The sequence below is a fragment of the Nonomuraea sp. NPDC049486 genome (assembly GCF_040676925.1).
In the GTDB taxonomy this organism is placed as follows: domain Bacteria; phylum Actinomycetota; class Actinomycetes; order Streptosporangiales; family Streptosporangiaceae; genus Nonomuraea; species Nonomuraea ferruginea.
The window spans coordinates 1-55208 of record NZ_JBFAPV010000029.1; the positions used below are offsets into that span (position 1 = coordinate 1).

Annotated in this window: 53 protein-coding genes; 17 read left to right on the forward strand and 36 right to left on the reverse strand. The window is 71.2% G+C overall.

Translation table 11 applies throughout. The annotated features are described in order from the left end of the window. Positions 1–221: 221 nt before the first annotated feature. Positions 222–1814: an FG-GAP-like repeat-containing protein gene (locus AB0K05_RS42805; RefSeq protein ID WP_364237323.1), complete on the forward strand. Its 1593-nt coding sequence runs from the start codon at positions 222–224 to the stop codon at positions 1812–1814. A gap of 13 nt (positions 1815–1827) precedes the next feature. On the opposite strand, the gene AB0K05_RS42810 is transcribed toward AB0K05_RS42805, so the two are convergent. Further along, positions 1828–2739: a CAP domain-containing protein gene (locus AB0K05_RS42810; RefSeq protein WP_364237326.1), complete on the reverse strand. Its 912-nt coding sequence runs from the start codon at positions 2737–2739 to the stop codon at positions 1828–1830. Positions 2740–2954: 215 nt separating this feature from the next. Here AB0K05_RS42810 and AB0K05_RS42815 point away from each other — a divergent pair, with 215 nt between their 5' ends. The 3 genes from AB0K05_RS42815 (at position 2955) to AB0K05_RS42825 (ending at position 5914) form a co-directional block, all read left to right on the forward strand. Continuing rightward, the gene (locus AB0K05_RS42815) at positions 2955–4145 is read left to right on the forward strand and encodes an FAD-dependent oxidoreductase (protein WP_364237328.1); all 1191 of its coding nucleotides are present in this window, start codon (positions 2955–2957) and stop codon (positions 4143–4145) included. Positions 4146–4155: 10 nt separating this feature from the next. Beyond that, on the forward strand, positions 4156–5094 hold the full coding sequence (locus tag AB0K05_RS42820) for a sigma-70 family RNA polymerase sigma factor (RefSeq protein WP_219547926.1): 939 nt from the start codon (positions 4156–4158) through the stop codon (positions 5092–5094). Positions 5095–5272: 178 nt separating this feature from the next. Beyond that, complete coding sequence (locus tag AB0K05_RS42825; protein ID WP_364237331.1) at positions 5273–5914, forward strand: DedA family protein; 642 nt, start codon at positions 5273–5275, stop codon at positions 5912–5914. A gap of 61 nt (positions 5915–5975) precedes the next feature. On the opposite strand, the gene AB0K05_RS42830 is transcribed toward AB0K05_RS42825, so the two are convergent. The 7 genes from AB0K05_RS42830 to AB0K05_RS42860 form a co-directional block, all read right to left on the reverse strand. Further along, complete coding sequence (locus AB0K05_RS42830; protein ID WP_148029795.1) at positions 5976–6335, reverse strand: hypothetical protein; 360 nt, start codon at positions 6333–6335, stop codon at positions 5976–5978. 209 nt (positions 6336–6544) lie between these two features. Beyond that, entirely contained in the window at positions 6545–7207 is a 663-nt protein-coding gene (locus tag AB0K05_RS42835; RefSeq protein ID WP_148029794.1) for a TetR/AcrR family transcriptional regulator, read from the reverse strand. A 91-nt stretch (positions 7208–7298) separates the two neighbouring features. Then, complete coding sequence (locus AB0K05_RS42840) at positions 7299–8834, reverse strand: AMP-binding protein (RefSeq protein ID WP_345483026.1); 1536 nt, start codon at positions 8832–8834, stop codon at positions 7299–7301. Between the two features lie 24 nt (positions 8835–8858). Further along, complete coding sequence (locus AB0K05_RS42845; protein WP_219547919.1) at positions 8859–9944, reverse strand: LLM class flavin-dependent oxidoreductase; 1086 nt, start codon at positions 9942–9944, stop codon at positions 8859–8861. Beyond that, a complete protein-coding gene (locus AB0K05_RS42850) occupies positions 9941–10819 on the reverse strand; it encodes an SMP-30/gluconolactonase/LRE family protein (protein WP_219547917.1) in 879 nt (292 codons plus the stop codon). Before AB0K05_RS42850 ends, AB0K05_RS42845 begins: the two co-directional genes overlap by 4 nt. Next, entirely contained in the window at positions 10816–11889 is a 1074-nt protein-coding gene (locus AB0K05_RS42855) for an LLM class flavin-dependent oxidoreductase (protein ID WP_148029790.1), read from the reverse strand. Before AB0K05_RS42855 ends, AB0K05_RS42850 begins: the two co-directional genes overlap by 4 nt. A gap of 6 nt (positions 11890–11895) precedes the next feature. Continuing rightward, complete coding sequence (locus tag AB0K05_RS42860; RefSeq protein WP_364237337.1) at positions 11896–12408, reverse strand: flavin reductase family protein; 513 nt, start codon at positions 12406–12408, stop codon at positions 11896–11898. Between the two features lie 197 nt (positions 12409–12605). Here AB0K05_RS42860 and AB0K05_RS42865 point away from each other — a divergent pair, with 197 nt between their 5' ends. Continuing rightward, complete coding sequence (locus AB0K05_RS42865) at positions 12606–13484, forward strand: LLM class flavin-dependent oxidoreductase (RefSeq protein WP_364237340.1); 879 nt, start codon at positions 12606–12608, stop codon at positions 13482–13484. Between the two features lie 92 nt (positions 13485–13576). Here AB0K05_RS42865 and AB0K05_RS42870 read toward each other — a convergent pair whose 3' ends face one another. Further along, on the reverse strand, positions 13577–14362 hold the full coding sequence (locus AB0K05_RS42870; protein WP_271279703.1) for an enoyl-CoA hydratase/isomerase family protein: 786 nt from the start codon (positions 14360–14362) through the stop codon (positions 13577–13579). 15 nt (positions 14363–14377) lie between these two features. Continuing rightward, complete coding sequence (locus AB0K05_RS42875; protein ID WP_364237343.1) at positions 14378–15358, reverse strand: aldo/keto reductase; 981 nt, start codon at positions 15356–15358, stop codon at positions 14378–14380. A gap of 72 nt (positions 15359–15430) precedes the next feature. Between AB0K05_RS42875 and AB0K05_RS42880 the strand changes: the two genes are divergently transcribed. Then, positions 15431–16318, forward strand: coding sequence for an SDR family oxidoreductase (locus AB0K05_RS42880; RefSeq protein WP_364237346.1), 888 nt, complete (start codon positions 15431–15433; stop codon positions 16316–16318). Between the two features lie 14 nt (positions 16319–16332). Here AB0K05_RS42880 and AB0K05_RS42885 read toward each other — a convergent pair whose 3' ends face one another. From AB0K05_RS42885 to AB0K05_RS42910, 6 genes are read right to left on the reverse strand one after another with little or no spacing between them, the layout of a single operon-like run. Further along, positions 16333–17232, reverse strand: coding sequence for an SDR family NAD(P)-dependent oxidoreductase (locus AB0K05_RS42885; RefSeq protein ID WP_364237348.1), 900 nt, complete (start codon positions 17230–17232; stop codon positions 16333–16335). 56 nt (positions 17233–17288) lie between these two features. Then, positions 17289–18719: an ABC transporter substrate-binding protein gene (locus AB0K05_RS42890; protein WP_364237350.1), complete on the reverse strand. Its 1431-nt coding sequence runs from the start codon at positions 18717–18719 to the stop codon at positions 17289–17291. 31 nt (positions 18720–18750) lie between these two features. Beyond that, entirely contained in the window at positions 18751–19917 is a 1167-nt protein-coding gene (locus tag AB0K05_RS42895; RefSeq protein WP_364237352.1) for a branched-chain amino acid ABC transporter permease, read from the reverse strand. Further along, complete coding sequence (locus AB0K05_RS42900) at positions 19917–20960, reverse strand: branched-chain amino acid ABC transporter permease (RefSeq protein ID WP_364237355.1); 1044 nt, start codon at positions 20958–20960, stop codon at positions 19917–19919. The genes AB0K05_RS42895 and AB0K05_RS42900 overlap by 1 nt, the downstream gene beginning before the upstream one ends. Positions 20961–20973: 13 nt before the next feature. Next, on the reverse strand, positions 20974–21687 hold the full coding sequence (locus AB0K05_RS42905) for an ABC transporter ATP-binding protein (protein ID WP_364237357.1): 714 nt from the start codon (positions 21685–21687) through the stop codon (positions 20974–20976). Beyond that, a complete protein-coding gene (locus AB0K05_RS42910) occupies positions 21684–22532 on the reverse strand; it encodes an ABC transporter ATP-binding protein (RefSeq protein ID WP_364237360.1) in 849 nt (282 codons plus the stop codon). Before AB0K05_RS42910 ends, AB0K05_RS42905 begins: the two co-directional genes overlap by 4 nt. A 332-nt stretch (positions 22533–22864) precedes the next feature. Between AB0K05_RS42910 and AB0K05_RS42915 the strand changes: the two genes are divergently transcribed. Genes AB0K05_RS42915 through AB0K05_RS42935 form a run of 5 tightly spaced genes read left to right on the forward strand, consistent with a single transcriptional unit; the run spans position 22865 to position 27020 of the window. Continuing rightward, positions 22865–23851, forward strand: a complete 987-nt coding sequence (locus AB0K05_RS42915) for a thiamine pyrophosphate-dependent dehydrogenase E1 component subunit alpha (protein ID WP_219547895.1) — start codon at positions 22865–22867, stop codon at positions 23849–23851. Further along, on the forward strand, positions 23848–24864 hold the full coding sequence (locus tag AB0K05_RS42920; RefSeq protein ID WP_364237363.1) for a transketolase C-terminal domain-containing protein: 1017 nt from the start codon (positions 23848–23850) through the stop codon (positions 24862–24864). Before AB0K05_RS42915 ends, AB0K05_RS42920 begins: the two co-directional genes overlap by 4 nt. A 2-nt stretch (positions 24865–24866) precedes the next feature. After that, positions 24867–25109 (forward strand): lipoyl domain-containing protein, encoded by a 243-nt coding sequence (locus tag AB0K05_RS42925; protein WP_148029776.1) that lies wholly within the window; start codon positions 24867–24869, stop codon positions 25107–25109. Then, a complete protein-coding gene (locus tag AB0K05_RS42930; protein ID WP_364237366.1) occupies positions 25106–25816 on the forward strand; it encodes a 2-oxo acid dehydrogenase subunit E2 in 711 nt (236 codons plus the stop codon). Before AB0K05_RS42925 ends, AB0K05_RS42930 begins: the two co-directional genes overlap by 4 nt. Then, the gene (locus tag AB0K05_RS42935) at positions 25809–27020 is read left to right on the forward strand and encodes a CoA transferase (protein ID WP_364237369.1); all 1212 of its coding nucleotides are present in this window, start codon (positions 25809–25811) and stop codon (positions 27018–27020) included. Before AB0K05_RS42930 ends, AB0K05_RS42935 begins: the two co-directional genes overlap by 8 nt. Before the next feature lie 45 nt (positions 27021–27065). On the opposite strand, the gene AB0K05_RS42940 is transcribed toward AB0K05_RS42935, so the two are convergent. The 17 genes from AB0K05_RS42940 to AB0K05_RS43020 form a co-directional block, all read right to left on the reverse strand. After that, positions 27066–27815: an enoyl-CoA hydratase gene (locus AB0K05_RS42940; RefSeq protein ID WP_271279623.1), complete on the reverse strand. Its 750-nt coding sequence runs from the start codon at positions 27813–27815 to the stop codon at positions 27066–27068. Between the two features lie 10 nt (positions 27816–27825). Then, entirely contained in the window at positions 27826–29970 is a 2145-nt protein-coding gene (locus tag AB0K05_RS42945) for an acyl-CoA dehydrogenase family protein (RefSeq protein WP_364237371.1), read from the reverse strand. Between the two features lie 10 nt (positions 29971–29980). Then, a complete protein-coding gene (locus AB0K05_RS42950; protein WP_364237374.1) occupies positions 29981–30733 on the reverse strand; it encodes a hypothetical protein in 753 nt (250 codons plus the stop codon). Next, entirely contained in the window at positions 30726–31547 is an 822-nt protein-coding gene (locus tag AB0K05_RS42955; RefSeq protein ID WP_364237376.1) for a CoA-transferase, read from the reverse strand. Before AB0K05_RS42955 ends, AB0K05_RS42950 begins: the two co-directional genes overlap by 8 nt. Next, the gene (locus AB0K05_RS42960) at positions 31544–32347 is read right to left on the reverse strand and encodes an SDR family oxidoreductase (protein WP_364237378.1); all 804 of its coding nucleotides are present in this window, start codon (positions 32345–32347) and stop codon (positions 31544–31546) included. The genes AB0K05_RS42955 and AB0K05_RS42960 overlap by 4 nt, the downstream gene beginning before the upstream one ends. Further along, on the reverse strand, positions 32344–33852 hold the full coding sequence (locus AB0K05_RS42965) for a 3-hydroxyacyl-CoA dehydrogenase NAD-binding domain-containing protein (protein ID WP_364237380.1): 1509 nt from the start codon (positions 33850–33852) through the stop codon (positions 32344–32346). Before AB0K05_RS42965 ends, AB0K05_RS42960 begins: the two co-directional genes overlap by 4 nt. Continuing rightward, on the reverse strand, positions 33849–35027 hold the full coding sequence (locus tag AB0K05_RS42970; RefSeq protein ID WP_364237383.1) for a thiolase family protein: 1179 nt from the start codon (positions 35025–35027) through the stop codon (positions 33849–33851). The genes AB0K05_RS42965 and AB0K05_RS42970 overlap by 4 nt, the downstream gene beginning before the upstream one ends. A 16-nt stretch (positions 35028–35043) precedes the next feature. Further along, positions 35044–36369, reverse strand: coding sequence for an AMP-binding protein (locus tag AB0K05_RS42975; protein ID WP_364237385.1), 1326 nt, complete (start codon positions 36367–36369; stop codon positions 35044–35046). A 2-nt stretch (positions 36370–36371) separates the two neighbouring features. Then, positions 36372–37016: a TetR/AcrR family transcriptional regulator gene (locus AB0K05_RS42980; RefSeq protein ID WP_187280994.1), complete on the reverse strand. Its 645-nt coding sequence runs from the start codon at positions 37014–37016 to the stop codon at positions 36372–36374. Positions 37017–37030: 14 nt separating this feature from the next. Next, a complete protein-coding gene (locus AB0K05_RS42985; RefSeq protein ID WP_364237388.1) occupies positions 37031–37849 on the reverse strand; it encodes a cyclase family protein in 819 nt (272 codons plus the stop codon). Then, on the reverse strand, positions 37846–39009 hold the full coding sequence (locus AB0K05_RS42990; protein ID WP_271277251.1) for an acyl-CoA dehydrogenase family protein: 1164 nt from the start codon (positions 39007–39009) through the stop codon (positions 37846–37848). The genes AB0K05_RS42985 and AB0K05_RS42990 overlap by 4 nt, the downstream gene beginning before the upstream one ends. An 87-nt stretch (positions 39010–39096) precedes the next feature. Beyond that, positions 39097–39516: a heme-binding protein gene (locus AB0K05_RS42995; RefSeq protein ID WP_148029763.1), complete on the reverse strand. Its 420-nt coding sequence runs from the start codon at positions 39514–39516 to the stop codon at positions 39097–39099. Between the two features lie 27 nt (positions 39517–39543). Then, positions 39544–40758: a CoA transferase gene (locus AB0K05_RS43000; protein WP_364237391.1), complete on the reverse strand. Its 1215-nt coding sequence runs from the start codon at positions 40756–40758 to the stop codon at positions 39544–39546. A 26-nt stretch (positions 40759–40784) separates the two neighbouring features. Then, positions 40785–41771, reverse strand: a complete 987-nt coding sequence (locus AB0K05_RS43005; RefSeq protein WP_364237393.1) for an ABC transporter permease — start codon at positions 41769–41771, stop codon at positions 40785–40787. Positions 41772–41776: 5 nt separating this feature from the next. Next, complete coding sequence (locus AB0K05_RS43010; RefSeq protein ID WP_364237395.1) at positions 41777–42763, reverse strand: ABC transporter permease; 987 nt, start codon at positions 42761–42763, stop codon at positions 41777–41779. 8 nt (positions 42764–42771) lie between these two features. Next, positions 42772–43893 carry a substrate-binding domain-containing protein gene (locus tag AB0K05_RS43015; protein WP_148029760.1) on the reverse strand — a complete coding sequence of 374 codons (1122 nt, stop codon included), beginning with the start codon at positions 43891–43893 and terminating at the stop codon, positions 42772–42774. Between the two features lie 64 nt (positions 43894–43957). Beyond that, on the reverse strand, positions 43958–44782 hold the full coding sequence (locus AB0K05_RS43020; protein ID WP_271277759.1) for an ATP-binding cassette domain-containing protein: 825 nt from the start codon (positions 44780–44782) through the stop codon (positions 43958–43960). A 317-nt stretch (positions 44783–45099) separates the two neighbouring features. On the opposite strand from AB0K05_RS43020, the gene AB0K05_RS43025 reads away from it, so the two are divergent. The 4 genes from AB0K05_RS43025 (at position 45100) to AB0K05_RS43040 (ending at position 48293) form a co-directional block, all read left to right on the forward strand. Then, positions 45100–46197, forward strand: coding sequence for an amidohydrolase family protein (locus AB0K05_RS43025; protein ID WP_364237399.1), 1098 nt, complete (start codon positions 45100–45102; stop codon positions 46195–46197). Between the two features lie 26 nt (positions 46198–46223). Next, positions 46224–46631, forward strand: a complete 408-nt coding sequence (locus AB0K05_RS43030) for a hypothetical protein (protein ID WP_148029757.1) — start codon at positions 46224–46226, stop codon at positions 46629–46631. Between the two features lie 77 nt (positions 46632–46708). Beyond that, the gene (locus AB0K05_RS43035) at positions 46709–47374 is read left to right on the forward strand and encodes a GntR family transcriptional regulator (RefSeq protein ID WP_364237402.1); all 666 of its coding nucleotides are present in this window, start codon (positions 46709–46711) and stop codon (positions 47372–47374) included. Positions 47375–47378: 4 nt separating this feature from the next. Then, entirely contained in the window at positions 47379–48293 is a 915-nt protein-coding gene (locus AB0K05_RS43040) for a hydroxymethylglutaryl-CoA lyase (RefSeq protein ID WP_364237405.1), read from the forward strand. A gap of 48 nt (positions 48294–48341) precedes the next feature. Here the strand turns inward: AB0K05_RS43040 and AB0K05_RS43045 are convergent, their stop codons facing one another. Then, positions 48342–49115 carry an enoyl-CoA hydratase-related protein gene (locus AB0K05_RS43045; RefSeq protein WP_364237408.1) on the reverse strand — a complete coding sequence of 258 codons (774 nt, stop codon included), beginning with the start codon at positions 49113–49115 and terminating at the stop codon, positions 48342–48344. Positions 49116–49246: 131 nt separating this feature from the next. On the opposite strand from AB0K05_RS43045, the gene AB0K05_RS43050 reads away from it, so the two are divergent. Beyond that, positions 49247–50671, forward strand: coding sequence for a pentapeptide repeat-containing protein (locus AB0K05_RS43050; RefSeq protein WP_364237410.1), 1425 nt, complete (start codon positions 49247–49249; stop codon positions 50669–50671). Positions 50672–50719: 48 nt separating this feature from the next. Here the strand turns inward: AB0K05_RS43050 and AB0K05_RS43055 are convergent, their stop codons facing one another. Next, a complete protein-coding gene (locus AB0K05_RS43055; RefSeq protein ID WP_364237413.1) occupies positions 50720–51682 on the reverse strand; it encodes a peptidoglycan DD-metalloendopeptidase family protein in 963 nt (320 codons plus the stop codon). A 225-nt stretch (positions 51683–51907) separates the two neighbouring features. Between AB0K05_RS43055 and AB0K05_RS43060 the strand changes: the two genes are divergently transcribed. Then, a complete protein-coding gene (locus AB0K05_RS43060; protein ID WP_364237416.1) occupies positions 51908–54196 on the forward strand; it encodes a polysaccharide lyase 8 family protein in 2289 nt (762 codons plus the stop codon). A gap of 24 nt (positions 54197–54220) precedes the next feature. Here AB0K05_RS43060 and AB0K05_RS43065 read toward each other — a convergent pair whose 3' ends face one another. After that, the gene (locus tag AB0K05_RS43065; protein WP_271276006.1) at positions 54221–55003 is read right to left on the reverse strand and encodes a transposase family protein; all 783 of its coding nucleotides are present in this window, start codon (positions 55001–55003) and stop codon (positions 54221–54223) included. Between the last annotated feature and the right edge of the window lie 205 nt (positions 55004–55208).

Genomic DNA, 55208 nt, shown 5'->3' on the forward strand with positions numbered 1-55208 from the left:
TCTGGAAGAACGGCGTCTCCTACGCCGGCAAGTGGTACACCTCCGGCCCCTACGCCCTCGGCCCCGTCGACGGACGCCTCGTCCTCGGCAACTGGAACTGACACCACGTCTGGATAGCAGGTCCGGGCCGGAGATGCCCGGACCTGCCCCATGCGGATGACGTCCGCCCCCGGTGCCTCCACCGACGGCACCGGCGGCCTCCCCCCTGCGAAGGACCCCCCATGTTCAGATCTCTCATGTTCCGTGCCGGCATCACGGGCACGGCAGTCATCACCGGTTTAGCCATCTCGACGAATCCCGCTCTGGCCGATCCGACGCCCCCCATCACGGCGGCCGCGTACCAGCTCGCCCCTTGCGACCCCCGCGGCACCACCGCGCGCGACGCCAGCTTGGCCACCCAGCTCAACAGCACCCTCAACGCCAAGATGCGCGGCTACATGTCCGCCTACCGCGTCTCCTGCGCGCGAATGATCATCAAAGCCGTCCGCGACCGCGGGCTCGACCTCCGAGCCGCGGCGATCGCGATGACCACCGTCATCGTCGAGAGCAGCATCCAGAACATCAGCGAGAAGGTCGACCACACCAGCCTGGGACTGTTCCAGCAGCTGGACAGCTGGGGAAGCGCCGAACAGCGTCTCGACCCCACGTGGGCCACCAACGCGTTCCTGAACAAGATGCTCCGGCTCTACCCCAACAACAGCTGGAGAACAGCACCGATCGGCGAAGTGTGCCAAGCCGTCCAGGTGTCGGCATATCCCGAAAGGTATCCGCAGCAGGCCGGCGACGGCCAGATCATCGCCAACACGATCTGGCCCTACGCCGGCGGAGGTGGGACCGAGGGGCCGGCGATGATGCGCGACGACGGTGACGGGTCGATGACCATCTACCGGTGGACCTCCAGCGGATCGGCCTTCGGCCGCGCCTCCGACTACACCTCCGGCGGCTGGACGATGGCCAACACCGGGGATCGGGTGGCCTCCGGGGATGTCGACGGGGACGGCAAGGACGATGTCGTCGCCGCGTACCAGAACTCGGACGGGACCTTCAGCTTCCACGTCTGGAAGAACGGGGTGTCCTACGCCGGCAAGTGGTACACCTCCGGCCCTTACGCCCTGGGTCCGGTCGGTGGACGCCTCGTCGTCGCCGATCTCACGGGTGATGGCAGGGCAGAACCGGCCATGATGCGCGACGACGGCGACGGCTCCATGACCATCTACCGGTGGACCTCAACCGGGTCCGCCTTCAGCCGCGCGACCGACTACACCTCCGGCGGCTGGACGATGTCCAATGTCGGCGACCGGGTGGCCTCCGGGGATGTCGACGGGGACGGCAAGGACGACATCGTCGCCACCTACCAGAACTCCGACGGCACCTTCAGCTACCACGTCTGGAAGAACGGCCTGTCCTACGCCGGCAAGTGGTACACCTCCGGCCCCTACGCACTCGGCCCCGTCGACGGACGCCTCGTCGTCGCTGACCTCACGGGTGACGGCAAGGCAGAGCCCGCCATGATGCGCGACGACGGCGACGGATCGATGACCATCTACCGGTGGACCTCCAGCGGATCCGCCTTCAGCCGCGCCTCCGACTACACCTCCGGCGGCTGGACCATGTCCAACGTCGGCAACCGCGTCGCCTCCGGAGACGTGGACGGAGACGGCAAGGACGACATCGTCGCCACCTACCAGAACTCCGACGGCACCTTCAGCTACCACGTCTGGAAGAACGGCGTCTCCTACGCCGGCAAGTGGTACACCTCCGGCCCCTACGCCCTCGGCCCCGTCGACGGACGCCTCGTCCTCGGCAACTGGTAGCGGCTTCGCCGAGTCACCGGGCGGCGAAGTTCTGTGTCCAGTAGATCTGCCCCTGCGCGTTCTTGGCCGCACCCACCCCGATGAGGGTGTACGAGCAGTTCATGATGTTCTGCCGGTGGCCCTCGCTGTTCATCCAGCCCCGGACCGCCTCGGCCGCCGACCGTTGTCCCATGGCGATGTTCTCGGCCAAGGCGGAGCCGGTGAAGCCGGTCGCACGGATGCGGTCGGCCATGTCGCGGCCGTCCTGGGAGTCGTGGTCGAAGTAGTCGTTCTCCGCCATGTCGGCCGAGTGCCCGGACGCGGCCTTACGCAGCCGCGCGTCGTGCTTGAGCGGGTCGCAGCCGCCCTTGGCCCGCTCGGCGTTGGTCAGCCGGACGACCTCGTTCTCCAGCACCGTGCCGACGGACTGGACGGCCTCCTTCTTCTCGGGAGCCGGCGTCTCCCTGGTGGAAGTGGGAGTGGGCGTAGGGGTCGGGGTGGGGGTGGGGGTGGGCGTGGGGGTGGCGCAGGTCACCCGGGTGGCCTTGGACTTCGCGGTGCCGCCCCGGTAGTCGGTGGCGACCGTGTAGTACGTGCCCGGCTCGCAGGGCAGCTTCAGGGTGATGCGGCCCTTCCTGGTGGCGCCGCTCTTGATGACCGGATCGTCGCCGGGGACGGCGCGCATGACCCGGACGCGCAGCAGCGCCGGGTGCTCACATCCACGGCGCACGGCCGAGGCCCGGATACCGAGCGCGGAGACGCCCGGCTTGACCACGCTCACGCGGCACTCGTCCGATTCGGGGGCCGGCTCGGGAGTCGCCTCCTCGGTCTTCGCCGGCGCGGCGCCGCCCGCCGGCTCGGTCACCTCGGGCGCCGCTCCGCTGGTGGACGGGGCGCAGGCGGTGAGGCCGGCGACCACGGCGAGTGCCCCTAGGGTTCGGCGCATGAGGGTTCCTCCAGGGGAGGGGAGACGCTGGTGGTCCCGCATTCTGCCGGTTCCGATACTGACTTGTCACGACAATACGGACATTTCACCCCGTAAGCGGTGTCCACCAAAGGTCGGGCGGTCTGTGTGACCCATGCCATACGCGGTTCCTGTCAGCAATCGGAGTGCCGCACCGCTCAAGTCACCGGAAGCAAGCGCACCGACAGGAGCACCACATGAAGCACCGCATCGTCGTCCTCGGCGCCGGCTATGCCGGGGCCCACGCGGCCGGGATCCTGGCCCGGCGACTGTCCCCGGCGGCCACCGAGATCACCGTGGTCAACGCCGAGCCGCACTTCGTCGAGCGGATGCGGCTGCACCAGCTCGCGGCCGGGCACGAGCTGGAGACCCGGAGACTCGAAGATGTCTTCGCGGGCACGGGGATACGGCTGCGCCTGGCCCGTGTCACCGCCGTCGACCCCGAGCGCCGGGTCGTCACCGTGGCCGACGCCGGCGGCGAGCTCGGCTACGACACGCTGCTCTACGCGCTCGGCAGCCACGTCGCCGGCGGCGTCCCCGGCGTGGCCGAGCACGCCTTCGACGTCACCGGCCGGGCCTCGGCGCTGCGCCTGCGCGAACGCCTGGACGGCCTGGAAAGACGGGGCGAGGGCGGGAACGTGCTGGTCGTCGGCGACGGGCTGACCGGCATCGAGACCGCCACCGAGCTCGCCGAATCCCGGCCCGGCCTGTCGGTCACGCTGGTCGCCCGCGAACAGCTGGGCGCCCGGCTCTCCGACGGAGCCCGCGGCCACCTGCGCCAGGCCTGCGACCGGCTGGGCATCACCGTCCTGGAGCACACCGGCGTCGAAGCCGTCGAAGCGGCGCGGGTGCTGTGCGCCGGCGGCACCGCCCTGACCTCCGACGCGACCGTGTGGACGGCCGGGTTCGCGGTCGGCCCCATCGCCGCCGCCGCCGGGCTGGAGGTCACCGAGGCCGGTCGGATCGTCGTCGACCGCACCATGCGGTCGGTCTCGCACCCCGACGTCTACGCCGCCGGCGACAGCGTCCACGCCGTCGGCGAGAACGGCCTGCCGCTGCCGATGTCGTGCGCCTCGGCCGGTTTCACGGGCATCCAGGCGGTCGAGGCGATCGTCGGGCGGCTGACCGGCCGCGAGGTCCCGTCGACCACGCTGAAGTACTACGGCAACCACATCAGCCTCGGGCGGCGCGACGCGATCTTCCAGCTGGTCGACGGTGACGCCCGGCCCAAGGCCTGGTCCCTGCGGGGCCGCACGGCCGCGCTGCTGAAGAAGGGCATCATCAGGAGCTCCGCCTGGAGCATGAGCCACCCGACCTTCGGCATGCCGGCCAGGAAGCGCCGCCTGGCCGCCCGGCCCGATCGCTCGGCCGAGGCCGCCGTTGCCTAGAGTCGGCCGCGTGGACGCCTTCGCCACCGAGCAGTTCGAGGCCAGCCGGTCCCGGCTGGCCTCGCTCGCGTACCGTCTGCTCGGCTCCGCCGCCGACGCCGAGGACGCCGCGCAGGACGCGTTCCTGCGCTGGCAGGCAGCCGACCGCGACCGGATCGAGGTGCCGGAGGCGTGGCTGACCAAGATCGTCACCAATCTGTGCCTCGACCGGCTCCGCTCCGCGCGGGCCAGGCGCGAGCGCGCGGTCGGCGTGTGGCTGCCCGAACCGCTGCTCAAGGGCGACCCGATGCTCGGCCCGGCCGACACCTACGAACAGCGCGAGTCGGTGTCCCTGGCCGTGCTGACCCTCATGGAGCGCCTGTCCCCCGTCCAGCGGGCCGTCTACGTGCTGCGCGAGGCGTTCTCGTACAGCCATGCCGAGATCGCCGAGATCCTCGACATCACCGAGTCCGCGAGCCAGCAGCACCTCCATCGGGCCCGGCAGCGCATCGCCGCCGCGCGCCGCGGCGGCGGCGAGATCGACCCCGAGTCCGCCCGCGGGATCGTCGAGGAGTTCCTCGCCGCCGCCGCCTCGGGCCGCACCGAGCGGCTGGTCGCGCTGCTCACCGACGACGCGACCGCGGTCTCCGACAGCGCCGGCCTGACCGAGACGCTGCTGCGGGTCGACACTGCGCGGCGCGTCGCCGCCGTCGTACGGGCCGGTCTCAGATCCACTCCCGCGAAACGGCGGCTCGCCGGCGGCACGTCCGCCATCCACTACGCGGTGGTCAACGGCGCCCCCGCGGCCCTCTTCGTGGTCGGCGACCGGGTCGTGGGCACCATGTCGTTCGACATCGCCGACGGCAAGATCGCGACCGTGCGCGGCATCGCCGCCCCCGCCCGCCTCGCCCGCCTCGCCGCGGCCTGGCGGCAGCACGACCGGGACACGCCGCTCGTCACCGAGTGGTGACCCGGCCTGAACTCCCAGGACCCGTAGGGATGATTCCGTACGGGCCCAGGTCCCGAGTCAGGGCTCTCCCTGATGGCAGGCGCCGCGCCGCGTGCCACCATGATCCGGATGCACGCACCACCGTTCCTCTTCTCAGCACTCGTACCAGCGGCCCCGGAAGCGCATGGGAGGGCGCCGGGTGGACTGGATCGCTGAGGGCGTTCAGGCGGTGAGCGATCTCCCCTTCCCTCTGATCGGGCTGGTGGCCGGAGCGATGGCGTTCGCCGAGTCGGGGCTGGGGGTCGGTTCGGTCCTGCCCGGCGAGACGGGCGTGCTGCTGCTGGGGGTCGCCGCCACCACCCCCGGGCGGTTCGCCGCCCTGCTGCTGATCGTCGCGCTGGGGGTCACGGCCGGCGACCACGTCGGCTACTGGCTCGGACAGCGGTACGCCGGTCGCATGCGGGATACGCGGGCGGTGCGACGGCTCGGGGTGCGGCACTGGGATCGCGCGACCGACGCGCTGCACCGTCACGGCGCGGCGGCGGTGTTCCTCACCCGGCTGGTCCCGGTCGTCCGCACACTCACGCCGGCGGCGGCGGGGGCGGCGCATCTGCCCTACAACCGGTTCCTCCCGGCGTCACTGGCAGGGTCGTTGCTGTGGTCGGCGGTGTACGTCGGCCTGGGCGCGTTCGCCGGGGCGTGGGCCGCTCACCTGGAAGGGCTCCTGGGGCGCTTCTCGTGGCTGCTTCTCGCGGCTGTGGCGCTGGTGGCGGCGGCGGTGGCGGTGCTGCGGCGCCGGCGCCGGGCGGCGACGGATCACGGGGACGACGAGCGCGCGTGAGCCGTCGGTGATACGCGTCGGCCCCGGCCGGGTGGTCCGGCCGGGGCCGACGGCGCGCGGGTCAGTCGGCGCAGATGGCGAAGACGCTGATGCCTACGTCGTTGTAGCCGTCCTGGCGGCCGATGCCGATCCAGCCGCGTCCGTCATCGGTGGGGAACGAGCCGACCAGGATCGCCCTGTTGCCGCGGGCCTCGGCGCCGCCGCCGAGGACCTTCTTGCCGCCGGGGCAGTAGAGCGTGCGGCGCTGGAAGTTGGGGACGTTGGCGTTGGGCAGCGTCACGAGCTGGTAGCCGGAGGGCAGCGCCGCTTGGCGGGCCGCCGCGGCGGGGACGTTCGTCGTGCTGGCCGCGGCGGCGGTGGTCACGCACGCGCCCGCCGCGAGCAGGGCGAGCGGAAGGGTCAGGAGCTTCTTGAACTGCATAACTCTCCTTCTTGCGTGCCCCTGGTGACGCACTCCGGGCAGCACGAAACACGCCGGCGAATGCGGTGCTGGAGAGCGGTGACGGGGGCGAAAGGGCCTGACACGAAGAGTATCCATGCAATTACTCTCCGCGTCCAGAGCCCGATCACGTCAAGAAGTGAACGGGGCGCCCCTCGCGGGAGCGGGCGCGCCTCGCGTCGGCACCCGGGTCAGCGGCCCGGGGAAAGGGCGGACAGCGACATCTCGATGAAGTCCTCGCCGATGTCCACCAGGCTGCGCGGGCCCTGCGGGTCGTACCACCGGTAGGTCCAGTTGAACATGCCCACGATGCCCATCACGGCCACGGTCGGGTCGATGTCGTCGCGGAACTCCCCGGCCTTCGCCCCTTCCGTGATCACCTGGGCGAGCAAGCGGCCCCACCGGTCGGCGTTCTCCTTGATGTCGGTCGCCTCGCCCCCGTTCACCACCTGGTCGAGGTTCTCCCGCATGAAGATGAACAGCTCCGGGCGGCGTGACATGGCCAGCACGTACGCGCGCAGCCCGCTGACCAGCTTCTCCGGCGCGGTCGCCTCCTCGGCGACGATCCGCTCCAGTTCGGCGCGCATCTGCTCGATGGGCTGGTGCAGCAGCGCGACGAGCAGCTCTTCCTTCGTGCCGACGTAGTAGTAGAGAGTCGCCCGGTTGATGCCGACCTCGGCCGCCACGTTCTCCAGGGTGGCCTGGGCGTAGCCCAACTGCTCGAAGACGCGTCCCGCGCCCTCCAGGACCTCCTTCCACCGCGCGTCGGACTTGCGGCCGCTGGCCAGGCGTCGCTCCATCCGGCGGCGGGCGATGTCGCTCGGCGGCGGTGGGCGCCGTTCTCGAGGAGCCATCGGTGTCCCCCTCCCTCAGCTCGACTCGCATAAACAGCAACGTTGATGATAGCGCAGGCGGCGGGGGCCGGCGCCCCCGCCGCGGTGGCCGTCACCGTTCCCGCAGGACTCGCTTCAGCACCTTGCCGCTGGCGTTGCGCGGGAGGTCCGGCTCTATCTGGAAGGTCTCCGGCACCTTGTAGCCGGCGAGCCGGGCGCGGCAGAAGTCCCTGGCCTGGTCCTCTTCGAAGGAGGCTCCGGGGGCGACCACCACGTGCGCCCGGACGATCTCGCCCCAGCGCTCGTCCGGGACGCCGACCACCGAGACCTCCAGCACCGCCGGATGCTCGCTCAGCACCTGCTCGATCTCGACGGGGTAGACGTTCTCCCCGCCGCGGATGATCATATCCTTCTTGCGCCCGGAGAGGTACAGGTATCCCTCCTCGTCCCGCCGGGCCAGGTCGCCGCCCCGGAACCAGCCGTCGACCAGCACCTCGTTCGTCGCCTCCGGCATGTTGAGATAGCCGGCCATCACCGCGTCGGACCTGGTGACGATCTCGCCGACCTCGCCGTCCGGGACGTCGTTCAGCTCCTCGTCGCACAGCCGCAGGTCCACGCCCATGCCGGGCTTGCCGATCGAGCCGAGCAGGTGCTCGTGGCCTTTCAGCGCCCGGTGGTGGTCCTCGGGAGTGAGCACGGTCTGGAGGCCCGCCTCCGTCCCGGCGCCGAACAGGTTCATGAAGTCGCATCGGAAGGTCTTCATGGCCCTGCGGAGCAGGCTCGGCGACATCGGGGCCGCGCCGTAGGCGATCGACAGCAGGTTGTGGTAGTCGCCCTTCTCGACGCCGGGCTCCTGCAGGAGCATCTCGATCATGGTCGGGACCAGGAAGACGCCGTGGAGCACGTCACGGCGCAGCCACTTGAGCACCGTGGCGGGGTCGAATCCGTCCAGGATCAGCGACGGGTTGCCGCGGGCCACGCCCGACAGCACGTAACACATGCCGGCGGCGTGGAACAGCGGTGCCGGGGAGTAGTGGAACGCCTCCGCCGGCAGCCGCCGCTCCAGGATGCACTGGAACGTCATGTGCTTGACCATGCGCTGGTGGTGCATGACGCCCTTGGGCAGCGCGGTGGTGCCGCTGGTGAAGGCGAGGCACATCAGCTCGTCGTCGTTGATCACCGTGTCGATCTCGTGATCCTCGCCGGTGGCGAGCAGTTGTCCGTAGTCGCGGTCGGCGACGGGGGACTTCTCGAAGCAGATCGCGGCGGTCAGCGTCGGCACGTCGACGGACTCCACCATCGAGGCGTACCGCTCGCTGAAGAACAGCACCTTGGCCTCGGCGGTGCGCAGCAAGGTCTGCAGTTCGGGCCGGGCGAGGCGGTAGTTCAGCGGGACGTACACCGCGCCCAGCTTCATGCAGGCGAGCAGCACCTCCATGTAGCTCGTGGAGTCGGTGGCGAACAGCGCCACGCGGTCGCCCTTCACCACGCCCATGCGGCGCAACTCGTGGGCCACCCGGTTGACGCGGCTGTTGACCTCCGCGAAGGAGTACGAATCGGTATCGGTCACAAAGCATGGCTTGTTCGGCGTGTTCCGGGCGTGGATCCGGATCCAGTCACCGGTGCGGCTCGTGCGCTGCATGGACATCGGCACCCCATCTGGAGTCAAAGGTCAGGAGAACTCCGGCAGCACGTGCGTACCGAGAAGCTCGATCGACTTCATGACCTTTTCATGCGGAATGTCATAGGGCTGCACGAGGCAGAGCAGCAGGTCGGTGCCCACCGCCTCGTACCGCTTGGCCATCTCGACGCACTGGTCGGGGTTGCCGACGATCACCGCGTCGTTCTTGAGCAGGTAGTCGAAGTCCAGCGTGTTCAGGTCGACACCGCCGAGGAGCCGCTTGGCGTACTCGTAGCTGCCGAGCTGGGTGCCGTCCTTCCAGTCGCCGAGTTCGGCGATCTTCTTCAACGACTCCTGGACGTACCACCCGAAGCGGGGACCGGCTTCGGCGTAGGCGTCCTCGGTGGTCTCCGCGCAGTGCACCTGGGTGAAGGTGGCGATCTGCTCGTTGACGTACTTGCCGACCGGCTTGGCGCGGCGGATGCCGTCGCGGTACCGGCCGAACCGCTTGACCAGGGTCTCCGGCCCCGACGCGACGGAGAACGACAGCAGGCCGATGCCCTTCTCGCCCATCAGCTCATGGCTGTCGGAGCTGGAGGACGCGCCCCACAGCGGCGGGTGCGGCGCCTGCAGCGGCTTGGGAACCACGCCCCGCGGCGGGATCTTGAAGTACTCCCCCTCCCAGGAGAAGGTCTCCTCGGTCCAGCACCCCATGATCACGTCAAGGGCCTCCTCCCACATCGGGCGGGTGTCGGAGGGGTTGATGCCGAAGCCCTCCAGCTCGATGCGGGTGCCTGACCGGCCGGTGCCGAACTCCAGGCGGCCGTTGGAGATGATGTCGATGGTGGCCGCGGCCTCGGCGGCGCGCACCGGATGGTTGTACGGGAAGGGCAGCAGCCGGACCCCGTGGCCGATGCGGATGTTCCTGGTCCGCGCCGCGATGGCCCCGTACAACGCCTCGGGCGCGGAGGAATGGGAGTAGTCGCCGAGGAAGTGGTGCTCCACCGTCCAGACGCTGTGGAACCCCAGCCGGTCGGCGAGCTCGATCTGGCGCAGCGTGTTCTCGAAGGCGTCGTACGCGCTGCGGTCGTTCCACGGGCGGGGCACGGGGATCTCGTACATCAGGCCGAACTTCATGTGATAACTCCCTCGTGCAGTGGCAGCGCGGTCACCTGCAGGTCGTAGGCGACCAGCTCGCCGGTCATGGAGAAGGTGACATAGAGCTGACCGTCACCGATGCAGCAGTTGGTCGGCTGTGCTCCCGTGGGGACCTCGATGGTCCGCTTGAGAGCGCCTACGGCGTCATAGACGAAGATGACGTGCCCGACGCTGCCGCAGACGTAGAGGTCGCCGTCGGCGTCGAAGCACATGCCGTCGGGCGAGCCGGCCGGAAGCTTGGCGAAGACCCGCGGGTCGCCGAGGCCCGTCCCGGCCGACCAGTCGAAGACCAGGATCTTGCGGGTCATCGACTGGGCCACGTAGAGCCGGCCGTCCGGCCCGAAGGCGATGCCGTTGGGCATCGCCGGGACCTCGGCGACCTGCGTGATCGTACGGTCCGGGGAGATCGCGCAGATCCGGCCGGGCTTCAGGCCGCGCAGGTCCTCCCAATTGTGCGAGTCGGTGACGTAGAGCCGGCCGTCGGGGCCGAAGCACAGGTCGTTGGGACGGTGCGGCGGCGGCCCCGGCAGGCCGGTGGCGACCACCGTGACCTGCCCGTCGAGCACCTTCTGCACACGCCCGTCGACCGGCTCGGGCGCGTGCCAGTAGCCGCCGGACCGGGTCGCCGACAGGCCCCCGTTGTCGGCGACGTAGATCGCGCCGTCGGCGCCGAGGGCGCTGCCGTTGGGCCCGCCGCCGAGCCGGGCGAGCACCGTCTTGCCGCCGTCGGCCGCGACCCGGGTGACCACCTGTCCCTGCATCTCGACCACGGCCACGGCCCCGTCGCCCAGATGGCTCGGCCCCTCGGGGAAGCCGAGGCCGCCGGTGACGACCCGGAACCCCGGGCTGGTCATGGCCGGACCGGTCCGAGGGCCTTGACCCGCGGCATGACCTCGGCGGCGAACAGGCGCAGGTTCTTCTCGGCGGTCTCCGGGGTCATGCCGGCGAAGTTGAACACGCCGTTGAACCCGTCGTTGCCGACCTTCTCCTGAATGGCGACGATGCGCTCCAGGCACTGGTCGGGGGTGCCCCAGATCTGCAGCTCGATGAAGTTGTCCACGACGCGGTCGGAGCCGTGCTTCTGGATCGAGCGGGCGAGCCGCTGGTAGTACTCGTAGCCGAGCGTGGTGTCGAAGTGCCGCCCGCCCAGCTCGTAGTGGTTCAGGACGTACTCGTAATAGCCGCCGATGTACTCCTGGGCCATGTCCCTGGCCTTGATCGGGTCCTCGTCGCAGCAGACCCAGCCGGTGACCAGCGGGGCCGGCGCGTCGACCCCCTTGATCTCCTTGAAGGTGGCCCGGTAGCCCGCGAGGTCCTCGGCGACCTCCATCCAGTCCTTCTGAGGATTGATCAGGATGCCCGCGCCGATGTCGGCCATGATCCGCACCGACTCGGGCGACACGGCGGCGGCGTAGAGGCGGTCGTCGAACCTGCGCGCCGGCTTCGGGCGCAGCTCGCGGCGCGGGATCTGGTAGTACTTGCCGTCGTACTCCAGGATGCCGGTGTCCAGGGCCGACATGATGATGTCGGCGGCCTCCACGAAGCGCTCACGGGACTCGCCCATCGGGATGCCGAAGCCCTCGAACTCGATGCGGCCGAGGCCCCGGCCGAGACCGAAGACGAACCGGCCGTTGGACACGATGTCCAGGACGGCGACCTGCTCGGCGACCCGGATCGGGTCGTGCCAGGGCAGGATGACCGCGCCGGAGCCGAGCTGGATGCGCTCGGTGCGTCCTGCCATGTAGGTCAGGAACTGCAGGACGTCCGGGATCATGGTGTACGACGTGAAGTGGTGCTCCACGCCCCACAGGGCGTCGAAGCCCAGCGGTTCCGCGAGGTCGGCCAGGCGGAGCTCCGTCTGGTAGATCTCGTCGTCGGTCGCGTTCTCGTGACCTTCGAAGATGCAGGTCATACCTACACGCATGGGGATTTATCCTCCAAAGGATACGGCGCTGCCGGCCGTGGAGCCCGTGGCCAGTTGCTGATAGCGGCCATGACAGAAGATCAGGGGTCGGCCCTGCGCGCGGACGCCGAGGTCGAGCACGCGGCCCAGGACGAACAGGTGGTCACCGGCCGGGTAGCTGTGCTCGAAGGCGCAGTCGAACCAGGCCAGCGCCCCGGAGATGACGGGCGAGCCGGTGGCCTCGGACAAGGTCCAGTCGACCCCGTCGAACTTGCTGCCACCCGATCGCGCGAAGCCGCGGCACAGGCTCTCGTCGTCCTCGCCGAGGACGTTCACGCAGAAGGTGCCGAGCGGCACGATCAGCGGCCAGGTCGTGGACGTCCGGGCCGGCAGGAAGCCGACCAGCGGCGGGTCCAGTGACGCCGAGACGAAGGACCCGACGGTGAGCCCGACCGGGCCCTGTCGCGTCATCGCCGTCACCACGGCCACCCCCGTCGGGACGTGGCCCATCACTTGCCGGAACCGATCGGAGTCGAACATGTCGACCGCTGGCCGACGGGTCGGGGTTCGGACCACCATCTGCCTCGTCTCCCAGGTCGTTGGATCGAGTCTGCTGGTACGCGCCGGGTTTCCGCGTGCACGTCACCATTGATGTTGACGTCACGCTAGCATCGCGCCTAGTTTGCGTCAACGTGGATGCTGACAGAATTCCCCCGACGGGTCCGGCCTTCGGCGTCATGCTCATTCCGAAGGTGTCCTGGCAGACGCTGCGAGACCACTGCCTGCTGGCCGAACGGCTCGGGTTCGACCACGCGTGGGTCGACGACCACCTGACCAGCCCGGCGGATCCCGCGCAGGACTGGCTGGAGGCCTGGAGCACACTGGCGGCCCTCGCGACCGCGACCACGACGATCCGCCTGGGCAGCCTGGTGTCCAGCCCGGTGGTGCGTCATCCGGCGCTGCTGGCCCGCCAGGCCCTGACCGTGGAGCGGATCAGCCAGGGGCGGCTGGAGGTCGGCCTCGGCTCCGGGTACGCCGACTCCGACCACGCCCTGGCCGGTTCGCGGCCGTGGCCGGGGCGGGAGCGCGCGGAGCGGTTCCGGGAGGCCGTCGCGCTCGTCGACCGGGTCCTGCGCGGTGAGCCTGTCGAGCCCGGTCGGTACTACCGTTCCCGCATCCCGCCGCTCGGCCCCCGGCCGGTGCGATCCCCGCGTCCGCCGCTCACGGTCGCCGCCCACGGACCGCACGCCATGGCCACCGCCGCGCGGTACGGGGACGCCTGGAGCACCTTCGGCGGCTTCGGCCTGTCCGCGGCCGAGCACCTCGACCGCACCGCCCGCCAGGTGCGCCGGATGGAACGCGCGTGTGAGGAGGCCGGCCGGGACCCGGCCACGCTGGGCCGCACGCTGCTGACCGGCCGCCCGCTGGTCAGCTCGGAGAACATGTGGGCCGGCCCGGACGCTTTCGCGAGCTTCGTCTCCCGCTACCGTGCGGCCGGCATCGACCGGTTCGTCTTCTACTGGCCACCGCAGGACTACTGGCCGCACGGCCAGGCCGACGAGGACACCGTCCGCCGCATCGTCACAGATGTCATCCCGGCACTGCGGAACAGCTGAGCGCCGTCAGCTCGCAGCGGCCCGCCGCGAAGGACGTGCGGCGCTGCGGGGCGGCTGAGCGCCGTCACGGAGGTCGTCCGGCGCTGCGGGCGTCAGCCCGTGGCGGCTCGCCGTGTCTCGTGCGCCGCGGCGAGTCGCCGGCGGAAGTCGGGGGCGGCCATCGCCTGTTCCTCCAGGGCCAGCGACAGCGGCAGCACCTGGGCGACCGCCGCGCGTACGGCAGCGTTGATCGTGGCCTTGGTGCCGCGTACGGCCGCGCGGGGCAGCTCGGCCCAGCGTCCGGCCAGCGCCAGGGCGGCGTCCAGGGCGGAACCCTCGGTGACCAGCTCGTGCAGCAGCCCCCAGGCGACGGCCTGGTCGGTGCTGATCATCTCGCCGCCGAGCAGCAGCCGCTTGGCCCGCTGCGGCCCGGCCAGCAGCGGCCACAGCGCGGCGGGGCCGTTGCCGGCGGGCAGCCCCACCTGCACGTGCGCGTCACCGAAGCGGGCCGAAGGCACGGCGAAGGACACGTCGGCGGCGGAGGCCAGCATCGCCCCCAGCCCCGTGGCGTCGCCGTTGACCGCGGCGATCAGCGGCTGGTCCAGCTCCAGGATGCCGTAGACGATCTCGGCGGCCTCCTGGATCGGCGTCAGGCCGCTGAGCGAGGCATAGGGACGGCCGGGGTCGGTGTCCCCGCCGGCGCAGAAGGCCTCCCCCGCGCCGGTGAGCACGTAGACCTCGGCGTCGGTGCTCCGCCGCGCCTCGCGGAACAGCGTCGACAGCTCCGAGTGCATGACGTCGTCGACGGCGTTGCGCCGCTCGGGGCGGTTCAGCGTGAGCACGGTGACGGCCCCACGCCGCTCGATGGCGATCCTGCGATAGTTCTCCTGGCGCAGCACGTACGGCCTCCTCGATCATGTCGGGACGGGTTCCCCGGGCGGTGTGCCGAGCCCGGCCCAGAGCGTGTCCAGCTCGGCCCAGAGCGCCTCGGGCAGATCGGTGGTGAACCGCGCGGCGTTGGCGACGACCTCGCCGGCGTCGCGCATGCCGACGACCACCTGGGTCACGGCCGGATGCCGGAGCGGGAACTGGATCGCCGCCTGGGGCAGCTCGGCGCCGTGGCGCCGGCAGCGGTCGGCCATCCGGCCGGCGGCCTCCAGCAGCCACGGCGACGGCGCGCGGTAGAGGTAGGGCAGGCCGGGCCCGGGCCGGGCGACGGCGAGCAGCCCGGAGGCGTACGGCGCGGCGGCCAGCACGGGAACCCCCGCCTCCTGGCAGCGCGCCAGCAGCGTGGCGGCCGAGCGCCGCATCAGGTTCCACTCCCCCGCGATCATCACGGTGTCGACGGCCCCGGCGGCGACCAGCGCCTCGGCGGCCCGCGGCCGGGTCGTGCCCACCCCGATCGCGCCGACGGCGCCCGCCCGGCGCAGCTCGTGGAGGGCGGGAACGGCCTCGTCGAGCGCGGGACCGAGCAGGTCGTCGGGGTCGTGCAGGAAGACCGTGTCGAGCCGGTCGAGTCCGAGCCGCTCCAGCGAGGTCTCCACGGTGCGCCGGACCCCGGCGGCGGTGAAGTCGAAGCGGGGCTCCCGCCGGGCGGCGGCTCCGTCCAGCCGGTACGGGTCGGCGATCGCCATCGTCCGGCGCCCGACCTTGCCGCTGACCGTGAACCGGTCACGCGGCAGGCCGCGCAGCGCGGTGCCGAGCAGGCGTTCGGCGGCGCCGTCCCCGTAGCTGGGAGCGGTGTCGAAACTGCGCAGGCCGCACTCCCAGGCGGCCTCGACGGCCGCGACGGCGATCTCCTCGGCGCGCTCCGGCCCGGTGTCGCCGCCCGCCGCGGCGAGGCCGCCGATCGGGCCGCAGCCGAAGCAGAGCCGGTCCAGCCTGGTGTCCTGCATTCTTGACCGCCTTTCGGGTGCGACCCTAAGCTTCGTCAGCGTCTACGTCAATGCTGACAGAAGGAGTTCGACATGCTCGTCGGACGTGCCGTGCTGGTGACCGGGGCCGGCCGGGGGCTGGGCCGTGCCTACGCCGTGGACGCCGCGCGGCACGGCGCCGCCGTCATGGTCAACGACGTCGACGCTGGGGCCGCCGGCGAGACCGCCGCCGAGATCGAAAGGGCGGGCGGGCGCGCCGTGGCCGTCCCGAGCGACATAGCCGACCCCGGCCAGGCGGCGGCCCTGGTCGGGGAGTGCGTCGCCGCGTTCGGCCGCCTGGACGGCCTGGTCAACAACGCCGGGCTCTACCACGAGGCGCTGCCGTGGAACGAGGACCCGCGCCGGCTGCGGGAAGCCGTCGACGTGAACGTGCTCGGCACCGCGTACTGCCTCGACGCGGCGGCACGGGCGATGCGGGGCGCGGGCGGCGGGTCCATCGTCAACGCCTCGTCCCTGGCCATGTTCGGCTACCCGAACATGGCGGCCTACGCCATGACCAAGGGCGCCGTCACGGCGCTGACCTGGGCTGCCGCCCTCGACCTCGAAGCCGACGGAATCCGGGTCAACGCCCTGTCGCCCAAGGCCCTGACCCGGATGACCCGTGACGCGATCAGCCGCGCCCCCACACCGGACGGCGCGGGCGCCCCTCTCGACGGCATCGACGAGATGTCGCCCGCCGCCGTGGCGCCCTTGGTGACCTACCTGCTCAGCGACGCATCGGAGGGCGTCACCGGGCAGTTCTTCAGCTTCGACGGCCGGCGTCTCGGCATCGTGCCGCACGTGGAGCTCGCCGGCGCTCCGCACGCCGTACGGGAGCGGTGGAGCGCGGCGGACGTCGCCGCGGCGTTCGACGGCGATCTCGGCGCCGGGCTCCAGCCCTACGGCGGGCAGGGACGGCTCCCGCCGCGGCGGCGCGGCTGACGTGGCGGGCGCCGTCAGCGCAGCGGCATCGGGAAGCCGTCGAGATCCGGGAAGCACTGCCGGATCAGGTCGATCTCGTCCATGGCGCAGGTCGGCACCCGCACCGCCGTCTCCCCGGCCACCACCGAGGGCAGTGCAGCGGCGGCCTCCTCCACCGTCAGGTCCGGGGAGAAGTAGCCGTCTGTCGTCGCGATCAGGATGCGCGCGAGCCGGCCGCCACCGGCGGAGACGACCTCGCCGGTGACCGGGCAGTCGCGGTGCGCCAGGGCGAGCACCACCGCCGCGACGCGCGCCGGGTCCAGCTTGGGATCGAGCTTGCCGTACACGTCGGCGGCCATCCGCGAGCTCGCCACCGGGGCGATCGCGTTGACCCGGATGCCGAGCGGGGCGCCCTCCGCGGCCAGCACCCGGGTCAGGCCGACGACGCCCATCTTCGCCGAGGCGTAGACGGCCGAGCGCTTCTGGCCGAACAGGCCGACCGACGAGGAGGTGTTCACGATCGAGCCGCCGCCCTGGGCGGCCATGTGCCGCCAGGCGGGGACGATCAGGTGGTAGGCGCCGAGCAGGTGCACGGACAGCGACAGGTGCACGTCGTCCATGCCCACGTCGCCGAAGTCCTTGGGCCGTCCGACGCCCGCGTTGTTGATCAGGACGTCCACCCGGCCGAAGGCGTCCACGGCCGCCGCGATGATCGCCTCGCCGCCGGCCGGGTCGGCGACGCTGCTCGTCTCGGCGACCGCCACGCCGCCGGCGTCCGCGATGTCCCGCGCGGCCGATCGGGCGGCCTCGGAGTCGAGGTCGTTGACCAGCACCCGCGCGCCGCGCCGGCCCAGCTCGCCCGCGTACGCCCGGCCCAGGCCGTGCCCGGCGCCGGTCACCACCGCCACCGCGCCGTCGAAGTCGAGTTCGGGCATGTGTCACTCCTTCGTCGATGGCCGGGGTGCGCGCCGCCGCGCACCCCGGCCGCCGGTCACTGCAGGTTGAGCTTGGTGAAGTTGCCCGTGCTGCCCTCACGGTTGATCAGCTCGCCGATCGGCTTCCACTCGCCGATCTTGCTGGTGGTGGCTCCCTCGTACCGGAACATCTGGCCGCCCTCGAACAGGTAGGCGTCCTCCACGCCGTTCATCTTCGAGGTCAGCCCCTCGACCAGCAGCGGGTACGGCTGGCTGATGGTGCGCGCGGCCACGGCGATGTTGGCGCGGTTCAGCCCGCCCTGCATCGCGTCGGCGTTGCGCAGCACCGCCACGAGGTACCAGCCCCAGAACCAGCCGTTGGTGTACTGCGCGACCTCCGGGTCCAGCCCGTCCTTCTTCATCTGCTCGGCGTAGAGCTCGGCGTACTCCGGCGCCTTGTTCGCCGGGTCGCTCGGGTTGTAGTAGTACTGGATGACCATGGTGCCGTCACCGGTCAGGCCCTCCTTCTGCAGCGGCGCCAGCGACGTCTCGATCTGCGCGCACGAGTTGCCCGTGATCACGTCCGGGTCCCACGAGCTGCGCTCGACGCCGCCGATGGCCTGCACGCAGAACGTGCCGGCGACGGCGAAGATGGCGACCTGGGCCTTGCTGGCCGCCGCCGAGGTCAGCTGGTCGGTCATGTTCGGCGCCGACGGGTCGATCAGCTCCTTGGCGACGATCTTGATGTTGCTGCCTTCGGCGGCGTCGGTGAAGGCGGCCTCGTACGCCTTGCCGAAGTCGTTGTTCATGGCGACCACGGCGACCGTCGCGCCGTCGGGATACTTGTCGGAGATCCAGCGCTTCCAGAGCCCGGCCTCGTTGCCGTAGTTCAGGCCCATGCCCGTGGTCCACGGGTAGTTCTCGACGTCTCCCCAGCGGTCCTCGGAGGAGGCCACCAGCAGGTGCGGCATGCACTCGTCGTTCATGACGTCGCGGATGGCGCCGTTGTTGGACGAGCCCAGGATCGCCACGCTGGCCGCGTACTTGTTGTCCTGGATCGCCTTGTCGACGTTCTTGCGGGTCAGGTCCGGCTGGTAGTGGTCGTCCAGGATGTCGAGCTGGATGGTGCGCCCGCCGACGCCGCCGTTGGCGTTGACGTACGAGAGGTAGTTCTTCAGTCCGTCGCCGATGTAACCGTACGCGGCGAGCGGGCCGCTGTGCGGCATGCTGGTGAACAGCCGGATCTCCTTGTCGGTGATGCCGGTGTTGATGTCGTAGTCGGTGGGACACTTCGACACGTCCAGCTGGAAGCCGCCGGAGCCGCGGAAGACGCACCCGTCGCCGACCTGGCCGAGCGAGGCGTCGACCTCGGCCTTGGGGATGTTCGGGTTGTCGGCGGCGGCGGTCACGTTCTGCTCGGCCTCGGAGACGCACATCTCCGCGGTGGCCGCCTGCTTGTCGTGGGAGCACGCGGTCAGGCTCACCGCGGCCAGGAGGACCACGGCCACAGCCGCGGGTCGTACCGTTGAGAACACGAGCTCAGCCTTTCGTCGGTGCACCGGAGTTCTCCGGTTGCGGGGACGACGCTGTCTGGGATCCCCCTGCGTCCGCAGACGGCGTCGGTTGGGAGGATGCGGAAAGCTGGAACCTGCGCCAGCCCGCGGGGACGGGGTCGGTGAACTGGACGAGCCGCCGGCCGGCCTTCTGCAGGCCGCCGGCCACTCCTGTCGGCATCAGGAAGACGATCGCCAGCAGCAGCAGGCAGGAGATGATGCCGACGATCTGGCCGCCGTCGCTGCCCTGGAACGCCGGCAGCGCGGCGGCCCAGTCGGAGACGAACGTGCGGAGGGTGACGAAGATGATCGCGCCGGGGATCGCGCCCAGCATGGTGCCGCTGCCCCCGGCGACCAGCGCCACCAGGAGGAAGATCGACAGGTCGAGTGTGTAGCGGGTGTCGGACGCCTGTGGCAGCTGGATCGCCAGCAGCGATCCGGCCACTCCTCCGAAGGCCCCGCTGATCGCGAAGGCGAAGATCTTGACCCGGGCGACCTGGACGCCGCTGGCCGCCGCGCTCAGCGGGGCCTCGCGCAGCGCCACCATCGACCGGCCGATCCGGCTGCGCAGGATGCTGCGCGCCACCAGGAAGACCAGCACGGCCACGGCGGCGATGACGTAGAAGCGCACGATCGAGGGGCCGACGCGGGTGTAGGGGTTGACGAAGAACCACTCCGGCGCCTGCATGGCCTCGCGGGCGAACTTGCCGCTGGTGCCGCCGGTGAGCTCCTCGAACCGGATGACCAGCGCCGGGAACAGCGCCGCCACCGCCAGCGTCACCGCGGCCAGGTACAGGCCGCGGATGCGCAGTGCCGGGATGCCGATCAGCGCGCCGACGGCCAGGCAGATCAGGATGGAGACCGGGATGGTCGCCAGGTAGGGCCAGTCGTGGTCGGCGACCAGGATCACCGTGGTGTAGCCGCCCAGCCCGATGAACGCGCTGTGCGCCAGAGAGATCTGCCCGCAGTAGCCCATCAGGATGATCAGTCCGAGGATGGCCACCGAGTAGGCGGCTATCTGCGAGAGCGTGTCCACCTGGGACACGGTGCCGAGCAGGTGCGGCAGGCCGAGCAGCAGCACCGCCGCTCCGCCGGCCAGGGCCAGTCGCAGCAGCCGGTGCCGGCGGCTGCCCCGTTCGATCCGCAGCGGCATCACACACGCTCCATCGCTCGGTTGCCGAAGAGTCCGGCCGGCTTGAACTGCAGCACCGCGATGATCATCGCGAAGCCCACCACCAGGCCGAGTTCGCTGCCCACGCCGGGGAGGTATCCGGTCACCAACGAGACGCTCAGGCCGGTCAGCAGGCCGCCGGCCAGGGCTCCCCGGATGCTGTCGAGGCCGCCCAGGGTGGCCGCCGCGAAGGCGTACACCAGGATCTTGTTCATGAACCCGGGGTCGACGTACGTCGACGGGGCGATCAGGCAGGCGCCCAGGGTGCCGACGGCGGCGGCCAGCGCCCAGCTGAACTGCACGGTGCGGCCGATGTCGATGCCGAGCAACCGGGAGTTCGCCACGTCGTTGGCCACGCAGCGGAAGGAGAGGCCGAGACGGGTGCGGTTCAGCACCAGTTCCAGCACCACGACCGCGCCCACCACCAGCAGCGCCGTGCCGATCGCCTGGTAGGACAGGCGGGCCCCGGCGATCTCGAACGCGTCCGCGGTGCCCTGCGGGAACGGGCTGGGAAAGCTCAGCGGCCGGAAGCCCCAGACCAGCGCGGCCAGCGCGTTGAAGCCGAGGAACAGCGCCAGGGTGACGATGATGATCGCCATGTGGTTGTCCGGGTCGAACGGGCGGATCAGCACGCGTTCGAGCACGGCTCCGCCGAGGCCGGAGACGACCATCGCGATGACGATCGCCGGCAGCACCGGCATCGGCCACATCTCCAGCACGGTCAGCGCCAGATAGCAGCCCAGCATGGCCATCGGCCCCTGGGCGAAGTTGATGATTCCGGTGGCCTTGAAGACGATCACCAAGGACAGCGCGGCCAGGCCGTAGAGCAGTCCGTTGGTGATGCCGTCGAAGAACCGTTGCAGGTACAGCTGCGCGCCGCCGTCGATGACGGCCCAGACGGAGAAGGCGGCGAGCAGCACGATGACGACGAGGACGGCACGCAGCCGCGCCCGCCGGCGGCGGGCGGCGACGACGTCGAGGTCGGCTTGACCGCCGGATACCGCCTGGGACAACACGGTGCCCATGCAAGCTCCTGGTTCAGTTTCCGAGGTAGGCGAGCCGGACGGCGTCGTCCTGCCGCAGTTGGTCAGCGGACGCTGACAGGACGAGGTTCCCGGCCTCCAGTACGTAGCCGCGCTGGGCGATGTCCAGCGCGAGCACGGCGTTCTGCTCGACGAGGACGATCGCCACACCGCGCTCGCGGTTGATGCGGGCGAGCACGTCGAACAGGTCACGCACGATCACCGGGGCCAGGCCCAGCGACGGTTCGTCCATCAGCAGCAGCCGGGGACGGAGCATCAGCGCCCGCGCGATGGCCAGCATCTGCTGCTCGCCGCCGCTGAGGCTGCCCGCGGTCTGATGGCGCCGCTGCGCCAGCCGGGGGAAGGTCTCGTACCAGGACGCGATGTCGTCGGCCACGCCCTTGTCACGCCGGGTTACGGCGCCGGCGAGCAGGTTGTCCTCGACGCTGAGGTCACCCAGCGTGCCGCGACCCTGCGGCACCATGGCGATGCCCCGGCGGACGATCGAGCTGGTGGAGGCCCCGGAGATGAGGTCGCCGTCGAAGCGGATCTCACCTGTGGTGGTGGTGAGCTGGCAGATCGAGCGCAACGTGGTGGTCTTGCCCGCGCCGTTCGCGCCGAGGACGACGACGACCTCCCCCGTGCCGACGGTGATGTCGATGCCGTGCAGGGCCTCGACGCCGTCGTAATAGGCGCGCACGCCGCTCATGCGGAGCAGGGGTTCGGTCATCGCGGGCTCCCTAGGTACGCCTCGACGAGGCGGGGGTCGTCGCGGATCTCGTCGGGACGTCCCGAGAGCAGGTTGCGCCCGGAGTCCAGGACCACGACGTAGTCGGCGATGTCCATCACGAGCTGCATGTGGTGCTCGACCAGCAGCAGGCTGAGCCCGAGCTCGTCGCGCAGGGCGCGCAGCAACGTGCCGAGGTCTCGCACGTCGCCCTGGGTCAGGCCGGCGGCGGGTTCGTCGAGCATCAGCAGCCGGGGCCGGGTGACCAGCGCGCGGGCCAGCTCCACCCGCCGCAGGGTGCCGAAGGGCAGTCCCTGGCAGGGTTGGAACGCGACATCCTCGATGGCGAGCACGGCCAGCGCGGCGTACGCCCGCTCGGTCAGCTCGCGGTGCTCCGAGCGCACCCCCCAGCCGAAGGGCGCGCCGAGGAATCCGGTCCGCCCGAGGCTGTGCGCGCCCACCATGACGTTCTCGATCACGGTGAGCCCCGGCCACAGGGCGAGGTTCTGGAAGGTACGGGCGATGCCCAGGGCGGCGAGGTCGCCGGCCCGGGCGCGCAGCAGGTCGGCGCCGTCGAACGCGATGGCGCCGGCCACGGGCTGGACGAGGCGGCTGACGCTGTTGAACGCTGTGGTCTTGCCGGCGCCGTTGGGGCCGATCAGCGCGCAGATCTCGCCGCTTCGCACCTGTAGAGAGACGTCCTCCAGAGCGGTGACCCCACCGAACCGCACGGTCAGACCGCGGACGGTCAGCAGCGTCTCGCCCGACGGGCTGCCGGCGATGCCGGGGGCGGGGTCGGTGTCTGGCGGACGAGTCTTGAGGGTGAAAGAACGTTTGATGCCGCTCATCCCCGTTCCTCCTTGTGATGTTCCAGGGGCGGGATCGCACGCGGGCCGCTAGGACGTGACTGCGTCTACGTCGTCGTTGGTGTTGACGCAGCTTTGCATTCGGGTTCGGGTTAGCACAAGAGGTCACGGCCGTTTATCTGTCGGGCCCGCGAGCAACGTCACCACTGACGTTGACGGAAACCCGGGGGATGGGATTCACTACGTCAACACAGACGCTGACGGCCTGAAGCTGCGCCGCCAGGCTGTCCCTCCTAGATCACCCATTGTGATACACCCGCTGATTCAGCTGGTGGGCGGGGGGCGCCGAGGCACGAACAGCGGAAGGGGACTGTATGAACCTGGAGCGCGATCTCGCGCTGGAGATGTTGCGACGGATGCTGCGTATCCGTCTGTTCGAAGAGGCCACGATCGAGCTCTTCCACGCCGGCGAGCTGCCGGCGATGGTGCACCTGAGCATCGGTCAGGAGGCCGCCATCGCGGGCGCCTGCCTGGCGACGACCGCGGACGACTACATGACCGGCAACCACCGCTCGCACGGCCACCCCATCGCGAAGGGTGCCCGCCTCGACCGGCTCATGGCGGAACTGCTCGGTAAGGCCGGCGGCGTCTGCAAGGGCAAGGGGGGCAGCATGCACCTGGCCGACTTCTCCGTCGGCAGCCTCGGCGAGTCCGGCATCGTCGGGTCCGCCATACCCGTCGCCGTCGGCGCCGGACTCGCCGCCGACGTGCTGGGCAACGGCCTCGTCGCGCTGTGCTTCTTCGGCGACGGGGCCGCCAACGAGGGCGTCCTGCACGAGTCGATGAACCTCGCGGCCGTGTGGAAGCTGCCGGTCGTCTTCTTCTGCGAGAACAACGGATGGGCCGTCAGCGTGCGCGCCGGGGAGCTTACCTCCGTCGAGGACATCTCGGTGCGCGCCACCGGCTACGGCATGCCCGGCGTCACCGTCGACGGGCAGGACCCGGTCGCGACCTACGAGGCGGTCTCCGCGGCCGTCGCCCGCGCCCGGCGCGGCGAGGGCCCCAGCCTGGTCGAGGCCAAGACCTACCGCTTCCACGAACACGCCTACGGCCTGCGGGTCAAGAACAGCTACCGGGACCAGTCCGAGGTGGACGTGTGGCGCCAGGAGCGCGACCCGATCGACCTGTTCCGCCGGCGTCTCCTCGACGAAGGGCTGGCCGACGAGGCCGCCGTCGAGGCGCTCGACGCCGAGGTGCGGGCCGAGGTCGCCGCGGCCGTCGAGTTCGCGCGCGACAGCCCGTATCCCGAGCCCGAGGAGGCGTACCGGGATCTCTACTACGTCGAAGGGGCGTCCACATGAGCACCGCGCCCGCGGCCGCCAAGCGTGCCGCGCAACTGGGCTTCCTCCAGGCCATCCAGCAGGCGCAGCACGAGGAGATGACCCGCGACGAGCGCGTCATCCTGATGGGGCAGGACCTGCGCGCCAACGTCTTCGGCGCCGCGCAGGGCTTCCTGGAGGACTTCGGCCCCAGCCGCATCCGCGACCTGCCGCTGTCGGAGGCCGCCAGCGTCGGCATGGCCGCCGGCGCCGCCATGGCCGGGCTGCGTCCCATCGTCGACCTGACGGTGGCCAGCTTCATGTTCTGCGCCATGGACCAGTTCGTCAGTCAGGTCGCCAAGAACCGGTACATGTTCGGCGGCCAGGCGAGGATGCCCGTGGTGTTCCGCCAGGCGCTCTACTACCACGGCGGCACCGCCGCGCACCACGCCGACCGCCCGTACCCGATGTTCATGAACGTCCCCGGGCTGAAGATCATGGTGCCGAGCAACGGCCCCGACCTCAAGGGCCTGCTCAAGACGGCGATCCGCGACGACAACCCGGTGCTCTGCTTCGAGGACGCCACCCTGTGGGGGCGCCGCGGCCGTGGCGCGGCACCGGAGGACGACGACCACCTGATCCCGTTCGGCGTGGCGTCGGTGCCGCGCGAAGGCACCGACGTCACCGTCATCGGCATCGGCGGGGGTGTCAGGCACGCCCTCGACGCGGCCGAGGACCTGGCCGGCGAGGGCGTCTCCGTCGAGGTGGTCGATCCGCGCACGCTGGTGCCGATGGACTGGCCCGCCATCCTCGCCTCGGTCGCCAAGACCGGCCGCTGCGTGATCGTCGACCCCGCCAACCGCACCTGCAGCGCCGCCAGCGAGATCGCCGCGCACCTCGTCGAGGAGGGCTTCGGCAGCCTGCGCGCACCCGTGCTGCGGGTCACCAGCGACGACATGCACGTGCCGTTCAGCCCGGTGCTGGAGAAGCAGATCTACCCGTCCAAGGAGAAGGTCGTCGCGGCCGTGCGCCGCGTGCTCGGAGTGGAGAAGTGAGCGTGGAAACCGAGGTACGCCTCCCGCAGTTGAGCATGGGCATGTCCGAAGCGGAGATCCTGGAGTGGTACTTCGAGGACGGCGCGCGGGTCGAAGAGGGCCAGGACCTGGTCGAGATCGAGGCCGAGAAGGCACGCGAGGTCCTGCCCGCCCCGACCGGCGGCACCCTGCGGATCAAGGTCGAGCCGGGGGACGTCGTCGACGTGCGCAGCGTCCTGGCCGTCATCGTCGGCGACGCGCCGTGAGCGCTGTGACGACCGACCCGCGCGGCCCCAGCACGGTACGGCGCGCCAGCGGCATCCGCCGCCGCACCGCCGAGCACATGGTGCGTTCGCTGGCCACCAGCCCGCACGCGGCGATGGCCGTCGAGGTCCGCTTCGACGCGGTGGAGGCCGCGCGACAGGCGTCCGCGGCCCGGCCCGCCGTGCCCGCCTACACGGCCTGGGCCGTCACCCGCGCCCTGGCCGACTTCCCCCTGGTCAACTCCAGCTGGGAAGACGGCTCGATCCGGGTCTTCGAGCACGTCAACCTCGGCGTCGCCGTCGACATGAGCCACGAGGGCCTGGTCGTACCGGTGATCCGCGGAGCCCACGAGCTCGACGTCGAAGGGCTGCACGAGCGCATCACCGAAGTCACCGGCAGGGCTCGCTCGCGCGCGCTCGGCGTCGCCGACATGGCGGGCGGCACGTTCACCCTGTCGAGCCTCGGCCGCTCCGGCACGCTGTTCACCATCCCGGTGATCAACCAGCCGCAGGCGGCGATCCTGTCCATGGACACCATCGCGCGACGGCCGGTGGTGGCCGACGGCGCTCGGGTCGAGGTGGGCCTGGTCGCCGTGCTGACGATGTCGTTCGACCACCGGGTCTTCGACGGGGCGTACGCCGCCGCCTTCCTGGCCCGGGTGCGCGAACGCCTGGAGAACGCCGACGGGAAGGTGGCCGCTGGTGGCTGACGACGAGCGGCGCGGCGGGCCGTTGGCAGGGCTGCGGGTCGTCGAGACCGGTTCACTCATCGCCGGTCCCTTCTGCGGGCAGCTGCTCGGCGACTTCGGCGCGGAAGTGATCAAGGTCGAGGATCCGCGCGGCGGCGACCCGATGCGACAGTGGGGCAGTCATCGGCCGCAGGGGCTCTCCCTCACCTGGCCGATCATCGCCCGCAACAAGAAGTCGATCACCTGCGACCTCCGGCAGGCCGAGGGCCAGGAGCTCCTGCGTCAGTTGCTGACCGGCGCGGACGTGTTCATCGAGAACTTCCGGCCCGGCACGCTCGAACGGTGGGGACTCGGGCCGGCCGCCCTGGCCGAGCTGAGCCCCGGCCTGGTGGTGACGAGGGTGACCGGCTACGGCCAGGACGGCCCCTACGCCGGGCGGGCGGGCTTCGGGTCGATCGGTGAGGCGATGGGCGGCCTCCGGTACCTCACCGGAGAGCCGGACCGGCAGCCGAGCCGCGCCGGCATCTCGATCGGCGACTCGCTGGCCGGCACCTTCGCCGCGCTCGGCACGGTCATGGCGCTGCTGGCCAGGGAGCGCACCGGGCGGGGCCAGGTGGTCGACTCCGCCATCTACGAGGCCGTGCTGGCGCTCATGGAGTCGATCCTGCCCGAATGGGAGCTGGCCGGGGCGCGGCGCGAGCGGACGGGATCGATCCTCCCCGGCGTCGCGCCCAGCAACGTCTACCCCACGCGGGACGGCTCGGCCGTGTTGATCGCCGCCAACCGCGACACGGTCTTCAACCGGCTGGCCGCGTTGATGGGGTGCCCGGAGTGGCACGGCGACGAACGGTTCGGCACCCACACCGCGCGCGGGAAGAACCAGGCGGAGCTGGACGAACTGGTGACCGCCTGGACGCGGGAACAGGACCGCGACGCGTTGCTGGAACGCCTCCACGAAGCGGGGGTGCCGGCCGGTCTGATCTACACCGCACCGGACATGCTGGCCGACCCGCACTTCGAGGCCAGGAACGCCGTCGTCCGGCTCATCCACGACCGGCTCGGATCGTTCCCGATGCAGAACGTCGCCCCCCGGCTGTCGGAGACGCCGGGCCGCGTCCACACCCTGGGCCCGGAGCTGGGACAGCACAACGACGAGGTCTACGGCGGGATCCTCGGCCTGGACGCCGGCACGATGACACGGCTGCGCGCGCACCAGGTCATCTGACGAGAACGCGCGGCGCCTGCCGGGCAGGCGCCGCGCCGTCCGGGCTCACTTGCGGAAGCGGGCCAGGAACTCCTGGATGCCGGGCTGCGTCGCCGAGTAGGCCTGCGCCCACGACTCGAACTCCAGCGTGGCCTCGAATCCCTCCGTCGCCGCGATCCGCACCGCGCTCTTGATGTGCCGCGCCAGCCGTGGATCCATCCGCGCGTACGTACGGCCCAGCGCGGTCGCTGCGGCCACCGGATCGTCCTCCAGGGACAGGGCCAGACCCGCCTCCACCGCCTCGGCGCCCGTGAGCGTGCCGCCGTCGAGGAGGAGCTTCAGCGCGCGCTGCGAGCCGAGCGCCTGGACCAGGAACCAGGTGCAGCCGCCGCCGGGGTGCAGGCCGATCTGGGAGAAGGTCGCGCCGAACTTGGCGCCGGGGCCGGCGATGCGCAGGTCGCAGGCCATGGCGAGGTTCAGCCCGGCCCCGATCGCGGGCCCCTGGACGGCGGCGATGGTGGGGATCGACAGCGAGCGGAGGACCAGGAAGCTCTCGTACACCTTCTGCAGGTCCTCGCGCAGGGTGCCGAGGTCGCGGGTGGTGTCGCCGAAGAGTGCGGGCAGGTCGGCGCCGCCGCAGAACGCCGAGCCCGCCCCGGTGACCACCAGAGCGGTGGCGTCCGGGTCGGAGCGGATCGCGGTCACGGCCCGTACCAGTTCGGCACGCATGGTGTCGTCAATGATGTTCCGTTTGTCCGGGTGGTTGAGCGTCAGGACGCGCAGCCCGCCGTCCGGCTCCACGATGACCTTGTCCATCAGGTGCTCCTTACTCGGTGATCCATTGCCACAGCCGGTCCGGTCCGCGTTCGGCGAACGTCCGGCCGAGTCGCCCGGCCCACCAGCGGGCGGTGCCGAACTCGTCGCGCCAGGACCAGAGCCGCCGGGTGGCGAGGTGCAGGGGGTGCTCGCGGGTGATGCCCATGGCCGCGTGCAGCTGGTGGGCGATGCGCGCGCCTTCGGTCGCCGCGCGTCCGGTGATGACGCGTGCGGCGGCGACCCTGGTCCAGGCGTCGGGGTGGCCCTCGGCCAGCGCCTGGGTGGCGCGGCGCACGGCGACGCGGGCGGATTCGAGCTCCGAGGCCATGCGAGCGACGAGCTGCGCCACGGCCTGGAACTTGACGAGCGGCCTTCCGAACTGTTCGCGGACCGTCACGTGCGTGACCGTCTGGTCGAGGGCGGCGGCCAGGGCTCCGGTCAGGGCGGCGGCTCTGAGCAGCGCGGCCTCGGCGAGGACGTCCCCCGGCCCGTCGAGCGGGGTGGCCGGTGTCCCGTCCAGGCGCAGGGTGTCGCGGGGCTCGCCCGCGAGATTGGCGCCCGGGGTCCAGTGAAGCCCCGCCGCGCCGGTGCGCACCTCGGCGAGCGCCTCCTGGCCGGAGTCGAGGGTGGCGAGCACCACCACGTGTCCGGCGTGCCTGCCCCAGGGCACCTTCGAGACGGTCCCGTGCAACCGGCCGTCGGCGGTGAGCCGGACCTTCTCCCCGAGCTGGGGCACGGCCACGGTGGCGACCTCGCCCGCGACGTCCCGGCCCGCCTCGGCCAGCGCGCGCCGCGCCAGGATGGTCTCGGCGACCGGGACGGACACCTGGTGGCGGCCGAGACCTTCGACGATCGTCACCACGTCGTGCGGGTCGCCGCCCTCGCCGCCGAGCGTCTCCGCGACGCCGACGCCCATCCAGCCGAGGTCCCGCACCGTGTGCCAGATCTCGGGCAGGTCGTCGCCGGGCTCGCCGCCGTGGCCGGCGAGTACCTGGTCGGCCACCTCACCGAGCCCGGTGTCGTCCGCGGGCCGGCTTCCCCGGGCGCTGACGGCGCCGCGGGAGATGACCGTACGCAGGACCTCGGTCGTGCCGCCGCGGATGGTGAATCCCGGCGCGGCCAGGATGCCCTGGGCCAGCAGGCCTTCGGCGCCCGGGGCGCCGGGGTCGACCGGGGTGTCCAGCAGGGTCCGGGCCAGCTCGTTGACCTCCCGCTCCAGCGTGGTGCCGAGGTCCTTCAGCATGGCCGCCTCGTGGACCGGCGCCCGGCCCGCGTCCATCGCGGCGGCCACGTCGAACGCCATCGCGCGCAGCGTCGTCAGCCTGGCCAGCACCTCGCCGGTCAGTTCCGCCTCGCCGTCGCCGAGCTCGCCGGCGGCCCCGAGCGCCGCGGCCAGCAGCGGATAGGTGCTCAGCACCCGCTCGACGCCGCCGCGTTCCAGCGCGAGCTGCTCGGTGACCTGCGTCCATCCGCCGCCTACCGCGCCGAGCACGTGGTCGTCGGGGACGAGGACGGAGTCGAAGGTGACCTCGTTGAAGTGGTGCTCGCCGGCCAGGTCGTGGATCGGCCGCACGTCGACGCCGGGGGCGGCCATGTCCACGATGAACTCGGTGAGCCCTTCGTGCTTCTTCTCCCCCTTGCCGGTACGGGCGAGCACGTAGGCGTGTGTCGACCGGTGCGCGTGGCTGGTCCAGATCTTCCTGCCGGTGACGAGCCAGCCGCCCTCCGCCCTGGTGGCCGTGGTGCGCACCGAGGCCAGGTCCGAGCCCGAGTCCGGTTCGCTCATGCCGAGACAGAAGGTGACCTCGCCGGAGGCGATCGCGGGCAGGAACTCCGCCTTGGCCGCGTCAGTGCCGTGCCGCACGATGGACGGCCCGATCTGGCGGTCCGCGATCCAGTGGGCGGCGACCGGCGCGCCGGCCCTCAGGAGTTCCTCGGTCACGACGAGCCGGGTGAGCGCCGATCCGCCACCGCCGCCGTACTCGACCGGCCAGGAGATCCCGATCAGGCCGCGTTCGGCCATGGCCCTGGTGAAGTCCAGGTCGTAGCTGCGCAGCCAGGCGTCGCAGACCGGCGAGAACTTGCCGGCCCGGAGCCATTCGCCGACGAGCTCCCTGGTGATGTGCCGTACTTCGTCGAGTTTCGTGGTGTCCATACTGATTCCTCTACGTTTCTGCGAGCGCTCGTCTGGCCACCTGGTAGCCGCGTTCCGCCGCCGCGCGCAGCACCAGCCGCGCGGCGGCGTTCTCGGCCGCCGAGGCGGCCGGCCTGGGCGTGACGGGCGCGTCGGTCCGTACGCCCAGCGCCTCCAGGTGGCGGACGAAGGCGCCGGCTCCCGGGACGTCGGCCAGTTCCTCCAGGACGGGTGTGTCACCGAGTCGCGCGACGCCCCACCGGGTGTGCAGGCGGACGAGCGCGCCGGGCCGCGGCGCGGCGGTCACGTGCTCCACCTGCCGCTGGACGCGCCGCAGGTCGTCGCCGCCGGACAGCCAGACGAGCTCGCGGGCCCGTGCCGCGATGTCGGGCGCCCCGCCCCCGCCGGGCAGGCGGACCCGCGGGGCGTCACCCGGCCCGATCAGGGAGGAGTTCACCCGGCCGCGTACGTCGACGTTGCCCGCGTCGAGGACGACCCGGTCGAAGCGCCGGGCCATCGCCAGCAGGACGTCGGCCGTGGTGCCGGTGAAGCCGAGCGCGTCCGCGTACGCCGGGTAGTCCGTGGTGCTCGTGGGCACCGACGCGGCGGCGCCGTGCACGCCGGCGCCCGCCTCGAAGACCTGGGTGAACGGTTCCCCCTCCAGCTCGTACGCGAGCTGACCGGCGAGCACCGGCCAGTGGAAGCCGGTGAACACCCACCCGCCGCGCCGGAACTCGCGGGCGGCGCGGACCAGGAAACCGATCACGCTGGGGTCGTCAGGCATCGCGTCCTCCTGTCACATGCTCCGCCAACCACGCCGCGAACCCCTCCGGAGTCGAGGTGCCGGCGACGTAGCGCTCGTAGGCGGCGACGTCGCGCTCATAACGGCCGATCGTGCCGTCGGGGGCGACCGCGCCGGGGTGGTGCACGACGGCGGTGGTCAGCACCCCGGGGATGACGATGCCCGCCCGGCGGGCCGCCTCCGTGCCGACGACCTCCTCGGCGACCAGGACGAGGGCGCGGGCCGCTTGCGCGGCGACCAGCGCCTCTCCGAGCGGACCGCGGATGACGCCGTTGCCGTCGGCGTCGGCCTGGTCGACGTGGACGAACGCGACGTCCGGAGTGATCGCCGCGACGATGTCGGCGGCGCCGAAGGCGGTGTCCACCCGGGACAGCCGGCCGTTGGGCCAGTCCTCGTCCGTGTAGCCGGTGCCGGGGAGACCGGGCACCGGCATGAACGGCACGCCCCAGGCGCCCGCCGTCAGCGCCGCGGTCATCAGCCCGAGACTCATCTCGTACAGCGTCACCGCCCTGTCGCCGCTCTCGGCGGCGCGCCGGAAGTTCCACGTGGGGCCGGGACCGACGGGACTCCAGCAGTGACCGAAGGTGGCCGAGGCCAGCGCTCCCGCCCCCAGCAGCTGGTCCAGCAGGATCCCGCCGGAGCCGATGACCACGTGCAGGCCGGTGCGGCCCTGCCGGATGATCTCGTGGCCGACGGCGAAGAGCTGGGCGCCGAAATTGCCCAGGTACACCGTGCGGCCCGGCTGAACATGGGCGGTCACGGCCTCGGGCAGCCCGATCAGCTTGTCACCGGTCATGCGTACGCCTCCGGAAGCATGTGCAGCCCAGGGCCGAGGTGCGCGCCGCCGTCGATCTGGATCAGCTGGCCCGTCATCATCGCACCCGCCGGTCCGGCCAGGAAGGCGACGAGTTCCGCCACCTCCTCGGGGGCGGTGGCGCGCCGCATCGGCGTGCCCCTGGCGACCAGGTTGTCGTGCACGTGACGGCCGGCCTCGCCGCTCAGCGCGCTGGTCAGCACGGTGCCGGGGCCGACGCAGTTGAGCCGGACGCCGTCCTTGGCCCATTCCAGCGCGAGTGTCCTGGTCAGCCCGAGGATGCCGGAGCGCGCGGCTACGGAGTGCGCCATGCCCATGCCGCCCCGCTCCACGCCGGACAGGGAGATGTTGACGACGCTGCCGCCCGCCTCGGCCAGGAAGGGGTACGCGGCCATGGTCACGGTGAAGGCGGCCGTGAGATTGAGGTCGATCACCGCCCGCCAGCCGCCCGCGGAGATGCCGGTGGCCGGGGCGAAGAACTGGCCGCCGGCGTTGTTCACCAGCAGGCCGAGGCCGTGGCGGGCGCCGGTCCTGCCGACGGCGGCGACCACCGCCTCGGTGTCGCGGACGTCGCACACCTCGTAGTCGTACCGTTCCCGGTCGGCGGCGAGCGACCCGGTCTCGGCCAGCGTCTCCGCGCGGCGGCCGAGACCCGTGACCCGGGCGCCGAGCTCGACGAGGCGCAGCGCGATCGCCCGCCCGATGCCGCTGCCGGCCCCGGTGACCAGTGCGGAGAGGCCGGCGCACGCCGTGTCGGCGAGCACGGAGGGCCGGGCCGTCATGCCCGCCTCGTCTCCGCGCTGACCTGGCGGCGCATGAGCTGGGTGGGCCGGTAACGGGAGTCGCCGATCTCGGCGAGCAGCGAGCGCAGCCTGGACGCCACGGTGACCGGCCCGGCCCGGCGGACGTACGCGAACGGGCCCTCGGGGTGGTTCATCGCCAGGCGCAGCGCGAGATCGACGTCCTCGGGCCGGGCGGTGCCCTCCTCCACGACGGCGTACGCCTCGTTGGCCAGGCAGTCGGCCAGCCTGTCGGCGACCAGGCCGGGCAGCGCGAGCACCCGGACACCGGCCGCTCCCAGCAGGTCCAGCAGCGCGTACGTCTCGTCCGGGACGGCGACGCCGGCCTCCGGGTCCTCCACCACCTCGGCGAAGACCTCCTCCCGCCACGCGTGCAGCCGCACCCAGCCCGTGTCCGCGGGCAGCAGGTCGCGCCAGGCCGCGTCGGAGCCGTCCACCACCACCCGCGCGCGGCGGCCGAGCTCGCGGACCTGTTCCACGTCCTCGGGCGTGGGGGCGCGGTGGCAGCTGAAGACCACGAGCGGGGCGTCGTCGGCGAGATGCCGGGCGACGGCGGGATGCCCGCGCAGCGCGGCGGCGTGCGGGCCGGTCACGTGCAGGCTGACGCCCTCCGGCGCGGGCCCGGCCGCCCTGGTGACCCGGCCGCGCCCGTCGCGTGGCGGCTCCACCGCGTAGTCGTAGAAGCCCCGGCCGGCGGCCCGGCCTGTCATCCCGTTGCGCACCAGCCCGCGGACCAGGGGGATGGGGCGGTATCGGGGGTCGCCGAACTCCCGCAGCGCCGTCTCCGATGACGCCAGGTGAGTGTGCAGCCCGGTGAAGTCGAGCAGTTCCAGCGGGCCCATGCGGTGGCCGAGCGCGCCGCGCGCCACGGCGTCGACCACGGCCGGTTCCAGCCCTTGCATGACCAGGAGCTGCGCTTCGTAGTACAGCGGCCGGCATACCCGGTTGACCACGAAGTTCGGCGAGTCCGCGCAGGTGACGGGCGTCTTGCCGAGCTCACGGACGATGCCGAGGGCGTTCTCGTGGACCTCGTCGGCGGTGGCCGCCGCCTTGATCACCTCGACCAGCCGCATCTTCGTCGGCGGGTTGAAGAAGTGCAGCCCGATGACCCTCGACGGGTCGCCGAAGGCCTTGCCCATCTCGCCGACGCTCAGCGAGGAGGTGTTGGAGGCGACGACGAGGTCGTCCCGTCCGTGTGCGCGCACCTCGGCCAGCAGCGCGGCCTTGGCCTCCATGTTCTCGACGACGGCCTCGACGAACAGGGTCGCCTCGCGCAGGGCGGATCGCAGGGTGTCCGCTTCGACGGTGGCCTTCTCGCCGTCGGCCTCGGCCTCCCGCCGGATCAGCGTCAGCCCCGCCTCGGTCGCCTCCGGCGACACGTCGCAGACGACGACCCGCGCTCCGGCCCGGTCGAACACCCGGGCGATGCCGCGCCCCATCGGCCCGAGCCCGGCGACGGCGACCGTCATGCCCGCCACCCGGATCATGCCGCCACCCGCTCGATGACGGCGGCGATGCCCTGCCCGCCGCCGACGCACAGACTCGCGACGCCGAAGCGGGCGTCGCGCCGCTCCAGTTCGTGCAGGAGGCTGACCACGACGCGCAGGCCGCTCTGGCCCGTCGGGTGCCCCAGCGCGATGCCGCCGCCGTTCACGTTGACCCGGTCCTCGTCGAGGTCCAGGGCGCGGACGTTCTGCACGATCTGCGCGGCGAACGCCTCGTTGATCTCGAACAGGTCGATGTCGCCCACGGACAGGCCGGCCTTCTTCAGGGCCGCGGGGATCGCCGCGGTGGGGCCGATGCCCATCATGGTGGGATCGACGCCGACGGCGGCCACGGACACCAGCCGGGCACGCGGGGTGAGACCTCGCTCGGCGGCGGCCCGGCCACCGGCCAGCACGACCGCGGCGGCGCCGTCGGCCATCTGGCTGGCGTTGCCCGCCGTGACCGTGCCGCCGTCCTCGAAGGCGGGGCGCAGTGTCGAGAGCTTCTCCGCGGTCGATCCCTGGCGGAACGTCTCGTCCCTGGAGAGCGCCCCCTCCTCGTGCGCCACCTCGACGATCTGGCCGTCCAGGATGCCCTCGTCCCACGCGGCGGCCAGGCGCTGGTGGCTGCGGGCCGACCAGGCGTCCTGGTCGGCCCGGCTGACGCCGTACTCGCGCGCCACCTTCTCGGCCGTCTGTCCCATGTTCATGCCGCAGATCGGGTCGGTGCCGCCGTCCCGCCAGCCGTCCGCCAGCAGGATGTCCCCGCGCCGCACCCCGCCCCAGCGCAGGGTGTACGGGGCGATGTACGGCATGGTCGACATGCTTTCCGCCGCCACGGCCAGGGTGAGCTCGCTCTCCCCCAGGAGGATGGGGTGCGCCGCGAGCTGGAGCGCCTTGAGGCCGGAGGCGCACGCCATGTTGACGGTCTGCGCGGGGACGGGCTCCGGCAGGCCCGCCTTGAAGGCGACCTGGCGTCCCGGGTTGGGGCCGTTGCCGGCCTGCCTGCAGTTGGACAGCACCATCTCGCCGATGTCGTCGGGCGACACCCCGGCACGGTCGAGCGCCGCTCGCCCGGCCAGTCCGCCGAGCTCGACGAGCCGGACGTCCTTGAGGGATCCCCCGTACCTCCCGTGCGGTGTCCGTACGGCGCTCACGATGTAGACGTCGTCAGCCACGTTCACTCCTCGGTGTTCAGATCTCGCGGACCAGGCGCTTGGCCTTGTGGGTGCTGCGGGCGAGCGAGCCGGACGGGACCGGCTCGACCACCGCGCGGACGGTGAGCTCGGCGCGGATGGCGTGGGCGAGCCGGTCCACGGCGGACTCGGCGGCGCCGTCCTCGGTCTCCAGCCGCACCTTGACGCCGGTCAGGTAGCCGGTGGCCCGGTCGACGACGTCCTCGTCGATCACGATGAGGTACTCGCCGGTGGCGCCCGGGGTGCTGCGCACCAGGCTCTCCACCGAGCTCGGGAAGAAGTTGACCCCCCGTACCACGAGCATGTCGTCGGCGCGGCCCAGCACTCCCCCGCGCAGGCGGCCGTGGGTGCGGCCGCACGCGCACGGGTCCGGGTCGCGCACCACCACGTCGCCCGTCCACCAGCGCACGAACGGAGACGCCTGCTTGTCGAGGTGGGTGAGGACGAGCACGCCCGGGCTGCCGTCCGGGACTGGGGCGCCGGTCCCGGCGTCCACGACCTCGGCGTGCACGAAGTCCTCGGCGAAGTGGCCGCCCGCCTGCCGCTCGCACTCCCAGGCGATGGGCTGGAACTCGAGTGAGCCGTAGCCGTCGAACACCTTGGCGTCCCAGCGTTCCTCGATGAGGGCGCGGGTCTCGGGGATGCCGCCGCCCGGCTCGCCGCCGACCTGGATCCGGCGTACCCGGTTGCCCGTCACGGGGCGGCCGAGCCGTTCGGCGGTCTCGGCCAGGTGCAGCATGAACGACGGCGTGCCGCTGACGGCGGTGGTGCCGTACCTGGCCATGACGTCGATCTGACGCTCGGTGTCGCCCGACCCGCCGGGGATGACCGTACAGCCGATCTTGGTGTAGGCGGCGGTGACGCCGAGCCCGCCGACGAACCAGGCGAAACCGAACAGCGCCTGGTACACGTCGGTGCGGCGCACGCCCTGGCTGTACGCGAACCTGGCGTACAGGTCGGCCCAGCGGTCGAGGTCCTGCCGGGTCCAGCAGACCGGCGCCGGAGAGGAGGTGGTGCCCGAGGAGAAGTGCACCCGGGCCACGTCCTCCGGGTGCACGGCGAGCATCGAGCCCCACGGCCCCCGCTCGGCCAGGTCCGCCACGTAGTCCGCCTTGCGCACGACGGGCAGGGAGCGCAGGTCGTCGAGCGAGCGCAGGTCACCCGGCTCGAAGCCGATCCCGGCCCAGGCCGCCTTGTAGTAGGCGCTGTTCGCCCCGACGTACGCGAGTTGCCGCCGCAGTGCGGCGAGCTGGAACTCCGCGATGCGGTCCCTGGGCCAGGTCTCCACCTCGCTCCAGTATTCGGCCGAGCTCGGGCTGTCCATCTTCAGCTTCCTTTCAAACCGTTCACGATGAATCGGGCGAAGGTGTCGGCGACTTTCTCCACGTCGAGCGGCGTGCGGTCGGGGGCGTACCAGATGGGGATCCAGTTCAGTGCGCCGAGCGCCGACTTGACGACCAGGCCGCTGTCGGTGGCGGCGAAGTCGCCCAGCCGGACGCCCTCCTCGACCACGTCGATGAAGATCTGCTCGTACCGGCGGCGCAGCGCGAACACGTCGGCGAGCACGTCCTGGTGGATCGCGATCTCGGCGACCGAGCGCATCTCGATCGCCTGTACGGAGACGCGCTGCGCGTGGTTGCGCAGCATCATCATGGACGCGTGCAGGTGCGCCATCTGATACATGCGCTCGCCGGGTCCGGCGTCCTGGCGGGCGCTGATCGGTTCCACCGCGGCGATGAGATCGCGCATCCCGGTGACCACCACGTCGAGGAAGATCTCCGCCTTGCCCCGGTAGTAGTGGTACACGCGGCCCTTGGTGGCGCCGAGCTCGTCGGCGATCGCGTCGATGCTGGTCGCGAAGTAGCCCTTGCGGGCGAAGGCCCGCGCCGCCGCGTCCAGGATCGCCTTGCGGCCGTCCTCGCCGGGGCCCGGCCGGCCCAGTGCGGGCCGGCCGATCTCACTGCTGCTCAACGGGTGTACCGCCCTTACGTCCGAGGTACCAGGGCCAGTGGACGTATCGGTGAGCCGGTGCCGCCGAGGATGGGAAGCGGCGCGGCGATGAAGAAGAACTCCCAGGCCTCGCGCTCGCTGAGAGGTGCGAGGTTCATCGCCTCCATGATCGGCGCACCGTGGTCCACCAGCAGATGACAGTGGACCGGCAACGTCGCCGCCGGCATCTTCTCGTAGGCGACGGTGTCGGTTCCGGAGGCGATGATCCCATGGCTGGTCAGCCATTCCGCCCCGGTGAGCGTGACCCCTGGGGCTCCGGTCGACGTGCCGAGGAAGGTGGCGTTGTCGTCCCAGTGCCGGTCCCAGCCCGTCCTGATCAGGACGACCGAGCCGGGCGCCGGCAGCGGGCGGGTCCGGAACCAGGCGTCGAGCAGGTCGGCGTCCACCCCGTCATCGGGGGTGAGGTCCCGCCCCAGCGCGACGGTGGCGTCCACGAGGTGGCCCGGCGCCAGGACCGGGGGCATCTCGTGGACGGAGTGCACGGCGACGCCGTCGGCGTACGACTGGTTCTCGGTCACGTCGAGGCCGCCGTAGATCCTGCCGAACCTGGAGACGTGCGCGAAGCCGTCCATGTGCGTGCCCACGTGACCGCCCGTGGTGATCATCTCGGCGGCGGCGGAGACGCCGTCGGGATACATCACCTCTCCATGCCGCTTGGTGAGGGTGAAGGAGTAGGGCGGGTGGTTGGGGTGGTGCGGGATGCCGGTGTGGAGCCGATGGGCCAGGTCGTACACGGTCGACGGGCCCGGCTCCGGCCATGGGACGTCGAGCGTCCAGTGGTCGGTGAATGTCACCGGCTCGCCTCCTCGGCCTCGGCCTTGATGAACCGCCCGAGCACGAGCCGCTGGATCTCCGACGTGCCTTCGTAGATCTCCAGGATGCGCTGGTCCCGGTACAGCCGTTCGGCGGGGCACGGCCTGCAGTAGCCGGCGCCGCCGTAGATCTGCACCGCCAGGTCGACGCTGCGGTGCGCCGCCTCGCTCGCGTAGAGCTTGGCCATCGCGCCGAGCACGCTGACGTTCTCTCCCCTGTCGTACGCGCGCGCGGCCTCGACGGTGATCATGCGTGCCGCGGTGAGCTCGGTAGCGACGTCGGCGAGCGGGAAGGAGATGCCCTGGTTGTCGATGACGGGCTTGCCGAAGGTCTGCCTGCGGCAGGCCTCCCTGCTGCCGGCGTCGTATCCGGCCAGGCCGACGCCGACCGACTGGGCGGCCACGGAGATCCGCCCCGCGTCCAGCGTCCGCATGGCGAGACGCATCCCGCGGTTCGGCTCGCCGAGGACGGCGTCGTCGCCGACGACCGTGTCCAGCTTGAGGTTGCTGGTCAGGGTGCCGCGGATGCCCATCTTGTCCTCGTAGCGGTCGATCACCACGCCGTCGGCGTCCTTGTCGACCAGGAAGGCGGTGATCCCGCGCGTGCCCGCTTCCGGGTCCGTCAGCGCGAACACGATGTAGGACTGGGAGGCCCCGCCGTTCCCGATGAAGATCTTCTCTCCGCGCAGGCGCCAGTGGTCGCCCTCGCGGACCGCGGTCGTCCTGATGCCCGCGGCGTCGCTCCCCGCGCCCTCCTCACTGAGCGCGAAACTGACCGCCTTGCCCGCCGCCAGGCCGCCGAGGTGTTCGGCCTTCTGCCGGTCGGTGCCGGCGAGCAGGAGCGGCGTGCCTCCCAGGGCGTACGCCGCCAGGATCGACCCGGTGGAGGTGCAACCACGCGAGACCGTCTCGATGACGGCACAGGTGGTCTCCAGGTCGGCGCCCTGCCCGCCGTACTCCCGGGGCACGAACAGGCCCGCGAGGCCGGACTCGACCAGTCTCTCCACGCTCTCCCACGGATAGCGCTGGTCGCGGTCGAGCTCTTCGGCCAGGGGGGCGAAGTGGTCCTCGGTGAGCCGGGCGGCGAGATCGACCCATCTCCGCCGTTCCCCGTCGAGCTCCGGTTGCCAGATGACCGCCACGGACACTCCTAACATACTACTGAGTAGGTTGGTTCGAGGATAGACCCGTGCCCGCCGGGCGGGAGGTTCCGTCCGGCGGGCAGGGGGCTAGGCCAGCGCGTCGAGCCCGGCCTGGGCGACCGTCATGTCCTGGCTGTAGTGGCCGCCGCTGACGCCGATGGCGCCGATGACCTGGCCGTCGGCCGTGATCGGGAAGCCGCCGCCGAAGACGACGAGGCGGTCGATGCCGGCGGGGGCGCCGATCGCCAACGGACCGTCGTCCTTGATGAAGTCGTACCAGCCGTCCGTGGGCATCCCGAAGCCCGCGGCCGTGTACGCCTTGTCCTTCGCCACCTGGACGGAGAGCAGGGCGGCGCCGTCCATGCGGGCGAAGGCCTTGAGCACGCCGCTCTCGTCCACCACCGCCACCACCATGGCGAGACCCTGCTCACGGGCCTTCTCCACGGCGGCCGCGACGGCTCGCTGCGCGTCCTCGTAACTGATCGACGGCTTGTTGATGGGTTGCATCGTCGGGTCTCCTTTTCTGAATAGTCGTCAGATGACGCCGTCTGCGCGCAGGCCGGCCAGCTCTTCTGGGTCAATTCCGGCGAACCGGGACAGCACCGCCTCATTGTGCTCGCCCATTTCGGGGCCGAGCGAGCGGATCCCTCCGGGGGTGGCGGAAAGCCGGGGGAAGACGTTCTGCATGGGGAACTCGCCGAATTCCGGGTGCGGGAGGCGGACGATGGCCTCGCGCGCGGCGAAGTGCTCGTCGGCGAACATGTCGCGGGCCGTGTAGATGCGGCCCGCCGGCACCCCGTGCTCGTGGAGGTGGTCGAGCAGCGCGTCGGCCGGCATGGTCGAGCACCAGTCCGCGATGATCTGGTCGAGCCGCTCCTGGTTCAGGCCCCGGCCGCCGTGCGTGGCGAAGTCCGGATCGGCGGCGAGCTCGGGACGGCCCATGGCCTGGGCGAGCCTGCCGAAGACGGTGTCCTGGTTGGCGGCGATCAGGACCATGTCGTCGTCCTTGGTGCGGTACGCGTTGCTCGGCGCGACGTTGGGCAGGATCGACCCGGTCCGCTCGCGGGTGTAGCCGCCGATCGCGTACTCGGGCACGGTCGACTCCATCAGGGCCAGGACCGCCTCGTAGATGGCGCTGTCGACGATCTGTCCCCGCCCGGTCGTCTCGGCCACGCGCAGCGCCCCCATGCACCCGAGCGCCGCGAAGGTGCCGGCCAGCGCGTCGCCGAGGCTGATCCCGACCCGGCTGGGCAGGGCCTTCGGATCGCCGGTGACGTGGCGGATGCCGCCCATGGCCTCACCGATGGAGCCGTATCCGGCCCGGCCGGCATAGGGACCGTCCTGGCCGTACGCCGACACCCTGACGATCACCAGGCGGGGGTTGATCGCCCAGAGCGTCCCGGGGCTGAGCCCCCACTTCTCCAGGGTTCCCGGGCGGAAGTTCTCGATCAGGACGTCCGCGTCGGCGATCAGCTTACGGAAGACCGCCTGGCCCTTCTCCACCCGCAGGTTGCAGGTCACGGACTGCTTGTTCCTGCCCAGGATGGGAAACCAGAGCGACTTGCCGTGCGGACGCTCGCGCCCCCACTGCCGCATCGGGTCGCCTTTGGCGGGGTCCTCCACCTTGATGACCTCCGCTCCGAGATCACCGAGGAGCTGACCGCAGTACGGACCGGCGACCAGGACACCCGTCTCGATGACGCGTACCCCGGTCAACGGCCCCTGCGAGAACGCTTCCATGTGATTCATGCACCTTTCTCCATGCGGTCCGGCCCTCATCCGGTCGCGGGCTGGGCGATCAGCGGCCGTCGCACGCGTCCGCGGACCAGGTCGAGAGAGACCGCTCCGATGAGGGTGAGCCCGAGCAGCACGTCGGTCAGCGGCAGGGGCAGCCCGCGCAGCCGGAAGATGTTCCTGATCAGCTCCAGCGCGAACAGGCACACCAGGCCGGACAGGGCGCTGCCCCGCCCTCCTCCGGCGAGCCGGTAACCCGAGATGAGCAGGGCGCCGTACACGAGCAGCTCGACGCCCTCCCCGAGGTTGACCGCGGACGCGCCGGTCCGCATGACCTGGAGCGAGCCGGCCAGCGCGGCCACCAGGGCGACGACCACGAACAGCCACATCCGCATGCGGTTGGCCGGGATCCCGGCACGCCGGGCCGCGACGTCGTCGCCGCCGACCGCCCGCAGGTGGTTGCCCCAGCGGGTGTACCTGATGATCCAGCCGACGAGCACGGCCAGGACGACCACGCCGACCAGAACGACGGGGACGGGGCCGATGGCGGTCTTCAGCGCCGCGCTCAGCTCCGGCGTGTAGGCGGCCACCGAGCTGCCGCCGCTGATCACGCTGACCAGGCCGCGGGCCGCCACCAGCATGCCGAGGGTCGCGATCAGGGGCCAGATGTGGAACCGCACCGAGAGCACGCTGTTGAAGAGGCCGACGGCGACCCCCGCCGCCGCGGCGGCGGCGACCCCGGCGAGCGGTGACTCCGAGAGCTGGAGCACCGTGGCGTACACGACGCCCCCCAGCCCGAGCACGGACCCGAGACTCAGGTCCGCGACCCCTCCCGTCATGGCCAGGCAGGCCGCGAGAAGGATGATGGCCGGAGCCATGATCCCGCTCGACACGCTGGCCAGGTTGGCGACCGACAGGAAGCTGGGGGCGAACACGATCCCGCACACGATCACGATCGCGAGGAAGGCGAGACTCGTGGCCATGGGGCTCAGCAACGCGGTCGCCGAAGGTTTCGGGCGGCTGGTCAAGGTTCTCACCTCTTCTTCTCGCGCAATGAGTTGACGGCCAGGGCGACGGCCAGGACGAGGCCTTCGATGACGGGCTGCCAGCTCGACGACACGCCCCAGGTGACGATGGCCGTCGGCAGCGTGCTCAGCAGGAGCAGCGACGCGAACACGCCGCTGAACCGCCCGCGCCCGCCGGTCAGGGCCATGCCGCCGAGCAGCAGGATCGAGATGACCCTGAACTCGGTGCCAGCGGTGAGGCTGGACTGCACGATGTCGCCCTGGGAGGCGAGCACCAGCCCGGCGATGCCCGCGCAGAGCCCGCACAGGACGAACGCGACGCCCTGGACGCGCCGCGGGCTGATGCCACGGGCCCGCGCGGCCTGGGCGTTGCCGCCCACCGCGACGAGATGCCGGCCGGGACGCGTGCTCCTGATCACCAGGCCGACGATCGTGAAGACCACCAGCATCACCCAGAAGACCCTGGGGACGCCGAGCCACGCTCCGGCGGCCTGCTGGCGCAGGAAGGAGTCGCGCGGGATGGCGACGAAGTCCACGAAGATCCGGGTGACCCCGCTGACCAGGAACATCATGCCCAGGGTCGCCACGATCGGATGGATGCCCAGCCACAGCACGAGCCAGGCGTTGGCGGCTCCGATCAGCACCCCGAACAGCACCGCGACCAGCATCGCGGGCGGGAACGACCAGCCCTCGACGAGAAGCTGCGCCACGATCAGCGCGGAGGTGACGGCGGTGACCCCGACGGAGAGGTCGAACTCGGCACCGGACATCATGACGATGCCGACGCCGGTCACCATGATCCCGACAAAGGCCATGTTGAACGCCACGGCCACGACCGTCTGGCCGGACAGGAAGCCGGGGGCCCGCAGGCCGGTCGCCACGACGAGCGCCAGCCAGGTGAGCAGCAGCACCAGCGTGGTGGCGCCACGCCCCCGGGGGGCGAGGGCCGAGACCCTCGCCCACCGGTTCGTCAGTGCGATGCCTGAAGTCGACATTGGTCCGGCTAACCCTTGAGCCCGTACGTCTCCACGCCCTCGGGGCAGTACTTCTCGGCGGCCGAGGCCGAGCCGGCGTCGCCCGCGTACAGCTCCTCGATCCTCTGGTCCAGGCTGGGAATGCTCTTCACCTGGTCGTTGGGGAACTGGCACGCCGGGTTGAAGTGCGCCTTCGGGTCGGTCGGGGAGTCGACGACCGCGGGAGCCTCACCTGCGACGATCTTGTCGAGGAGCTTGAAGATCTCCTTCGCGTATCCCTCGTACCAGAAGGCGGTCGAACCACCCAGGCCGGGAGTGTCCACCCCGAACAGCATGAGGTCGGCGCCCAGCCCGTAGCCGAACACGTTGCCGGCCCGGCCCAGCTGCTCGGCGGCGTTGATGGTGCCGATCACCATGTTGTCGTTGCCGCCCAGGGCGAGGATGTTCTTGGCGTCCGGCTTGGAGACCAGGATGTCGCGGGCGACGCCCTGGGCGCCGTCCGGCGTGGTCGGTGAGTTGCGCCGCTGGATCACGTCGTCGGGAAGGTCGGGGCACGCCTCCTTGAGGCCCTTGAGAATGCCCTCGGTGCGCAGCAGCGCCACGTCACCGGAGGCTTCGTTCTCCAGCAGGGTCACCAGGTCGGGCTTGCAGTCCCAGTTCTCCTTGGCGTGGTTGCCGCCCGCGAGCCCGCTGAGCCGCCCGGCCTCGACGTTGTTGATGCCGAAGAAGTGCGCGCCGGGGTGGGCGATGTCGATCGCGATGACCGGGATGTTCGCGGCGTTGAACGTGTCCATGAGCTGGGGGGCGACCTTGCCGTCACCCTGGAACTCCACCGCGTGCGTCACGCCCTGGGCGACCATCGTCTCCGCGTTGGAGACGGCGGTGGGCCCGTCCCGGTCGTTGTTGAGGACCACCAGGTCCCAGCTCCGCTTCTCGGCTTCCTTGCGCATGCCGGTGTCGAGCGCCTTCAGCACCGGGCTCTCCGGCTCGGCGAAGTTGGCGAAGCCGATGAACACCTTCTTGTCCGCGGCGGACTCCCCCGCGGCCGGCTCGGCGGTGTCCGTGGAGCCGCCACAGGCCGCGACCGCGGCGGTGAGCGACATGATGGCCACGGCCTTCAGCGGCCAGCGTCGTAGTCTGGACGTTGACATTTCGTACTCCGATCTCGCCCACACCAGGTGGGATTCGACGAGGTTTCCCCGATCTCGGTGCCGCTCAGGACACCTCTGATCCCCCGGTGATGAGTCCGACGATGTCGTTGGCCACGACATCGCGGATGTGCCGTTCGCCCACCGTCCGGCCCTGGCGCATCACGGTCACCCGATCCGCCACCTTGAACACGTGCTCCAGGTTGTGGGAGATCATGAGCACGGACACGTCCTGTGACTTCAGGGCCGAGATGATCTCCAGGACGCCCTCCGACTCCTGGACCCCCAGGGCCGCGGTGGGCTCGTCGAGCATGACGATGTTCTTGCCCCAGAGCATCGCGCGCGCCACGGCGAGCGCCTGGCGCTGACCTCCCGACATCGCGGACACGGAGTCCGCGAGCGACGGGATCTTCGCACCGATCCCGGCCAGCGCCTGACCGGCGTCGTCCGCCATGCGGCGGCGGTCCACGAGCTTGAAGAGCCGGCCGAGCGGCCCGGCCTTGACGGGCTCCCGTCCCAGGAAGACGTTCTCGCTGGCCGACATGGAGTCGACGAGGGCGAGATCTTGGTAGACGGTCTCGATGCCGGCCCTGAGCGCGTCGCCGGGGCCGGCGAAGCGCCTGGGCTCGCCGTTGATCAGGATTTCCCCGGAGTCGGGGACGACCACGCCGGCGATGGACTTCACCAGGGTCGACTTGCCGGCCCCGTTGTCGCCCATCAGGGCCATCACCTCACCACGACGCAGGTGCAGGGACGCTCCCGCCAGCGCCGCCACGGCCCCGAAGTTCTTCCTGAGATCCGTCGCGACGAGCACGGACGTGCTGTCGGGCCTGCCGCCGGACCGGGCATCGTCCTGCAGCGTTGCGGGGGATGCTGCTGTGTCGCCGTTCATAGGGCCTGAGTATCGGCCGAATCGTATGCAATCTGTCAAGGGGCAACCGGAACATTACTCCCTGGAGCAAGATGCTGAAAGGTCTAGTCCACGGCTTCGGACATCAATCTCTGATCATTGATACGAGATATCATCGCAGGTCACAGGCATTGCCTGCGTTGAATGACGGCAACAAGAAGGGCTGTCAGAGTCGGACCCGTCTGTCGGGACGTCTTGACGCCTCCGGAGGGTCGAGCCTAGATTGCACACACTTCACGAGGTGGACCGTTACAGGCGCCACACCCGTAGCCAACGCTGGAGGTTCCATGATCGGCGACATGCTCGTCATCGATGCCGTTGTCCACGGATACGACTTCCGGCCGGAGAACCGGAACCCGAACTGCCCGCAGGCTTCGTACGACGGCATGGTCGACTTCCTCTACCGCGTCGGGCACACGTCCGTGGAGTCGGGCAAGCCCGGCTACCTGATGTCCCGGGACGAGTTCACCGCCGGATGGACGGCCGAGGAGCTCGCCGAGATCGTCTTCGTGGAGAGCGACGTGGACGTCCTGTACTACCACGGCGTCGAGATCGACGGATTCTTCTCCGGCGGCGCCTCGCCCTACGAGCTGGGCAAGGCGCTCAAGCGCGCCTACCCCGGCCGGGTCCAGCTCTACGCCCCCGTGGACCCGCTGCGCGGGCCGGCGGAGCTGGAGCTGATGGAGCAGCGCATCCGCGAGGACGACATCGACGGACTGAAGTTCTATCCCACGAACGGCGTCATCGATCCGGAGATCAGCTCCTCGAAGCTCACCCTGCTCAACGACCGCGAGCTGGTGTTCCCGTACCTGGAGAAGGCGCGTGAACTCGGCATGCGGCGCATCGCGATCCACAAGGCGGTGCCGGCCGGGGCGGGTCCGCGGGTGCTCAACCACGTGGACGACGTGACCACGGCGGCCATCGCGTTCCCCGACATGACCTTCGAGGTCGTGCACAGCGGCTGGGCCTTCCTGGAGGACTGCGCCCTGCAACTGCGCTCGCACGGCAACATCTACGCGACCATCGAGTCGGTCTCCAACATGATCGTGCGCAAGCCCCGGAAGTTCGCCGAGATCATCGGCACCCTCATGGCGCACGGCGGAACCGACCGGATCCTGTTCGCCACCGGGGTCCCGTCGGCGCACCCGCAGCCCATCGTCGAGGCGCTGCGCGACTTCACCATGCCGGAGGACCTGGTCGAGGGCTGGGGCTTCCCCGAACTCACCGACGAGATCAAGGCCAAGCTCCTCGGCGGCAACGCCGCCCGCCTGCACGGCCTGGACCCGGCGGAGGTCAAGCAGAGGATCAGCACGGACGGGATCGCCGAGCGGCGCGCCGCCTACCTCGCCGAAGGCGAGCGCCCGTGGAAGCTGCACCGGGAACGGCTGGCCGCCTGACGCCCGGTTCTCTCAAGGAGGTGGAGATGGAAGCCGAACAGCAGGATCTGGTGGCCCGGGTCCTCGACGCGTGCAACGCGGTCCAGGACCCGTGCAGCCTCGGGGTCGGGCAGCCGATGGGGATCGTCGACATGGGCCTGGTCGAGTCCGTGGAGGTGCGGAACGCGGCCGACGGCCGTGCCGTGGGGGTCGCTCTCAAGCTCATCACGACCGCTCCGATGTGCATGTACAGTCCTTATTTCGAACAGAGTGTCCGCCGCGAGCTGGCCAGCGAGCTGCCCCAGCTGGAGGATGTCGCCATCACCTGGGGCGACAGCACGGAGTGGGACGAGAGCCGTATGACACCGGCCGGCAGAGAAAGGCTGGTGGCCAACCGGAAATCCGTCCTGTTGCCGGTCGAAGTCGTACGGACACGGCACGCCGCCGTCCGATGAGCCGTCCGGTCTTGGCCCCCGTGGCGGTCACCTGTCCCCCGCTTCCACTGTCCGAACGTGAAGGTTGAGGTGCCGGCGTGGCCAAGGCTGAACGTACCTACGAACTCATCCGCGATCTCCTGCTGGGCTCCGCCTACAAGCCCGGGGACAAGCTCACGGAGGCGAGCCTGGCCAGAGCGGTGGGGGCGAGCCGCACCCCGGTCCGCGAAGCGCTGCGCCGGCTGCACACCGAGGGCTTCATCGAGTGGGAGCACAACATAGGAGCCCGGATCCCCGAGTGGAGCCCGGAGGATCTGTGGGACCTGTTCACGGTGCGGGCCCAGCTAGAAGGAGCCGTCGCCCAGCGGGCCGCGCACCGCATCACCGCCGAGGAGCTCGAACAGCTCCGGGATCTCAGCAGGCGCATGGAGGCGATGGCGGAGCAGGCCGAGCCCGGACACCTCGACCAGATCGCCGAGCTGAACGGCCGGTTCCATCACATCGTCATGAACGCCAGCCGCAACCAGCGGTTGAGCAGCCTGCTCTCGGCCCTGGTGCAGGTCCCCCTCGTCTATCGGACCTTCCGGCAGTACGACAGGGACGCGCTGTCGCGCAGCATGGCCCACCATCGGGAAGTCCTGGTGGCCTTCGCCAACCGCGACGGGGAATGGGCCCAATCCATTATGCAGTCGCATATCTACAGCGCCCGTTCGACATTGACGAACATGGGCCGCGCGAAGAATCCCGACACGGAAAGCGATTGAACTCTTGGGGAACACCCATTCTGTTGACATCGTCGAGGTCGGCCCGCGGGACGGCCTGCAGAACGAGCCGGAATTGCTCGACACGAGCACGAAGGTCGAATACATCGACCGCCTGATCCGCGCCGGCGCGCGCCGGATCGAGGCGGTGAGTTTCGTCCATCCGAAGCGCGTGCCCCAGATGGCCGACGCCGAGGCGGTGATGGCCGCCGTGCCCAGGCCGGCCGGCGTCTCCTACATCGGCCTGGTGCTCAACCGGCGTGGCCTGGACAGGGCCTTCGCCGCCGGCGTCGACGAGGTCAACTACGTCGTCATCGCCACCGAGACGTTCAGCCTGCGCAACCAGGGCATGGGCGTCGAGGCGTCGCTCGACGCCTGGCACGACATCGCCGCGGCCGCCAGGGCCGCCGGGATCCGGGTCAGCCTCACGGTGTCGGCCGCCTTCGGCTGCCCCTTCGAGGGCGAGGTCCCCGCCGACCGGGTCCTGGAGATCGTCCGGTCGGCGCTCGCCACGCCCGCCGACGAGATCGCGGTCGCGGACACGATCGGCGTCGGGGTGCCGCACCAGGTCCGGGACCTGGCGGCCCGGGTCGCGGAGGCCGCTCCCGGCGTGCCGCTGCGCATGCATTTCCACAACACCCGCAACACCGGGTACGCCAACGCCCTGGCGGCGGTGGAGAGCGGGGTGCGCACCCTCGACGCGAGTGCGGGCGGGATCGGCGGCTGCCCCTTCGCCCCCGCCGCCACCGGCAACATCGCCACCGAGGACCTGCTGTACACGCTGCACCGCAGCGGCATGCGGACCGGCCTCGACCTCGAAGCGACCGCCGCGACGGGCACCTGGATCTGCGAGCGGCTGGGGAAGACGCAACCGCCCGCGATGCTGGGCCGAGCCGGCGACTTCCCGGCCGGGGCGCGTTAGCACCGCGCCGGCCCGCTCTCCTCGCGGAGAACGAGCCGGCGCCCCGGATCAGCGTCCCTGGAACTGAGGGGGCCGCTTCTCCAGGAACGCATCGATGCCCTCCGTCCGGTCAGCCGACGACAGGGCCACCATGAGCTGGGACCGCTCGAGATCCAGCCCGGCGGAGACGCCGATCTCCTCGGAGGCGCGCAGCGCCGACTTGGCGAGCAGACCGGCCACGGGGCTGTGCCGGGCGGCCTCCTCCGCCATCGCCACACCGGCCTCCACCACGCACTCCGCCGGCACGACCCTGTTGACCAGGCCCATCCGCTTGGCGGTCCACGCGTCGACGGTCTTACCGAGAAGCACGAGCTCGGCGGCCTCGAACCGGCCGGCCACCCGGGCCCACCGCTGCGTCCCCCCGGCGCCCGGGATGAGCCCGAGACGGATCTCGGGCTGGCCGAACACGGCCGAGTCGGCGGCCACGACGAAGTCGCAGCTCAAGGCCACCTCACAGCCGCCGCCGAGGACGTATCCGGCGACGGCGGCGACCAGCGGCTTCTTGAAGGCGGCGATCCTGGGCCAGGCCTTCTGACGCTCCGCACGCAGGTAGTCGGCGGGGGTGGTGTCCCGGAGCTCACGCAGGTCCGCCCCGGAGGCGAACAGCTTGGTGCCGCCGGTCAGCACGACGGCGCGGACCGAGGACTCGCCCTCCGCCCAGTCGAGCGCCTCCACCACGCCTTTCAGCATTTCCGAACTCAGCGCGTTGCGTTGCCGGGGGCGGTTCAGCGTGACAATCGCCACGTGTTTCCGCTGTTCGATCAGAATGGGCTCGTCCGCCATGAATTCCTCCAGGACTAGGCGTTCTTATTTCGACATACTACTGGGTAGGTTGCACATTATCCCGCTCACCGAGCGGCCGCGACGGAAAACTCCGGTGGACAGCTCCGGCGGGAATGCGCTGCAGTTGACCCATGAGGCGCTGGGGACGGGAAACGGCCGGGATGGCCCTGCTGGTCGCGGCCGGGACGACGGCCATGGCCGCGCTGCCGGTGAAACAGCTCGGCGCACCGGAGGTGGCCCCGTACGTCCCAATCTGGGGCGTACTCGTCCTGACAGCCGTGGTGCTGGCGGCGACCGGCCTGGGCCTGACGGTGGGCGGGCGCCGGCGGCATGGACGTGCCGAGCTGCGCGTCCTGTCGTGGTCATGGGCGCTGACCGGCGTCGTGCTCATCGTCGTGTCCATGTGGAGCTCCACCGCGGTGCTGCTGGCTCTGGCCGACACCGCGCCGGACCCCGCCAGACGGGTCGAGCTGCGGCTGGACGCGGTCAAGACCGGCCTGACCGTGGGCGCCGGCGCCGCCGGTCTGGTCGCGCTGCTGCTGGGGGTGCGTCGTCAGTGGCTGGGCGAGCGCACCCAGGCCCACCAGGAGTACGACGCGACCGAGAAGCGCGTGACCGAGCTGTACACCAAGGCCGCCGACCAACTCGGGCACGACAAGGCCGCGGTGCGACTGGCCGGGCTGTACGCCCTGGAACGCGTCGCGCAGCACCATGCCGAACACCGGCAGACGATCGTGGACGTGATCTGCGCCTACCTGCGCATGCCTCCCACACTCGTCGGCCCCGCGCCCACCGGCGATCGGGAACAGGAGCTCCGGGCGCTCGTCGATCCTCAGGAGCTGCAGGTCCGCATCGCGGCCCAGCGGATCCTCCGCGACCATCTGCGCTGGAGCCGGTCCGAGCCGTCACCGCCCGCCGCCTTCTGGCCCGGCATCGACCTCGACCTCACCGGCGCGTGGCTGGTGAAACTGGACCTGACCGACTGCCGGATGCGTCTGGCCGGATTCGGCAGCGCCACCTTCGAAGGGTTCGCCCGCTTCGACCGGGCCACCTTCCACGGCAGGACCATGTTCGCGGGCGCCGTCTTCACCGGCACGGCCGACTGGGAGACCGCCAACTACAAGGCGTGCTTCCAGGAGGCGCTGTTCGAGGGTAAAACGGTGTTCCGGGAAACCGTCTTCAGCCAGCGGGCCGACTTCCGGGGCACGACCTTCGCGGGCACCACGATCTTCGATCAGGCCGTCTTCAAAGGGCTGGCCGCCTTCCGCCGTACCCGGTTCACGGCCGAGGCGCTGTTCGGCGGGGTCACGTTCGCCGGCGAGGCGGTCTTCCGGGAGGCGCTGTTCGCCGGGCCCGCCTCCTTCAGGGACGCCGCCTTCGCCGCCGCGCACGCGTTCTGGGACGCCCGGGTGGAAGCCGCTCCCGGCGTGTCGCGCAGCTGGCCCCCGGGCTGGCGTGAGCTCCCCGATCCCGACGGCTCCGCCCGTCTCGTCGACGACGCCGTTCCCGATGAGACGGCGTCGGACCGGCACGACCCGTCCGCGCCGGTGAGCTGATGGGTCGTGTGGAGCCCGCCGGCCGGGTGCCGGCGGGCTCACCGTCGGTCAGCCGAGCGGGATGACCGGTTCGGTGGAACGGGTGGCGTAGAAGCAGCCCGTGGTGGGCAGGCTGCTCGCCGCCGGCGGCGTGGCGCCGTCGTAGACGGCCAGCAGGAAGTTCTGCGGGCACCGCCTGGTGCTGCCGGTACGGATGCCGAAGTGCAGGTGCGGACCGGTCGAGTTGCCGGTGTTGCCGGTCAGCCCGATCTGCTGCCCGGGGGCGACGGCCGCGCCGTTGGAGACCGACCACGACGAGAAGTGGCAGTACGTGTAGATGGCCCCGTCGGTTCCGGTCAGGTTGATGCCGCGCCCGCACGAGCTGTCGTCGATGACCGTCACCGTGCCCGCGCGCACCGCGTACGCCGGGGTGCCGGTCCAGACCGGGAGGTCGATCGCGGGATAGTCGTGGTGCGGGTCGTCGTACTCGCTCCGGGGCAGCGCGCTCCGGGGGACGGGCAGCGAGAACGCGACCGCTCCGGTCGAGGAGGTGATCCGGACGGCGTCGGCGACGACGTAGCCGGGCTGGCTGGTCCAGCGGCTGACGCCGACCACGTTGTAGTCGCCGGCGGCCAGGGTGAAGGTGCCGAGGCTGACCCAGCGGCCGCCGTTGGCGCGCTGGTCGACGACCACGCTGCGGGTGCCGCCTGTGGTCGCCACCATGAACGGGGTGGCGCTGTTGTAGCCGGCGTCCGCCGGATACCAGACCTCGACCAGGTGGGCCCCGGCCTCGGCGATCGACGCCTTGAACCAGGCGGCGTCGCTCGTGACGGTGTTCGGTGCCGCGAACCGGTAGTCCGCGCCGTGCCGCTGGGCGGACCATGCCGACGTGCCCCAGTCGGGGCCTGCGGTGAACCGTCCGGCGGTGGCGTTGTCGACCGTGGTGGTCGCGGCCGCCGCGGGGTCCGCCGGGCCGAGCAGGACCAGAGAGGCCGCCACGACGGTGGATAACCAGCGGGTGATGATTCTCATGGGCTGTTCCCTTGGGGGGTAGAGGGAATGACAGGTGAAAGTATTCAACCAACATGGAATCGTCAATGAAAGATATCTCCATCAACCGGTTGCTCAGCCCGAGGTCAGCGGCCGGAGTTACGGGAGGTTCGGGCGCGGCTCAGCGTGGCAGAGTCGAGATAGCCACTCGCCCGTCAACCTATGATCTTTTCATGTGATATCTGCCAGATTGTCGGAAAGGCCTTCATGATTCACCCCCTCAGCCGGCGGTCCGCCCTGCTGGGCGCCGCGGCCGTGACCGGTCTCGCCCTCGGGGACAGACCGGCCGAGGCGGTCGGGAGGGCCGCGTTCGACGCCGCGCGTGAGCGCTGGGTGGACCTGCTGGCCGGCGGGACGTACCACGCCGCCCACGCCGACAAGACGCGGGCGGTCGAGGGCTCGGCCCACGCGGTGCTGCGCAAGCTGAGGCCCGACCACGATCGGCCGAGCCTGTGGCCGGACCTGCCGCTGGACGACCCCCGGACGGGCGACTTCAACCGCGCCTACAACCGGATGCGCACCCTGGCGCTGGGCTGGGCCACGCCGGGCACCGCCATGCACCGGGACGAGCAGGTCGCCGAGACGGCGGCCAGGGCGCTGGACTTCCTGTACGAGCACGCCTACCACGAGAAGCTCGACCCGCGGGGCAGCAACTGGTACTGGTGGGAGATCGGCGTGCCCCGCTCGCTGACCGACACCTGCGCGCTGATGTACGACGGCCTGCCCCAGGATCGCCTCGAACGCTGGCTGCGCCCGTTACGCCGCTGGTGCCCCGACCCGGAGCGGCGCGTCAGTCACCCCGGGGTGGTCGAGACCGGCGCCAACCGGGCGAGCAAGGCCATGGCCGTGGCGATGCGGGGACTGCTGACCCACGACGCCCGCCTCGTCAAGCGGGCCAAGGACGCGGTCTCCGACCTGCTGCGGACGACCAGGGGCCCGGGCGACGGCTTCCACCGCGACGGCTCGTTCATCCAGCACGACGTGTACCCCTACACCGGCAGCTACGGCGTCGACTACCTGGAGAGCGTGGCCAAACTGATCGCCATGCTCGCCGGCTCGCCCTGGGCGATCCCCGACAGCGGGAAGGTCCACGACATCGTGGACCGCTCCTTCGTCCCGTTCGTCTTCGACGGGCTGATGATGGACTGCGTACGCGGCCGGGCCATCTCGCGCCAGGGCCACCGCGACTACCACGCGGGGCAGAGGACGGTCGAGGCCATCCTCACCCTGCTGGAGGCGGCGCCCGAGCGCCATGCCAGGCGCTGGCGGCCGATGGTGAAGGGCTGGCTCACCCGCAACCAGGCCGTCCCGTACGAGACGCTCGCGCCGCCGGCGAGCATCGCGAAGGCCAGGGCCCTGCTGGAGGACCCGTCCGTGCCGGTCGGCCCGCGCACGACGGGCACGTACGTCTTCCCCGACATGGACCGGGTCGTGCACCGCCGCCCCACCTGGGCCTTCGCGATCGCGATGAGCTCGGAGCGGATCGGCGCGGCCGAGGCCATGAACCGGGAGAACCTGCGCGGCTGGTACACCGGCGACGGCATGACGTACCTCTACACCGACGACCTCACCCACTGGAACGACGACCTGTGGCCCACGATCGACCCGTACCGGCTGCCGGGCACCACGGTCGACCGCCGCAGGCGCGCCGACCTCCGGCACGGCGAGCGCCGCCTGCCGCCCACCCCGTGGGCCGGTGGCGTGGCGCTCGACGGCGGGTACGGCGTGGCGGCCATGAAGCTGGTCGCCGGCGGCTCGTCGCTGCGGGCCAAGAAGGCGTGGTTCCTGCTCGACGACGCGGTGATCGCGCTCGGCGCCGGCATCACCGCCTCCGACGGCCGCCGCGTCGAGACCGTGGTGGAGAACCGCAACACGCACGACTGCCACCCCGCGCTGACCCGGGGCGACGACTGGATCCATCTGTCCGGCGTGGGCGGCTACGCGCTGCTCGACGGCACCGCCCCGAAGCTGGTCCGCGAGAAGCGCACCGGCCGCTGGCGCGACATCGACAAGGGCGCCACCACCGGAGGCGACACCACCCGCGTCACCAGGCACTACACGACGATCCTCGTCGACCACGGCATCGACCCGCGCAAGGCGCGCTACGCCTACGCCGTGCTGCCCGGCGCCTCCTTCGCCCGGACCTCGACCTACCGCGAGGAGGTCGAGATCCTCGCCAACAACGGAACGGCGCAGGCGATCTCCCGCGACGGCCTGCTCGCCGCCGTCTTCTGGCGCGCGGGGACCGTGAAGACGCCGGACGGGCCGCTCGCCGCCGACGGCCCGTGCGCGCTGCTGGTCCACCGCGACGGCGGGCGGGCCAGGCTCGCGGTCTCCGACCCGTCCAGGACCGCCGGCGAGGTGAAGATCACGCTGCCCTGGGCGGTGAAGTCGCTCGGGGAACGCGACCGCGGCGTCCGCAGAGCCAAACGGGCGATCAAGATCGAGCTGGACGGCACCCGCGGGCGCACCCGCACCGCGGTGCTGCGGGTCTGATCCCTCGCCTGGACTGAGCACTTTTCATCCTGAGTAGCGGCCTTCCTCGATGAGCTGCAGGACGAGGATGGCCTGCACGATCGTAGTGGCGCGGTGTGGGCAGCAGCGCAGGCGGGACAGGACTTTCCAGGTTTTCAAAGTGGCAACGGCGCGTTCCCCGCAGGCGCGGATGCGGGCGTGTGCGCGGTTGACCGAGCGCTGATGGCGTGACAGTGGCGGCCGCAGCCGGTGGCCTTTGAACGGGGTGCGGATGCTGCCGCCCGCGCCTTGATATCCCTTGTCGGCGAAGGTCTTCACTCCTGCGGCGGTGAGCGCGTCGATCAGGCCGGCGGCGCGGGCGGCGGTCAGGTCGTGCGTGGCACCGGGCAACGCGGGTGAGGCCCAGACGATCCGGCCGGCCGGATCGGCCAGGACCTGCACGTTCACGCCGTGGCGTCGGTGTTTTCCGGAGTAGTACGGCCGTTCGTCGGCCAGCCGGTCGATCGGGATCAGGGTGCCGTCCAGGATGGTGTAGGCCAGCCGACCGGCGCGTAAGACGGCGGCGTGGACGTCGTCGGCCAGCATGGCGAGCAGGTCGGCCGCCTCGCGGACGTAGCGCCAGGCGGTGCTGGTGCCGACGTGGAAGCCTGCGGCCAGCCGGGCGTAGGTGTCGCCGTTGCGCAGGTGGGCCAGTACCAGCAGGGCTTGCCGGGACGGGTCCAGGCGTCGCCACCGGCAGCGGCGCTCGGCACGCTGGGCACGGATCAACTCGGCCAGGCGGATCAGGGTGCGATTGGACAGCGGAATCGCGGCACGGTATGACAGCAACGAGGCTCTCCGGTAGAGGCATCGGATCTTGGTCGACTGCTGTCTTACCGGGAGCCTCTTCTCGTGTCGACCGGTCCCGGCGTCGTCCCTGCTGACCAGCGCGATCAGGTTGTAGGGTCGGGAGCTGGCGCAGTGGCGTCTCCTGGCGGTAGGGCCCGGGGCCTGTCTTCCGCCGGTTTCCCGGTCGGCTGTGCTCTCCCCGATG

What these genes read in the sequence shown, in the direction of transcription:
- AB0K05_RS42805 (WP_364237323.1), top strand. Translation starts at nt 222, where the DNA reads ATGTTCAGATCTCTCATGTTCCGTGCCGGCATCACGGGCACGGCAGTC.
- AB0K05_RS42810 (WP_364237326.1), bottom strand. Translation starts at nt 2,739, where the DNA reads ATGCGCCGAACCCTAGGGGCACTCGCCGTGGTCGCCGGCCTCACCGCC.
- AB0K05_RS42815 (WP_364237328.1), top strand. Translation starts at nt 2,955, where the DNA reads ATGAAGCACCGCATCGTCGTCCTCGGCGCCGGCTATGCCGGGGCCCAC.
- AB0K05_RS42830 (WP_148029795.1), bottom strand. Translation starts at nt 6,335, where the DNA reads ATGCAGTTCAAGAAGCTCCTGACCCTTCCGCTCGCCCTGCTCGCGGCG.
- AB0K05_RS42835 (WP_148029794.1), bottom strand. Translation starts at nt 7,207, where the DNA reads ATGGCTCCTCGAGAACGGCGCCCACCGCCGCCGAGCGACATCGCCCGC.
- AB0K05_RS42840 (WP_345483026.1), bottom strand. Translation starts at nt 8,834, where the DNA reads ATGTCCATGCAGCGCACGAGCCGCACCGGTGACTGGATCCGGATCCAC.
- AB0K05_RS42845 (WP_219547919.1), bottom strand. Translation starts at nt 9,944, where the DNA reads ATGAAGTTCGGCCTGATGTACGAGATCCCCGTGCCCCGCCCGTGGAAC.
- AB0K05_RS42850 (WP_219547917.1), bottom strand. Translation starts at nt 10,819, where the DNA reads ATGACCAGCCCGGGGTTCCGGGTCGTCACCGGCGGCCTCGGCTTCCCC.
- AB0K05_RS42855 (WP_148029790.1), bottom strand. Translation starts at nt 11,889, where the DNA reads ATGCGTGTAGGTATGACCTGCATCTTCGAAGGTCACGAGAACGCGACC.
- AB0K05_RS42860 (WP_364237337.1), bottom strand. Translation starts at nt 12,408, where the DNA reads ATGTTCGACTCCGATCGGTTCCGGCAAGTGATGGGCCACGTCCCGACG.
- AB0K05_RS42865 (WP_364237340.1), top strand. Translation starts at nt 12,606, where the DNA reads ATGCTCATTCCGAAGGTGTCCTGGCAGACGCTGCGAGACCACTGCCTG.
- AB0K05_RS42875 (WP_364237343.1), bottom strand. Translation starts at nt 15,358, where the DNA reads ATGCAGGACACCAGGCTGGACCGGCTCTGCTTCGGCTGCGGCCCGATC.
- AB0K05_RS42880 (WP_364237346.1), top strand. Translation starts at nt 15,431, where the DNA reads ATGCTCGTCGGACGTGCCGTGCTGGTGACCGGGGCCGGCCGGGGGCTG.
- AB0K05_RS42885 (WP_364237348.1), bottom strand. Translation starts at nt 17,232, where the DNA reads ATGCCCGAACTCGACTTCGACGGCGCGGTGGCGGTGGTGACCGGCGCC.
- AB0K05_RS42895 (WP_364237352.1), bottom strand. Translation starts at nt 19,917, where the DNA reads ATGCCGCTGCGGATCGAACGGGGCAGCCGCCGGCACCGGCTGCTGCGA.
- AB0K05_RS42900 (WP_364237355.1), bottom strand. Translation starts at nt 20,960, where the DNA reads ATGGGCACCGTGTTGTCCCAGGCGGTATCCGGCGGTCAAGCCGACCTC.
- AB0K05_RS42905 (WP_364237357.1), bottom strand. Translation starts at nt 21,687, where the DNA reads ATGACCGAACCCCTGCTCCGCATGAGCGGCGTGCGCGCCTATTACGAC.
- AB0K05_RS42910 (WP_364237360.1), bottom strand. Translation starts at nt 22,532, where the DNA reads ATGAGCGGCATCAAACGTTCTTTCACCCTCAAGACTCGTCCGCCAGAC.
- AB0K05_RS42915 (WP_219547895.1), top strand. Translation starts at nt 22,865, where the DNA reads ATGAACCTGGAGCGCGATCTCGCGCTGGAGATGTTGCGACGGATGCTG.
- AB0K05_RS42920 (WP_364237363.1), top strand. Translation starts at nt 23,848, where the DNA reads ATGAGCACCGCGCCCGCGGCCGCCAAGCGTGCCGCGCAACTGGGCTTC.
- AB0K05_RS42940 (WP_271279623.1), bottom strand. Translation starts at nt 27,815, where the DNA reads ATGGACAAGGTCATCGTGGAGCCGGACGGCGGGCTGCGCGTCCTGACG.
- AB0K05_RS42945 (WP_364237371.1), bottom strand. Translation starts at nt 29,970, where the DNA reads ATGGACACCACGAAACTCGACGAAGTACGGCACATCACCAGGGAGCTC.
- AB0K05_RS42950 (WP_364237374.1), bottom strand. Translation starts at nt 30,733, where the DNA reads ATGCCTGACGACCCCAGCGTGATCGGTTTCCTGGTCCGCGCCGCCCGC.
- AB0K05_RS42955 (WP_364237376.1), bottom strand. Translation starts at nt 31,547, where the DNA reads ATGACCGGTGACAAGCTGATCGGGCTGCCCGAGGCCGTGACCGCCCAT.
- AB0K05_RS42960 (WP_364237378.1), bottom strand. Translation starts at nt 32,347, where the DNA reads ATGACGGCCCGGCCCTCCGTGCTCGCCGACACGGCGTGCGCCGGCCTC.
- AB0K05_RS42965 (WP_364237380.1), bottom strand. Translation starts at nt 33,852, where the DNA reads ATGATCCGGGTGGCGGGCATGACGGTCGCCGTCGCCGGGCTCGGGCCG.
- AB0K05_RS42975 (WP_364237385.1), bottom strand. Translation starts at nt 36,369, where the DNA reads ATGGACAGCCCGAGCTCGGCCGAATACTGGAGCGAGGTGGAGACCTGG.
- AB0K05_RS42995 (WP_148029763.1), bottom strand. Translation starts at nt 39,516, where the DNA reads ATGCAACCCATCAACAAGCCGTCGATCAGTTACGAGGACGCGCAGCGA.
- AB0K05_RS43000 (WP_364237391.1), bottom strand. Translation starts at nt 40,758, where the DNA reads ATGAATCACATGGAAGCGTTCTCGCAGGGGCCGTTGACCGGGGTACGC.
- AB0K05_RS43010 (WP_364237395.1), bottom strand. Translation starts at nt 42,763, where the DNA reads ATGTCGACTTCAGGCATCGCACTGACGAACCGGTGGGCGAGGGTCTCG.
- AB0K05_RS43015 (WP_148029760.1), bottom strand. Translation starts at nt 43,893, where the DNA reads ATGTCAACGTCCAGACTACGACGCTGGCCGCTGAAGGCCGTGGCCATC.
- AB0K05_RS43020 (WP_271277759.1), bottom strand. Translation starts at nt 44,782, where the DNA reads ATGAACGGCGACACAGCAGCATCCCCCGCAACGCTGCAGGACGATGCC.
- AB0K05_RS43025 (WP_364237399.1), top strand. Translation starts at nt 45,100, where the DNA reads ATGCTCGTCATCGATGCCGTTGTCCACGGATACGACTTCCGGCCGGAG.
- AB0K05_RS43030 (WP_148029757.1), top strand. Translation starts at nt 46,224, where the DNA reads ATGGAAGCCGAACAGCAGGATCTGGTGGCCCGGGTCCTCGACGCGTGC.
- AB0K05_RS43045 (WP_364237408.1), bottom strand. Translation starts at nt 49,115, where the DNA reads ATGGCGGACGAGCCCATTCTGATCGAACAGCGGAAACACGTGGCGATT.
- AB0K05_RS43050 (WP_364237410.1), top strand. Translation starts at nt 49,247, where the DNA reads ATGAGGCGCTGGGGACGGGAAACGGCCGGGATGGCCCTGCTGGTCGCG.
- AB0K05_RS43055 (WP_364237413.1), bottom strand. Translation starts at nt 51,682, where the DNA reads ATGAGAATCATCACCCGCTGGTTATCCACCGTCGTGGCGGCCTCTCTG.
- AB0K05_RS43060 (WP_364237416.1), top strand. Translation starts at nt 51,908, where the DNA reads ATGATTCACCCCCTCAGCCGGCGGTCCGCCCTGCTGGGCGCCGCGGCC.